At 71.8% G+C, this 55,788-nt stretch carries 54 protein-coding genes, 2 pseudogenes and 1 riboswitch (2 of these 57 only partly in view); of the genes and pseudogenes, 34 read left to right on the forward strand and 22 right to left on the reverse strand.

All coding sequences use genetic code 11. From position 1 onward, the window contains the following. A protein-coding gene (gene sucC, locus ACWDX7_RS01110) for an ADP-forming succinate--CoA ligase subunit beta (RefSeq protein ID WP_451491551.1) crosses the window boundary here: on the forward strand, positions 1-1,068 show its 3' portion. Its footprint begins 111 nt before the window's first position; the window shows 1,068 of its 1,179 coding nt (coding positions 112-1,179); its start codon lies beyond the left edge, outside the window; it ends in the stop codon at positions 1,066-1,068. Positions 1,069-1,089: 21 nt separating this feature from the next. Beyond that, entirely contained in the window at positions 1,090-1,980 is an 891-nt protein-coding gene (gene sucD / locus ACWDX7_RS01115; protein ID WP_451491550.1) for a succinate--CoA ligase subunit alpha, read from the forward strand. A gap of 114 nt (positions 1,981-2,094) precedes the next feature. Here sucD and ACWDX7_RS01120 read toward each other — a convergent pair whose 3' ends face one another. Next, complete coding sequence (locus tag ACWDX7_RS01120) at positions 2,095-3,639, reverse strand: helix-turn-helix domain-containing protein (RefSeq protein WP_451491549.1); 1,545 nt, start codon at positions 3,637-3,639, stop codon at positions 2,095-2,097. A gap of 119 nt (positions 3,640-3,758) precedes the next feature. Between ACWDX7_RS01120 and ACWDX7_RS01125 the strand changes: the two genes are divergently transcribed. Beyond that, positions 3,759-5,540, forward strand: a complete 1,782-nt coding sequence (locus ACWDX7_RS01125) for a cell division protein PerM (RefSeq protein ID WP_451491548.1) — start codon at positions 3,759-3,761, stop codon at positions 5,538-5,540. Between the two features lie 63 nt (positions 5,541-5,603). Here the strand turns inward: ACWDX7_RS01125 and ACWDX7_RS01130 are convergent, their stop codons facing one another. Then, the gene (locus ACWDX7_RS01130; RefSeq protein WP_451491547.1) at positions 5,604-6,290 is read right to left on the reverse strand and encodes a hypothetical protein; all 687 of its coding nucleotides are present in this window, start codon (positions 6,288-6,290) and stop codon (positions 5,604-5,606) included. A 246-nt stretch (positions 6,291-6,536) separates the two neighbouring features. Here ACWDX7_RS01130 and purN point away from each other — a divergent pair, with 246 nt between their 5' ends. Together purN and purH are read left to right on the forward strand one after the other, a co-directional pair. Further along, positions 6,537-7,160 (forward strand): phosphoribosylglycinamide formyltransferase, encoded by a 624-nt coding sequence (gene purN / locus ACWDX7_RS01135; protein ID WP_451491546.1) that lies wholly within the window; start codon positions 6,537-6,539, stop codon positions 7,158-7,160. A 32-nt stretch (positions 7,161-7,192) separates the two neighbouring features. Continuing rightward, complete coding sequence (gene purH, locus ACWDX7_RS01140) at positions 7,193-8,749, forward strand: bifunctional phosphoribosylaminoimidazolecarboxamide formyltransferase/IMP cyclohydrolase (RefSeq protein WP_451491577.1); 1,557 nt, start codon at positions 7,193-7,195, stop codon at positions 8,747-8,749. Positions 8,750-8,853: 104 nt separating this feature from the next. Here the strand turns inward: purH and ACWDX7_RS01145 are convergent, their stop codons facing one another. Beyond that, on the reverse strand, positions 8,854-9,510 hold the full coding sequence (locus ACWDX7_RS01145) for a hypothetical protein (protein WP_451491545.1): 657 nt from the start codon (positions 9,508-9,510) through the stop codon (positions 8,854-8,856). 244 nt (positions 9,511-9,754) lie between these two features. Between ACWDX7_RS01145 and ACWDX7_RS01150 the strand changes: the two genes are divergently transcribed. The 3 genes from ACWDX7_RS01150 to ACWDX7_RS01160 all read left to right on the forward strand — a co-directional run bounded on the left by ACWDX7_RS01150 (position 9,755) and on the right by ACWDX7_RS01160 (position 12,392). Further along, positions 9,755-10,615 carry a bifunctional methylenetetrahydrofolate dehydrogenase/methenyltetrahydrofolate cyclohydrolase gene (locus tag ACWDX7_RS01150; RefSeq protein WP_451491544.1) on the forward strand — a complete coding sequence of 287 codons (861 nt, stop codon included), beginning with the start codon at positions 9,755-9,757 and terminating at the stop codon, positions 10,613-10,615. A gap of 214 nt (positions 10,616-10,829) precedes the next feature. After that, on the forward strand, positions 10,830-11,102 hold the full coding sequence (locus ACWDX7_RS01155) for a DUF3017 domain-containing protein (RefSeq protein ID WP_451491543.1): 273 nt from the start codon (positions 10,830-10,832) through the stop codon (positions 11,100-11,102). A 300-nt stretch (positions 11,103-11,402) separates the two neighbouring features. Next, positions 11,403-12,392: a malate dehydrogenase gene (locus ACWDX7_RS01160; protein WP_451491542.1), complete on the forward strand. Its 990-nt coding sequence runs from the start codon at positions 11,403-11,405 to the stop codon at positions 12,390-12,392. Between the two features lie 153 nt (positions 12,393-12,545). Here the strand turns inward: ACWDX7_RS01160 and ACWDX7_RS01165 are convergent, their stop codons facing one another. Further along, a complete protein-coding gene (locus tag ACWDX7_RS01165; protein ID WP_451491576.1) occupies positions 12,546-12,995 on the reverse strand; it encodes a carboxymuconolactone decarboxylase family protein in 450 nt (149 codons plus the stop codon). 380 nt (positions 12,996-13,375) lie between these two features. Here ACWDX7_RS01165 and ACWDX7_RS01170 point away from each other — a divergent pair, with 380 nt between their 5' ends. Both ACWDX7_RS01170 and ACWDX7_RS01175 read left to right on the forward strand, forming a co-directional pair. Continuing rightward, positions 13,376-13,678: a hypothetical protein gene (locus ACWDX7_RS01170; protein ID WP_451491541.1), complete on the forward strand. Its 303-nt coding sequence runs from the start codon at positions 13,376-13,378 to the stop codon at positions 13,676-13,678. A gap of 23 nt (positions 13,679-13,701) precedes the next feature. Then, positions 13,702-14,898, forward strand: coding sequence for a glutathionylspermidine synthase family protein (locus ACWDX7_RS01175; RefSeq protein ID WP_451491540.1), 1,197 nt, complete (start codon positions 13,702-13,704; stop codon positions 14,896-14,898). A 149-nt stretch (positions 14,899-15,047) separates the two neighbouring features. Here ACWDX7_RS01175 and rocD read toward each other — a convergent pair whose 3' ends face one another. Continuing rightward, positions 15,048-16,253, reverse strand: coding sequence for an ornithine--oxo-acid transaminase (gene rocD / locus ACWDX7_RS01180; RefSeq protein WP_451491539.1), 1,206 nt, complete (start codon positions 16,251-16,253; stop codon positions 15,048-15,050). Positions 16,254-16,363: 110 nt separating this feature from the next. After that, positions 16,364-16,454, forward strand: a riboswitch (ZMP/ZTP riboswitch). 34 nt (positions 16,455-16,488) lie between these two features. On the opposite strand from rocD, the gene ACWDX7_RS01185 reads away from it, so the two are divergent. The 4 genes from ACWDX7_RS01185 to ACWDX7_RS01200 all read left to right on the forward strand — a co-directional run bounded on the left by ACWDX7_RS01185 (position 16,489) and on the right by ACWDX7_RS01200 (position 20,974). After that, the gene (locus tag ACWDX7_RS01185) at positions 16,489-17,757 is read left to right on the forward strand and encodes a serine hydroxymethyltransferase (RefSeq protein ID WP_451491538.1); all 1,269 of its coding nucleotides are present in this window, start codon (positions 16,489-16,491) and stop codon (positions 17,755-17,757) included. 242 nt (positions 17,758-17,999) lie between these two features. Beyond that, positions 18,000-19,013, forward strand: a complete 1,014-nt coding sequence (gene trpS / locus ACWDX7_RS01190) for a tryptophan--tRNA ligase (RefSeq protein WP_451491537.1) — start codon at positions 18,000-18,002, stop codon at positions 19,011-19,013. A gap of 199 nt (positions 19,014-19,212) precedes the next feature. Next, positions 19,213-19,809 carry a 2'-5' RNA ligase family protein gene (locus ACWDX7_RS01195; RefSeq protein WP_451491536.1) on the forward strand — a complete coding sequence of 199 codons (597 nt, stop codon included), beginning with the start codon at positions 19,213-19,215 and terminating at the stop codon, positions 19,807-19,809. Positions 19,810-19,966: 157 nt separating this feature from the next. Beyond that, the gene (locus tag ACWDX7_RS01200) at positions 19,967-20,974 is read left to right on the forward strand and encodes a YihY/virulence factor BrkB family protein (RefSeq protein ID WP_451491535.1); all 1,008 of its coding nucleotides are present in this window, start codon (positions 19,967-19,969) and stop codon (positions 20,972-20,974) included. An 87-nt stretch (positions 20,975-21,061) separates the two neighbouring features. Here the strand turns inward: ACWDX7_RS01200 and ACWDX7_RS01205 are convergent, their stop codons facing one another. Next, positions 21,062-21,850, reverse strand: coding sequence for a TIGR04222 domain-containing membrane protein (locus tag ACWDX7_RS01205; protein ID WP_451749128.1), 789 nt, complete (start codon positions 21,848-21,850; stop codon positions 21,062-21,064). 156 nt (positions 21,851-22,006) lie between these two features. Continuing rightward, positions 22,007-23,494 carry a D-alanyl-D-alanine carboxypeptidase family protein gene (locus ACWDX7_RS01210; protein WP_451491533.1) on the reverse strand — a complete coding sequence of 496 codons (1,488 nt, stop codon included), beginning with the start codon at positions 23,492-23,494 and terminating at the stop codon, positions 22,007-22,009. Here ACWDX7_RS01210 and ACWDX7_RS01215 point away from each other — a divergent pair. Both ACWDX7_RS01215 and ACWDX7_RS01220 read left to right on the forward strand, forming a co-directional pair. Beyond that, entirely contained in the window at positions 23,493-23,753 is a 261-nt protein-coding gene (locus tag ACWDX7_RS01215; protein ID WP_451491532.1) for an SCO4848 family membrane protein, read from the forward strand. The two genes, ACWDX7_RS01210 and ACWDX7_RS01215, sit on opposite strands and share 2 nt — an antisense overlap. After that, a complete protein-coding gene (locus ACWDX7_RS01220; RefSeq protein WP_451491531.1) occupies positions 23,750-25,198 on the forward strand; it encodes a metallophosphoesterase in 1,449 nt (482 codons plus the stop codon). The genes ACWDX7_RS01215 and ACWDX7_RS01220 overlap by 4 nt, the downstream gene beginning before the upstream one ends. Positions 25,199-25,272: 74 nt before the next feature. Here ACWDX7_RS01220 and ACWDX7_RS01225 read toward each other — a convergent pair whose 3' ends face one another. Both ACWDX7_RS01225 and ACWDX7_RS01230 read right to left on the reverse strand, forming a co-directional pair. Next, positions 25,273-25,476, reverse strand: coding sequence for a DUF397 domain-containing protein (locus ACWDX7_RS01225; protein ID WP_451491530.1), 204 nt, complete (start codon positions 25,474-25,476; stop codon positions 25,273-25,275). Further along, positions 25,473-26,300 carry a helix-turn-helix domain-containing protein gene (locus ACWDX7_RS01230; RefSeq protein WP_451491529.1) on the reverse strand — a complete coding sequence of 276 codons (828 nt, stop codon included), beginning with the start codon at positions 26,298-26,300 and terminating at the stop codon, positions 25,473-25,475. The genes ACWDX7_RS01225 and ACWDX7_RS01230 overlap by 4 nt, the downstream gene beginning before the upstream one ends. 108 nt (positions 26,301-26,408) lie before the next feature. Between ACWDX7_RS01230 and ACWDX7_RS01235 the strand changes: the two genes are divergently transcribed. Next, a complete protein-coding gene (locus ACWDX7_RS01235) occupies positions 26,409-26,822 on the forward strand; it encodes a DUF7848 domain-containing protein (RefSeq protein WP_451491528.1) in 414 nt (137 codons plus the stop codon). Positions 26,823-26,862: 40 nt separating this feature from the next. Here ACWDX7_RS01235 and ACWDX7_RS01240 read toward each other — a convergent pair whose 3' ends face one another. The 9 genes from ACWDX7_RS01240 to ACWDX7_RS01280 all read right to left on the reverse strand — a co-directional run bounded on the left by ACWDX7_RS01240 (position 26,863) and on the right by ACWDX7_RS01280 (position 33,528). After that, the gene (locus tag ACWDX7_RS01240; RefSeq protein WP_451491527.1) at positions 26,863-27,627 is read right to left on the reverse strand and encodes a TetR family transcriptional regulator; all 765 of its coding nucleotides are present in this window, start codon (positions 27,625-27,627) and stop codon (positions 26,863-26,865) included. Positions 27,628-27,638: 11 nt separating this feature from the next. Next, the gene (locus ACWDX7_RS01245) at positions 27,639-28,094 is read right to left on the reverse strand and encodes a thiol-disulfide oxidoreductase DCC family protein (protein WP_451491526.1); all 456 of its coding nucleotides are present in this window, start codon (positions 28,092-28,094) and stop codon (positions 27,639-27,641) included. A 12-nt stretch (positions 28,095-28,106) separates the two neighbouring features. Next, positions 28,107-28,511: a hypothetical protein gene (locus ACWDX7_RS01250; RefSeq protein ID WP_451491525.1), complete on the reverse strand. Its 405-nt coding sequence runs from the start codon at positions 28,509-28,511 to the stop codon at positions 28,107-28,109. A gap of 96 nt (positions 28,512-28,607) precedes the next feature. Beyond that, the gene (locus tag ACWDX7_RS01255; protein WP_451491524.1) at positions 28,608-29,156 is read right to left on the reverse strand and encodes a hypothetical protein; all 549 of its coding nucleotides are present in this window, start codon (positions 29,154-29,156) and stop codon (positions 28,608-28,610) included. Positions 29,157-29,357: 201 nt separating this feature from the next. After that, positions 29,358-30,125, reverse strand: a complete 768-nt coding sequence (locus ACWDX7_RS01260; RefSeq protein WP_451491523.1) for a succinate dehydrogenase iron-sulfur subunit — start codon at positions 30,123-30,125, stop codon at positions 29,358-29,360. After that, complete coding sequence (sdhA, locus tag ACWDX7_RS01265; protein ID WP_451491522.1) at positions 30,125-31,879, reverse strand: succinate dehydrogenase flavoprotein subunit; 1,755 nt, start codon at positions 31,877-31,879, stop codon at positions 30,125-30,127. Before sdhA ends, ACWDX7_RS01260 begins: the two co-directional genes overlap by 1 nt. A gap of 23 nt (positions 31,880-31,902) precedes the next feature. Further along, the gene (locus ACWDX7_RS01270) at positions 31,903-32,385 is read right to left on the reverse strand and encodes a succinate dehydrogenase hydrophobic membrane anchor subunit (RefSeq protein WP_355410327.1); all 483 of its coding nucleotides are present in this window, start codon (positions 32,383-32,385) and stop codon (positions 31,903-31,905) included. Between the two features lie 5 nt (positions 32,386-32,390). Then, a complete protein-coding gene (gene sdhC, locus ACWDX7_RS01275; protein ID WP_451491521.1) occupies positions 32,391-32,771 on the reverse strand; it encodes a succinate dehydrogenase, cytochrome b556 subunit in 381 nt (126 codons plus the stop codon). A 133-nt stretch (positions 32,772-32,904) separates the two neighbouring features. Then, positions 32,905-33,528 (reverse strand): 2-oxo-4-hydroxy-4-carboxy-5-ureidoimidazoline decarboxylase, encoded by a 624-nt coding sequence (locus ACWDX7_RS01280; RefSeq protein WP_451491520.1) that lies wholly within the window; start codon positions 33,526-33,528, stop codon positions 32,905-32,907. A gap of 346 nt (positions 33,529-33,874) precedes the next feature. Here ACWDX7_RS01280 and ACWDX7_RS01285 point away from each other — a divergent pair, with 346 nt between their 5' ends. Together ACWDX7_RS01285 and ACWDX7_RS01290 are read left to right on the forward strand one after the other, a co-directional pair. Next, complete coding sequence (locus tag ACWDX7_RS01285; RefSeq protein ID WP_451491575.1) at positions 33,875-34,615, forward strand: RNA polymerase sigma factor; 741 nt, start codon at positions 33,875-33,877, stop codon at positions 34,613-34,615. Between the two features lie 589 nt (positions 34,616-35,204). Further along, positions 35,205-35,678, forward strand: coding sequence for a hypothetical protein (locus ACWDX7_RS01290; protein WP_451491519.1), 474 nt, complete (start codon positions 35,205-35,207; stop codon positions 35,676-35,678). Between the two features lie 155 nt (positions 35,679-35,833). Here the strand turns inward: ACWDX7_RS01290 and ACWDX7_RS01295 are convergent, their stop codons facing one another. After that, entirely contained in the window at positions 35,834-36,454 is a 621-nt protein-coding gene (locus tag ACWDX7_RS01295) for a L,D-transpeptidase family protein (protein WP_451491518.1), read from the reverse strand. 425 nt (positions 36,455-36,879) lie between these two features. On the opposite strand from ACWDX7_RS01295, the gene ACWDX7_RS01300 reads away from it, so the two are divergent. The 14 genes and pseudogenes from ACWDX7_RS01300 (at position 36,880) to ACWDX7_RS01365 (ending at position 52,168) form a co-directional block, all read left to right on the forward strand. Then, on the forward strand, positions 36,880-38,460 hold the full coding sequence (locus ACWDX7_RS01300; protein WP_451491517.1) for an acyl-CoA mutase large subunit family protein: 1,581 nt from the start codon (positions 36,880-36,882) through the stop codon (positions 38,458-38,460). A gap of 57 nt (positions 38,461-38,517) precedes the next feature. Further along, positions 38,518-39,168: a leucine efflux protein LeuE gene (gene leuE / locus ACWDX7_RS01305; protein WP_451491516.1), complete on the forward strand. Its 651-nt coding sequence runs from the start codon at positions 38,518-38,520 to the stop codon at positions 39,166-39,168. Positions 39,169-39,365: 197 nt separating this feature from the next. Continuing rightward, positions 39,366-39,893: pseudogene (locus tag ACWDX7_RS01310) on the forward strand (hypothetical protein); the annotation flags it as partial. 11 nt (positions 39,894-39,904) lie between these two features. Next, positions 39,905-40,261, forward strand: a pseudogene (locus tag ACWDX7_RS01315) (acylneuraminate cytidylyltransferase family protein); the annotation flags it as partial. Positions 40,262-40,693: 432 nt separating this feature from the next. Beyond that, positions 40,694-41,614 carry an N-acetylneuraminate synthase family protein gene (locus ACWDX7_RS01320; RefSeq protein ID WP_451491574.1) on the forward strand — a complete coding sequence of 307 codons (921 nt, stop codon included), beginning with the start codon at positions 40,694-40,696 and terminating at the stop codon, positions 41,612-41,614. A 51-nt stretch (positions 41,615-41,665) separates the two neighbouring features. Then, the gene (locus ACWDX7_RS01325) at positions 41,666-42,787 is read left to right on the forward strand and encodes a hypothetical protein (protein WP_451491515.1); all 1,122 of its coding nucleotides are present in this window, start codon (positions 41,666-41,668) and stop codon (positions 42,785-42,787) included. Between the two features lie 136 nt (positions 42,788-42,923). Continuing rightward, positions 42,924-44,216, forward strand: a complete 1,293-nt coding sequence (locus ACWDX7_RS01330; protein ID WP_451491573.1) for an amidohydrolase — start codon at positions 42,924-42,926, stop codon at positions 44,214-44,216. 230 nt (positions 44,217-44,446) lie between these two features. Beyond that, positions 44,447-45,493, forward strand: a complete 1,047-nt coding sequence (locus ACWDX7_RS01335) for a BMP family lipoprotein (protein WP_451491514.1) — start codon at positions 44,447-44,449, stop codon at positions 45,491-45,493. Positions 45,494-45,700: 207 nt separating this feature from the next. After that, entirely contained in the window at positions 45,701-47,365 is a 1,665-nt protein-coding gene (locus ACWDX7_RS01340) for an ABC transporter ATP-binding protein (protein ID WP_451491572.1), read from the forward strand. Beyond that, positions 47,362-48,477, forward strand: coding sequence for an ABC transporter permease (locus ACWDX7_RS01345; RefSeq protein ID WP_451491513.1), 1,116 nt, complete (start codon positions 47,362-47,364; stop codon positions 48,475-48,477). Before ACWDX7_RS01340 ends, ACWDX7_RS01345 begins: the two co-directional genes overlap by 4 nt. Continuing rightward, entirely contained in the window at positions 48,474-49,739 is a 1,266-nt protein-coding gene (locus tag ACWDX7_RS01350) for an ABC transporter permease (RefSeq protein ID WP_451491512.1), read from the forward strand. Before ACWDX7_RS01345 ends, ACWDX7_RS01350 begins: the two co-directional genes overlap by 4 nt. Next, complete coding sequence (locus ACWDX7_RS01355) at positions 49,736-50,149, forward strand: cytidine deaminase (protein ID WP_451491511.1); 414 nt, start codon at positions 49,736-49,738, stop codon at positions 50,147-50,149. The genes ACWDX7_RS01350 and ACWDX7_RS01355 overlap by 4 nt, the downstream gene beginning before the upstream one ends. A 193-nt stretch (positions 50,150-50,342) precedes the next feature. Continuing rightward, positions 50,343-51,620 (forward strand): thymidine phosphorylase, encoded by a 1,278-nt coding sequence (locus ACWDX7_RS01360; RefSeq protein WP_451491510.1) that lies wholly within the window; start codon positions 50,343-50,345, stop codon positions 51,618-51,620. A 218-nt stretch (positions 51,621-51,838) separates the two neighbouring features. Next, on the forward strand, positions 51,839-52,168 hold the full coding sequence (locus ACWDX7_RS01365) for an STAS domain-containing protein (RefSeq protein WP_451491509.1): 330 nt from the start codon (positions 51,839-51,841) through the stop codon (positions 52,166-52,168). On the opposite strand, the gene ACWDX7_RS01370 is transcribed toward ACWDX7_RS01365, so the two are convergent. Both ACWDX7_RS01370 and ACWDX7_RS01375 read right to left on the reverse strand, forming a co-directional pair. After that, positions 52,082-53,062, reverse strand: coding sequence for a sigma-70 family RNA polymerase sigma factor (locus ACWDX7_RS01370; RefSeq protein ID WP_451491508.1), 981 nt, complete (start codon positions 53,060-53,062; stop codon positions 52,082-52,084). The two genes, ACWDX7_RS01365 and ACWDX7_RS01370, sit on opposite strands and share 87 nt — an antisense overlap. Before the next feature lie 102 nt (positions 53,063-53,164). After that, the gene (locus ACWDX7_RS01375) at positions 53,165-54,469 is read right to left on the reverse strand and encodes an MFS transporter (RefSeq protein ID WP_451491507.1); all 1,305 of its coding nucleotides are present in this window, start codon (positions 54,467-54,469) and stop codon (positions 53,165-53,167) included. Between the two features lie 125 nt (positions 54,470-54,594). Between ACWDX7_RS01375 and ACWDX7_RS01380 the strand changes: the two genes are divergently transcribed. Continuing rightward, positions 54,595-55,494 carry a LysR family transcriptional regulator gene (locus ACWDX7_RS01380; protein ID WP_451491571.1) on the forward strand — a complete coding sequence of 300 codons (900 nt, stop codon included), beginning with the start codon at positions 54,595-54,597 and terminating at the stop codon, positions 55,492-55,494. Between the two features lie 144 nt (positions 55,495-55,638). On the opposite strand, the gene ACWDX7_RS01385 is transcribed toward ACWDX7_RS01380, so the two are convergent. Next, positions 55,639-55,788, reverse strand: partial view of a LuxR C-terminal-related transcriptional regulator gene (locus tag ACWDX7_RS01385; RefSeq protein ID WP_451491506.1) — the final stretch only. The gene runs 876 nt beyond the window's last position; 150 of the gene's 1,026 nt are visible here — the last part of the coding sequence; its start codon lies off the right edge, out of view; its stop codon occupies positions 55,639-55,641.

The raw sequence follows: 55,788 nt of genomic DNA on the forward strand, positions 1-55,788 counted from the left end.
CTGGGCGGCAAGTCGGTCGTCAAGGCGCAGGTGAAGGTCGGCGGCCGAGGCAAGGCCGGCGGCGTGAAGCTTGCCGCCACCCCGGACGAGGCCGTCGCCCGCGCGACGGACATTCTCGGCATGGACATCAAGGGCCACACGGTCCACAAGGTGATGATCGCCGAGACCGCTCCGAAGATCGACGAGGAGTACTACGTCTCCTACCTCCTCGACCGGACCAACCGCACCTTCCTGGCCATGGCCTCGGTGCAGGGCGGCATGGACATCGAGGAGGTCGCGGAGAAGACCCCCGAGGCCCTCGCGAAGGTCCCGGTCAACGCCAACGAGGGCGTGACCATCGAGAAGGCCCGCGAGATCGTCGCCCAGGCGAAGTTCCCGCAGGACGTGGCCGAGCAGGTCGCCGAGATCCTGGTGACCCTGTGGGACACCTTCATCGCCGAGGACGCGCTCCTCGTCGAGGTGAACCCGCTGGCGAAGGTCGAGGGCGGCCGCGTGCTCGCGCTCGACGGCAAGGTCTCGCTCGACGAGAACGCCGAGTTCCGCCAGCCGGGCCACGAGGAGTTCGTGGACCACGCGGCCGCGAACCCGCTGGAGGCCGCCGCCAAGGCGAAGAACCTCAACTACGTCAAGCTCGACGGCGAGGTCGGCATCATCGGCAACGGCGCGGGTCTCGTCATGAGCACCCTCGACGTCGTCGCGTACGCCGGTGAGAACCACGGCGGCGTCAAGCCGGCCAACTTCCTCGACATCGGCGGTGGCGCCTCCGCCGCCGTCATGGCGAACGGCCTTGAGATCATCCTCGGCGACCCGGACGTCAAGTCCGTCTTCGTCAACGTCTTCGGTGGCATCACCGCGTGTGACGAGGTCGCCAACGGCATCGTCCAGGCGCTGGCTCTGCTGGAGGAGAAGGGCGAGGCGGTCACCAAGCCGCTCGTCGTCCGTCTCGACGGCAACAACGCCGAGCTGGGTCGCAAGATCCTCTCGGATGCCAACCACCCGCTGGTGCAGCGCGTGGACACCATGGACGGCGCGGCCGACAAGGCCGCCGAGCTCGCGGCTGCGAAGTAAGGGCAGAGGTCAAAGACTCACATGGCTATCTTCCTCAACAAGGACAGCAAGGTCATCGTCCAGGGCATGACCGGTGCCACGGGCATGAAGCACACCAAGCTGATGCTGGCTGACGGCACCAACATCGTCGGCGGCGTGAACCCGCGCAAGGCCGGCACCACCGTCGACTTCGACGGCACCGAGGTCCCGGTCTTCGGTTCGGTCGCCGAGGCGATGGAGAAGACGGGCGCGAACGTTTCCGTCCTCTTCGTCCCGCCGGCCTTCGCCAAGGCCGCCGTCGTCGAGGCCATCGACGCCGAGATCCCGCTGGCCGTCGTCATCACCGAGGGCATCGCGGTGCACGACTCCGCCGCCTTCTGGTCGTACGCCTGCGCCAAGGGCAACAAGACGCGCATCATCGGCCCGAACTGCCCGGGTCTGATCACCCCCGGCCAGTCCAACGCCGGCATCATCCCGGGCGACATCACCAAGCCCGGCCGCATCGGTCTCGTGTCCAAGTCCGGCACGCTGACCTACCAGATGATGTACGAGCTCCGTGACATCGGCTTCTCCTCGGCCGTCGGCATCGGTGGCGACCCGGTCATCGGTACGACGCACATCGACGCCCTTGAGGCGTTCGAGGCCGACCCCGACACCGACCTCATCGTCATGATCGGCGAGATCGGCGGCGACGCCGAGGAGCGTGCGGCGGACTTCATCGCAGCGAGCGTCACCAAGCCGGTCGTCGGCTACGTCGCGGGCTTCACCGCCCCCGAGGGCAAGACCATGGGCCATGCGGGCGCCATCGTCTCCGGTTCTTCTGGCACCGCACAGGCCAAGAAGGAGGCCCTTGAGGCCGCCGGCGTGAAGGTCGGCAAGACGCCGACCGAGACGGCCGAGCTCGCGCGCGCCATCCTGAACGCCGCGAAGTAACGAAGTAGCGCGAAGCAACCGGCCGGCGCCTGCGCCCGGCCGTGTGTGGTCCGCCGTACGGGCGTGGCCCGCACCCTCAGGGGTGCGGGCCACGCCCGTTTTCCGCGCCGCGCCCTATTCGATACGGGGGGTGACGCGGGCCGGTCCGGCGCCCGGGGCGGTGCGCAGCATGTCCTGGAGCTCCCTGCTCTCGTCGGTGAGCTGCTGCGGGCCGCTGAGCGGCGGCACCCCGGAGACGCTCGCGCCGGGAGCGTACGGGGGGGCGTACTGGGTGGGCGCGGTCGTGGCCGTGTAGGCGGTGGCGACGGTGATCACCGCCGTCAGGCCGAGCGCCGCGCGGGTCCAGACCCGGATGCCTTTCTCCGCGCCGAGGCGTACGGCGGCCGCCGGGCGCGGCTCCAGCGGTACGGCCGGTTCCAGGGCGGCGAACCGCTCGCGCAGCACCGCGGACTGCTTCTCGGGCGGTACGTCGTCCAGCTCGGGGATCCGGTCCGCCATCGCGGCACGGGCGCGAAGGAGGCGGCCACCGGCGGTGGGGGTGGTGGCCTCGGTCTCGGCGGCGGTGTCGGGCAGGTCGAGGCCGACGCCGTCGTAGAGCAGCACGGTGCGGCGGTGGATGGCGGGCAGCGCCAGCATCGCGTCCAGCAGGATCCGGTCGGCGGGCTCGGCGGGGGCCTTGTCGGGGTGCCGGTGCACGCGGCGGAACAGGTGCCAGGGGGAGAGCGCGTACTCGTACGCGGCCGCGCGCACCCAGCCCACCGGGTCGGGGTCGCCGGCCACCTCGGGCCAGCGCGCCCAGGCTTGTTGGAACGCTCGCTCCACGGCCTCCTCCGAGAGGTCCCGGCGGCCGGTGAGCAGGTACGCCTGGCGCACGAGGGTGGGGGCGGCGTGGCCGTAGAGGGCGTCGAAGGCCATGGCGGCGGCGCTCCGCTGCGGCGCCGCCGCCGCGGGCTCCTCGTCCGCCGGGTCCGCCGCGTCAGCCGGTTCCGCCGTGGGCTCCGCGTCCGCCGCGTCCGCCGCGGGGTCGGGCGGGGCCGCGGAGCCGTCGGCTTCGGGTGAGGCCACCGGCTCCGGCGCCGCTGCGGTCGCCGCCGGTGTGTCGGCCCCCGGGCCGGGCTCCTGCGGGGCCTGCGGGGCCTGCGGGGCCACGTGCCCCGCCTCGTCGGAGGCCGCTGACTCGTGCCGGGACGGCGACTCGACGGGGGGCTCGGCGACGGAAGCCACGCCGGGCTCGGCCGAGGCCCGCACGGGCTCCTTCGCCGGGGCGGTGCGGTCGGGCTCCTCGGCGGCCGCGTCCGGTTCGGCGGCGGACGGCACGCCGGAGTCGGCGGGGACCACCGGGCAGTCCGGCTCCTCGGGGGCCGTGTCCGGTTCGGCGCGGGTGTCCCGTAGTGGCGCGGGCGCGAGGCCGGCCAGGATCCGTGCGTAAGCCTCCCGCTTGCGGCCCCGGGGCCGGGTGCGGCCGCTCTCCCAGGAGCGGATCGTCGCCGGGGTGACGCCCACGGCCGCCGCGACGTCCTCGTGCGTCAGGCCTGCCCCTTCCCGCAGCCTGCGGCGCTCCTTCGGAGAGGGGAGCCGGGTCCGCGCCTCGGCAACCGAGGCCGAGGCCGAGGCCGCGGCGGAGGCCGTGGCCGAGGTCGACTCGACGCTTTGTGTCATGCCACACTCCCCGCGACCCGACAGCCCTGGGCGAAAAAGTACATAAACGTATATTGGGCGACACCACGGGTAATCGCCTGTTACCCGCTGCTAGCGCGTGTCGTTGGCACCATGGCGGGGTGACCCAAGTGACCGAACGCGGGACCTCGTTGTCCGCGGCCCCCCAGGCGCCCGGACGGCGGCGCCGCCGTTCGCCCGCGGCCGCCGCCTGCGTGGCCGGCGGCGCCGTGGCGGCCGGACTCGGGCTCGGCTTCCTCGCCGTGCTCGTCATCGTGCTGTGGATCAGTTCCCCGTACCCCGACAGCGGGCCCGGCGGGGCCCTGCACCTGGCCGCCGGGCTGTGGCTGCTCGCCCACGGCACGGAGCTGGTGCGGTACGAGACCCTCTCCGGCGTGCCCGCGCCCGTCGGTGTGACGCCCCTGCTGCTCATCGTGCTGCCCGTACTGCTCATGCGGCGCGCGGCCCGGCTGGGCAGCGCCTCCGGCGAGGCCGAGGCCGAGGGCGAGGGGGCGGGAACGGGCGAGGTCGCGGGGGAGGGCGGTGACGGGCACGGGGGTGACGGCGCGGACGGTGACGAGGCGCTGCCCGCCGGTGTGGTCTTCTCCGCCGTGGTGTGCGGCTATCTGGCCGTCGGCGCGCTCGCAACGGTGTACGCCGCCGGCGGCCCGATGCCCGCCGACCCGCTGAGCGCGGCCTGGCACGTCCCGCTGGTCGCCGCACTCGCCGCCGCCGCCGGGGTGTGGGCGGCGCGGGGCCGCCCGCTCGGGCCGCTGCCGTCATGGGTTCCGGGGGGCGTGCGCAGGGCGATCGCGCGCCCCCGCTACGCGCTGGCGCTCCGTGCGGGGACGGGCGGCGCCCTCGTCCTGCTGGGCGGCGGCGTGCTCCTGGTCGGTGCCTCGCTCGCCTGGCACGGCGCGGAGGTCCACGGCTCGTTCCTGTCGCTGACCGAGGTGTGGTCCGGCCGGTTCGCCGTCCTGCTCCTCGCCGTCACGCTGATCCCGAACGCCATGGTGTGGGGGGCGGCCTACGCGCTCGGGCCTGGCTTCGCCCTCGGCGCCGACGCGACCGCCACCCCGCTCGGCTTCGCCGGCTCGCCCGCACTGCCCCGGTTCCCGCTGCTGGCCGCGCTGCCGCCGGAGGGACCGGGGACACCGCTGACCTGGGCGGTCGTCGGGGTGCCGGTGGTGGCGGGGCTGGCGGTGGGCTGGTTCGCGGTACGCCGCGCGCGCGAGGTCTCGCACAGGGAGACGGCGCTGACGGCCGCCCTGGGCGCGCTGGTCTGCGGCGTGGTGATGGCCGGGCTGGCGGCCGCTTCCTCGGGCCCGCTGGGCTCGCGGGAACTGGCCCGCTTCGGGCCGGTGTGGTGGGCCACCGGCGGGGCGGCCTTCGTCTGGACGCTGCTGCTGGCGGTGCCCCTGGCGGTGGCGGTGCACGCCTGGCGGACCCGCCCGGCGAAGGGGCTGGCCGCGCTGGACGCCGCCGACGACGACGCCTGGCACGACACGGGCGTACGGGAGGTCCGCTGGGCGGCTCTGCGCCGTGCGGCGGGAAGCCTGGTCCCGGACATCCCGGCGGCGCCCTGCGATCCGCCGTGCGAGCCGCCGCCCGCCCCGCCGGAGCCGGACCCCGCGCCGGCCCCGCTTCCGCCGCGGCCGCCGCGCCCGGTGACGGTGGTGCCGGGGCTCAGACTGGACCTGACGCCGATCCCGATCCCGGCGAAGCCGTCCGGCCGCCCGGCCCCGCCGTCCTTCCCGCCGTCGCCGGTGTCCCCCGTACTGCCGCTCATCGCGCCGGTGGACTCCACACCGCCGGCGCGGCCCCCGGGCGCCCCGCCGGCCGCGCCGTTCGTCGGGCCCGTGGCCGGTGCCCGGGTCCTGGCCCGCCGGAAGCCGCCGGCCTGATCCGGCGGCGCATCGCAGGCGGAACCGGTGCCCCGCCGGATCAGGCCAGAACTAGGGCGTGCCCTACGGCCGGACCTTCAGGATGTCGCCCACGAAGTTGTCCGGAAGCCGGTTGTTGCACTGCAGCTCGGCCGTCTTCGTGAGGGCGTCCTCGCGGCACACGTAGAAGTCCTTGTACACCAGCTGCAAGGCGTACGAGCTCATGGCCAGCAGGATCGCCAGCGAGGCCGTGACCAGTCCGCTCACCGCGGCCGTCCGCTGGGGGCGGGCCGCGGCGCCGAGGGCGGCCAGACCTCCCGCGCGGGCGTCGGGCGCCGAGCCCGGCCCCGCGGGCGCGGCCGCGCCCCCGGCCGGTGTGGTGGCCGGACGCGACGACCAGGCGGACCTGTCGCCCGCGGACCCGGCCGAGGCGGCCGCCACCGGCTTCGCCCGCAGCGCGCTGATCCCCCAGTACACGGCGAGCGCCCCCAGCATCAGCCCCATCGACGGGATCCCGAAGATCCCGAAGAAGAAGCCCCACATGCCGGCCAGCAGCGCGTACCGGGCGCGGCGCTGGATCGGGTCCGTCGGGTCCCAGCGCGCCGGGCCGCCCGGTGCGGCCGGGTCCCGCGGGGCGTTCCCGCTCCCGTTGTCCCGGCCCTCGCCGTCACCACCGCCGCGCGGCTGCCACGGCTGGTCGGGCCGGCCTTCCGGGGGAGCCGCGAAGGGGTTGTCGTCGGTGGAGGAATCGGGCTGGCGGCGGTCCGGCATCGGGTGCGTTTCTTCCCCTGGGTCATGGGCGTCGCGGGCGACGTCGTGGCGAGGTGAGGCCTGCTCTCGGCTTGTAGGCCAGACGCTACCCCCCGGCCGTCCCCCCATCCCCCGGGGGCCGTCCGGTGTGCCGGTATCGTTGCAGGCGGTCAGTGGCTTCGTATGGTCCCCCGTATGGCGGCGCCCCGGAGTTCTGTGTGACCACACAAGAGTAAATGACGCATTTCCCCCCAGAAAGGGCCACTCATGGCCGCCTCCCGCCTGGTCGTGCTGGTTTCCGGTTCCGGCACCAACCTCCAGGCCCTGCTCGACGCCATCGAAGCCCACCCGGGCGGCCCCGAGGGCTTCGGCGCCGAAGTCGTCGCCGTGGGGGCCGACCGCGAGAACATCGCCGGCCTGGAGCGGGCCGAGAGGGCGGGCATCCCCACCTTCGTGTGCCCGGTCAAGGCGTACGGCAGCCGCGAGGAGTGGGACACCGCTCTGACGGAGGCCACCGCCGCCCACGCGCCGGACCTCGTCGTCTCCGCCGGGTTCATGAAGATCGTGGGCAAGACGTTCATCGACCGCTTCGGCGGGCGGTTCGTCAACACCCACCCCGCCCTCCTCCCGGCCTTTCCGGGCGCGCACGGCGTACGGGACGCCCTCGCCTACGGCGTGAAGGTCACCGGCTGCACCGTCCACTTCGTGGACGCCGGCGTGGACACCGGTCCGATCATCGCCCAGGGTGTGGTCGAGATCCGGGACGAGGACGACGAAGCCGCTCTCCATGAGCGCATCAAGGAAGTCGAGCGCCAGCTGCTCGTCGATGTCGTGGGGCGCCTGGCCCGGCACGGCTACCGCATTGAGGGACGAAAGGTAACGATCCAGTGACCGCCGCAGAGAGCGTAGAGAGCACCGACCCGATGTCGACCCAGCGGCCGATCCGGCGTGCGCTCGTCAGCGTCTACGACAAGACGGGACTGGAAGAGCTGGCCCGCGGGCTGCACGGAGCGGGCGTCGCGCTCGTCTCCACCGGCTCCACCGCCGCCAGGATCGCCGCGGCCGGCGTCCCCGTCACCAAGGTCGAGGAGCTCACCGGCTTCCCCGAGTGCCTGGACGGCCGGGTCAAGACCCTGCACCCGCGCGTGCACGCCGGCATCCTCGCCGACCTGCGCCTGGAGGACCACCGGCGGCAACTGGACGAGCTGGGCGTCGAGCCCTTCGACCTGGTCGTCGTCAACCTCTACCCCTTCCTGGAGACCGTCCAGTCGGGCGCCACCCCGGACGAGTGCGTGGAGCAGATCGACATCGGCGGCCCCTCCATGGTCCGGGCCGCCGCGAAGAACCACCCCTCGGTCGCGGTCGTGACCAGCCCCGAGCGCTATGCCGACGTCCTCGCCGCGGCTCAGAGCGGCGGCTTCGACCTCACCGCGCGCAAGCGGCTGGCGGCCGAGGCCTTCCAGCACACCGCCGCCTACGACGTCGCGGTCGCCTCCTGGTTCACGAACGCGTACGCCCCGGAGCCGGAAGCCGTGCTGCCCGAGTTCCTGGCCGGCGCCTGGGACCGCAAGACGAGCCTGCGCTACGGCGAGAACCCGCACCAGGCCGCCGCCCTCTACACGGACGGCCGGCCGGGCGGGCTCGCCAACGCGGAGCAGTTGCACGGCAAGGAGATGTCCTTCAACAACTACGTGGACACCGAGGCCGCCCGCCGCGCCGCCTACGACCACGAAGAGCCCTGCGTCGCGATCATCAAGCACGCCAACCCGTGCGGTATCGCGGTCGGCGACGACGTCGCCGCCGCCCATCGCAAGGCGCACGCCTGCGACCCGCTGTCGGCCTTCGGCGGCGTCATCGCCGTCAACCGGCCGGTGACCGTCGAGCTCGCCGAGCAGGTAGCGGAGATCTTCACCGAGGTCATCGCCGCCCCGGCGTACGAGGACGGCGCGGTCGAGATCCTGGCCCGGAAGAAGAACATCCGCGTCCTGAAGGTGGACGGCACCCCGCACCAGCCGGGCGACCTCAAGCCCATCAGCGGCGGCGTCCTGCTCCAGCAGTCGGACCTCCTCCAGGCCGAGGGCGACGACCCGGCGAACTGGACCCTCGCCACCGGCGACGCCCTGTCCGCCGGGGAGCTCGCCGAGCTCGCCTTCGCGTGGAAGGCCTGCCGCGCCGTCAAGTCCAACGCGATCCTGCTCGCCAAGGACGGCGCCTCCGTCGGCGTCGGCATGGGCCAGGTCAACCGCGTCGACTCGGCGAAGCTCGCCGTGGAGCGGGCCGGCGCCGAGCGCGCGCAGGGCTCGTACGCCGCCTCCGACGCCTTCTTCCCCTTCCCTGACGGGCTGGAGATCCTGACGGCCGCCGGGGTCAAGGCCGTGGTCCAGCCGGGTGGTTCGGTCCGTGACGAGCAGGTCGTCGAGGCGGCGAAGAAGGCCGGGGTGACGATGTACTTCACCGGGACCCGGCACTTCTTCCACTGAGCCGGCCGGTACCCGCGCACGGCGAAGGCCGTACCCGCGAACGGCGAAGGCCGCGATCCGCAGCAGTGCGGGTCGCGGCCTTCGCCGTTGCCAGAGGCCGGCGGTCAGTACCGGGGACGCTTGAAGTAGGCGCCCGCGGCCGAGTTGGCCAGGCCGACGATGAGCCAGATCCCGAGGCCGAAGGAGATCACGGCCAGCAGCAGGGAGAGGATGGCGCCGCCGACCGGGGTGCTGTCGCTCGCGCCGAGCGCGGCCAGGTTGGCGAGCAGGCTGAAACCGCTGAAGAGGGCCTGGAGCGAGCCGTAGATGATGCCGGAGACGCGGACTCCGCCGGCGCCCTTGCTCATCTTCGCGGCCGTCAGGATGGCCCACAGGGCCAGACCGAGGCAGAAGATGCCGACGACGACGAACACGCCGCCCGCGATGGCGCCCGGATCGGCCGTGGAGGAGCTGGACGAGTCCGAGAAGGCCGAGGCGAAGACCGCGCCACCGATGATGACGAGCACGCCGCCCAGGGCCTGCAGAATGCCCAGGATGAAGAGGATGACGCGGGCGGCCTTCACGCCGCCGGGCATCTCGGCCGGCGCCCCGGGGTATCCGGCCGGACCACCCGGGTAGCCCTGGGGCGCCTGCTGCGGGTAGGCGTAGCCGCCCTGCGGCGGCATGCCCTGCGGGGCCTGCTGCGGGTAGCCGTAGCCCGGCTGGCCCTGAGGGGCCGGGGGCTGCTGGCCGTACGGGTTGTTCGGGTCGCCGAAGCTCATCTTGGGGTGTTCCTCCGTGGAAGTGCGGGGACGCACGGCACGCACGGAGGAAAAAAACTGTGTTCTACGGTCCGCCCCCCGGCACTGCCCGCGGCACTCTTTCGGTCATCGTCGTCCGATCGGGCAGGACTTGTCCAGCCGGTTGCCCCGGGGCCGGTCTTTGTTGTGCAAGTGCAATGAACCGTGTACACCCCGCGAGTGCCGCGACTGGAACCGGGGGCACCTCATCCGGGAGGATGGGTACATGACCGCCCAGATTCTCGACGGCAAGGCCACCGCAGCCGCGATCAAGTCCGAACTGACCGCCCGTGTGGCGGCCCTCAAGGCCCGGGGCATCACCCCCGGCCTCGGCACCGTGCTGGTCGGCGACGACCCGGGCAGCCGTTGGTACGTCAACGGCAAGCACAAGGACTGCGCCGAGGTCGGCATCGCCTCCCTCCAGCGCGAACTCCCCGCGACGGCCTCCCAGGAAGACATCGAGGCGGTCGTCCGCGAACTCAACTCCAACCCGCAGTGCACCGGCTACATCGTGCAACTCCCGCTCCCCAAGGGCATCGACACCAACCGGGTGCTGGAGCTGATGGATCCGGTGAAGGACGCCGACGGCCTGCACCCGATGTCGCTCGGCCGGCTCGTCCTGAACGAGCCGGGCCCGCTGCCCTGCACCCCGTACGGGATCGTCGAACTGCTGCGCCACCACGGCGTGCAGATCAACGGCGCGCACGTCGTCGTCCTGGGCCGCGGCATCACCGTCGGGCGCTCCATCGGGCTGCTGCTGACCCGCAAGTCCGAGAACGCCACCGTGACGCTGTGCCACACCGGTACCCGCGACCTCTCCGGGCTGCTGCGCCAGGCGGACATCATCGTCGCGGCGGCCGGCGTCCCGCACCTGGTCAAGCCGGAGGACGTGAAGCCGGGCGCGGCCGTGCTGGACGTGGGCGTCAGCCGCGACGAGAGCGGGAAGATCGTCGGCGATGTGCACCCGGGGGTGGCCGAGGTGGCGGGCTGGATCTCACCCAACCCGGGCGGTGTGGGACCGATGACACGGGCCCAGCTGCTCGTCAATGTCGTCGAGGCGGCGGAACGGATCACCAGTGCGGGCTGAACCAGGGGCTGGACCAGGGGCCGGACGAGGCGCCGTGCCAGGGGCCGGGCCAGGGGCAGAGGCGGGAGCCGGAGCGCAGGCGCGTGCGGCAGCAGGGGCCCCGAAGTCCCGCCGGTTCCCCTCCCTCACCCGGGACACCGCCCGACCCGAGGGCGGCGGCCGGGCCGCCCCCGGAGACGCGCCCGCGCCCGCCCGCCAATGGCCGATGCTCAGCGTGCTCACCGCCACCGCGGCCGGGCTGCTGTGCACCGCGATGGGGCAGGCCCGGATCGGCTGCCTCGTCATCGGCGTGGCGCTGATCGTGGCCGCGGTGCTGCGCCGCGTGCTGCCCTCGGTGGGGATGCTCGCGGTGCGCTCGCGCTTCACGGACATGGTCACGTACGGGCTGCTGGGCGTCGCGATCACCTTGCTGGCGCTGGTGATGGAGCCCAAGCCGTGGCTGGAGATGCCCTTCCTGGAGAGCGCGGTCCGCTTCACCGTCCGCTGAGTGCCGGGCCGGCCGGCGTCCGGGCGGGCCGGGCCGGCCGTCGTCCGTGCGGCCCCCGGGCCGGCCGTCGTCCGTGCGGCCCCCGGCCGCTGCGCCATGTGGAGCAAGGCGGAAGGGGCCCTCCGCCTTCGAACTCCCGTGCCGTGTGCGACGTGCCACAGGGACCCGGGGGCCCGGCCCCCCGCGGGTCGGATAGCCTGACGGGCGGATGTCTCTTCACATCAAGATTTACGGGAAGCGGCGTCCTTCCAGCACATGGGGCAGGGACGCCCCACCGCCAGCTGTCTAACGGAGAAGGCCATGACCCGCACTCCCGTGAATGTCACCGTCACCGGCGCCGCCGGCCAGATCGGCTACGCGCTCCTCTTCCGCATCGCGTCCGGTCACCTGCTCGGCGCGGATGTGCCGGTCAAGCTCCGCCTCCTGGAAATTCCCCAGGGCATGAAGGCCGCCGAGGGCACCGCCATGGAGCTCGACGACTGCGCCTTCCCGCTGCTCAAGGGCATCGACATCTTCGACGACCCGAACCAGGGCTTCGAGGGTGCCAACGTGGCGCTGCTCGTCGGCGCCCGCCCGCGTACCAAGGGCATGGAGCGCGGCGACCTGCTCTCCGCCAACGGCGGCATCTTCAAGCCGCAGGGCAAGGCCATCAACGACCACGCCGCGGACGACATCAAGGTCCTCGTCGTCGGCAACCCGGCCAACACCAACGCGCTCATCGCGCAGGCCGCCGCCCCGGACGTACCGGCCGAGCGCTTCACCGCGATGACCCGCCTGGACCACAACCGCGCGATCTCGCAGCTGGCCAAGAAGACCGGCGCCGACGTCACCGACATCAAGCGTCTGACCATCTGGGGCAACCACTCGGCCACCCAGTACCCGGACATCTTCCACGCGGAGATCGCCGGCAAGAACGCCGCCGAGGTCGTCGGCGACGAGCTGTGGCTCGCCGACACCTTCATCCCGACCGTCGCCAAGCGCGGCGCCGCGATCATCGAGGCCCGTGGCGCCTCCTCGGCCGCCTCGGCCGCCAACGCCGCCATCGACCACGTGCACACCTGGATCAACGGCACCGCCGCGGGCGACTGGACCTCCATGGGCATCCCGTCGGACGGCTCCTACGGCGTCCCGACCGGTCTGATCTCCTCCTTCCCCGTCACCTGCGAGGGCGGCAAGTACGAGATCGTCCAGGGCCTGGACATCAACGAGTTCTCGCGCACCCGCATCGACGCCTCCGTGCAGGAGCTGTCGGAGGAGCGCGACGCGGTCCGCGAGCTCGGCCTGATCTGACCCAAGGCCCGGACCGGCGGCCCTGCCGGCCCGGTCCGGACCTGCCCGGTCGGATTCGACCGGGCCACCCCGAAGGCCCCGGCATATCTGCCGGGGCCTTCTCGGTGCTCCCTGAGCCGTGCGCCGGGCCTTGGCAGGCCTTGGCGGGCCTTGTCACGCCTTCTTGTACATCCCGGGCGTGTAATGCCCCGGCACCATGCGGGTGCTGACGCCGAAGCGGTTCCAGACGTTGATGGTCGAGATCACGGCGATCAGCTGGGCCAGCTCGCGCTCCTCGAAGTGCTTCGCGGCCTTCTCGTACACCTCGTCGGACACGAACCCGTCCGTCAGGACGGTGATCGCCTCGGTCAGCTCGATCGCGGCGATCTCCTTCTCGGTGTAGAAGTGCCGCGACTCCTCCCAGGCGTTGAGCAGCACGATCCGCTCGACGCTCTCGCCCGCGGCGATCGCGTCCTTGGTGTGCATGTCGAGGCAGTACGCGCAGTGGTTGAGCAGCGAGGCGCGGATCTTGACCAGCTCCACCAGCGCCGGGTCCAGGCCCTTGCGCGCGGCGGCCTCCAGGGCCAGGACGGCCTGGTAGACCTCGGGAGCGAGCTTCGCCATGTGCAGGCGGGGTGTGTGCTCGGGGGCGTGGGCGTGGGCGTGGGCGTGCGCGGCTGCGGGTGCCGATGAGCGCGTGTGCGGGTCTTCGTGGGTGTGGGTCGTCGCCATGTCCCTACGGTAGGCCGCCCATCGGTACGGTCCGTCCCCGCGGCGGTGTCCCGGGGGCGAGTTTCGGCGCCGGTCTTCGTCCCGGCTCCGCCGTCCGCGCCGCCACCGCCCGGCGGGCGGCTCCGTACGGCGGCCGGTCACCGTACTGCGAGGGCAAACCACCCCATTGACCTCGAACCGGCTCCCCGCCGCCGCTCTTACGACGGCCGGATTCCATCGGCCGGGGCCCCCGCTCTACTCTGTCGTGCAGCACGCCACTAGGGGGAGCAGACATGGACAGCAGCAACACCAATCAGCGCCGCATGCGTTCCGGAGCCGTCGCTCTCGGCGGCATGGGCCTGCTCGCGGCCACGCTCGTCGCCTGCGGCTCCGGCGACGAGCCGGACAAGCGCTGCGCGTCCCGCACCACGCTGCAGAAGCTGAACAACAAGGAGTGCAAGAGCGGCGGCCACGGCTCGTACTACTACGGCGGCACCGTCACGAACGGCAAGGTGTCGGGCGGCAGTTTCGACAAGTCCGCCGTCACCCGCGGCGGGATCGGCGGCCACAGCCAGTCCGGCTCCAGCGGCGGCTGAGCGCGACCAGGGAAGTCACACCGATGAAGCGGCACACCATCGAGCCCCGCCCCGACTGGCAGCGGACCGTCGAGGAGCAGGGCCTGATCTACCCCCTCACCCGCTACCCCGACGACTCCCTGCGCCCCTACTGGGACGAGAGCGCGTACTACTCCTTCACCCTGCCCGAGGTGGAGGCGCTGGAGAACGTCGTGGAGGAGCTGCACGCCATGTGCCTGGCCGCGGCCGCGCACATCGTCGAGCAGGACCGGTTCGCCGACCTCGGCGTCACCGACCCGAAACTGGCCGCTCTGATCGCCGAGTCCTGGCGCCGGCGCGCCGAACAGCCGTCCCTGTACGGCCGTTTCGACCTGCGCTACGACGGCTCCGGCAGCCCCGCCAAGATGCTGGAGTACAACGCGGACACCCCCACCTCCCTCGTGGAGGCGGCCAGCCCGCAGTGGTTCTGGATGGAGGAGCGCTTTCCCGGCGCCGACCAGTGGAACTCGCTGCACGAGCGCCTGGTGGAGGCCTGGCGCCGCCAGGGCGAACTGCTGGCGCCCGGGCCGCTGCACTTCGCGCACTCCGAGACGGACGAGCTCGGCGAGGACCTGATGACGGTCGCCTACCTCCAGGAGACCGCCGAGCAGGCCGGACTGGACACCCAGGCCCTCTCCGTCGAACAGATCGGCTGGGACAGCCTGTCGGGCCGGTTCGTGGACGAGAAGCTCCGCTTCATCCGCAGCTGTTTCAAGCTCTACCCGTGGGAGTGGCTCGTCACGGACGAGTTCGCCCCGCAGGTCCTCGGCACCTACGACCACGGGGGCGGCTCCGGCACCACCTGCTGGATCGAGCCGCTGTGGAAGATGCTGCTGTCCAACAAGGCGCTGCTGGCGGTGCTGTGGGAGCTCTTCCCCGAGCACCCGAACCTGCTGCCCGCCTACCTCGACGGCCCGCGTGAGCTCGCGGACACCACCGGCTACGTCGCCAAGCCCCTCCTCGGCCGCGAGGGCGCCGGGGTCACCCTCCACACGGCGGGTGGGGGCGGCGAGCCGTTCGTACCGCAGGAGGGGGAGCGGTACTGCTTCCAGGGCCTCGCCCCGCTGCCCGACTTCGACGGCAACCGGGTGGTGCTCGGCGCGTGGGTCGTCGAGGACGAGGCGGCGGGGCTCGGCATCCGCGAGTCGGCGGGGCCGGTCACGGACGAGTACGCCCGCTTCCTGCCGCACGTGATCCTGTGAGGCACGGCCGGTGGGCGGCCGCGGCCACCCACCGGCCACGGACCGCCCACCGGCCGCCCGCCGGATCCGGCGTCACCGTCCGCCCGATCCGGCGGTGACATCCGGTCCGGCGGTGACGCCCGATCCGGCGGGTGCGCCGGGTCCGGCGGTCAGGCGTCCAGAACCGTCCGGAGCTGCTCCAGCCCCCAGTCCAGGTCCTCCTTGCTGATCACCAGCGGCGGGGCGAGCCGGATCGTCGAGCCGTGGGTGTCCTTCGCCAGCACCCGCCGCTCCATCAGCTTCTCCGAGATCTCCCGGCCCGTCCCGTGGGCCGGGTCGATGTCGACGCCCGCCCACAGCCCGCGCCCGCGCACGGCGGTGACCGCGCCCCCGCCGACCAGCAGGCCCAGCTCGTGGTGCAGGTGGTCGCCGAGCTCGGTGGCGCGCTGCTGGTACTCGCCGGTCCGCAGCATCGCGATCACCTCCAGGGCGACGGCGCAGGCGAGCGGATTGCCGCCGAAGGTGGAGCCGTGCTCGCCGGGCCGGAACACCCCAAGGACGTCCCGGTCGGCGACCACCGCCGACACCGGCACCACGCCGCCGCCCAGCGCCTTGCCGAGGATGTACACGTCCGGGACGACCCCCTCGTGCTCGCAGGCGAAGGTCCTGCCGGTCCTCCCCAGCCCCGACTGGATCTCGTCGGCCATGAAGAGGACGTTCCGCTCGCGCGTCAGCTCCCGTACGCCCCGCAGGTAGCCGGCGGGCGGGACCAGTACGCCGGCCTCGCCCTGGATCGGCTCCAGGAGCACCGCCACGGTGTTCTCGGTGACGGCCGCGGCGAGCGCGGTGAGGTCGCCGTACGGGACGATCTCGAAGCCGGGCGTGTACGGGCCGAAGTGGTCGCGGGCCTCGTGGTCCGTGGAGAAGGAGACGATGGTCGTGGTGCGCCCGTGGAAGTTGCCGGCCGCGACCACGATCTTCGCGTGCCCGTCCGGGACGCCCTTGACCTCGTAGCCCCACTTGCGGGCCGTCTTCACGGCCGTCTCCACCGCCTCCGCGCCCGTGTTCATGGGCAGCACCGCCTCCTTGCCGCACAGCGCGGCGAGCTCGGCGCAGAAGTCGGCGAAGCGGTCGTGGTGGAAAGCGCGCGAGGTGAGCGTGAGCCGCTCCAGCTGCGCTCGGGCGGCGTCGATCAGACGGCGGTTGCCGTGCCCGAAGTTGAGTGCCGAGTAGCCGGCGAGCATGTCGAGATACCGGCGGCCCTCCACGTCGGTCATCCACGCGCCCTCCGCGGAGGCGATGACGACGGGCAGCGGATGGTAGGTGTGCGCGCTGTGCGCGTCAGCGGAGCGGATGGCATCAGCAATTGTCGACACGGGGTCTCCGATCGTCCGTCCTGGCCTGTGACGAGGGTGCGCCACCTTCTTATCGTCGCTCGTACATCGGGCACAGAAACCTTCCGCGTGGCGCGAGCGCTAAGGTGATCGGTACGCACGGCGACTGGCGTACGGAGAACCAACTCCGGGGGAGCCGCGCGCGCACGACCGCACACAGGGCCGCTCGCCTGGGCCTCGCGGGGTACCGATCCCCATCGACCCCGGAGGAGCCCGCATGTCCGCGAGCCGCCATCCCGCCCTGTCCGCGACCGACCCCGAACTGGCGTCCTTCGTCGCGGCGGAGGAAGTACTGCAGGCCGAGACCCTGCGCCTGATCCCCAGCGAGAACTACGTGTCCGCCGCCGTCCTGGAGGCCTCCGGCACGGTCCTGCAGAACAAGTACAGCGAGGGCTACCCCGGCCGCCGCTACTACGAGGGCCAGCAGAACATCGACCGCGTCGAGGCCCTCGCGGTCCAGCGGGCCAAGGGCCTGTTCGGCGTGGACCACGCCAACGTCCAGCCGTACTCCGGCTCCCCGGCCAACCTGGCCGTGTACCTGGCCTTCGCCGAGCCGGGCGACACGGTGATGGGCATGGCGCTGCCGATGGGCGGGCACCTCACCCACGGCTGGGGCGTTTCGGCGACGGGCTCCTGGTTCCGGGGCGTGCAGTACGGCGTCCGCCGCGACAGCGGCCTGATCGACTACGACGCGGTGCGCGACCTCGCCCTCACCGAGCGACCGAAGATCATTTTCTGTGGCGGTACGGCGCTGCCGCGCACGATCGACTTCGCCGCCTTCGCGTCCATCGCCGAGGAGGCGGGATCCGTCCTCGTCGCGGACGTCGCCCACATCGCGGGCCTCATCGCGGGCGGCGCCCACCCGTCCCCCGCCGCGCACGTGGACGTCATCTCCACCACGACGCACAAGACGCTGCGCGGCCCGCGCGGCGCGATGCTGATGTGCCGCGAGGAGCACGCGAAGGCCCTCGACAAGGCGGTCTTCCCCGGGCTCCAGGGCGGCCCCCACAACCAGACGACGGCGGGCATCGCGGTGGCGCTGCACGAGGCGGCCCAGCCGTCGTTCACGTCGTACGCGCACGCGGTGGTCGCCAACGCGAAGGCGCTGGCGACGGCGCTGCTGGAGCGCGGCTTCGACCTGGTGTCGGGCGGTACGGACAACCACCTGATCGTGATCGACCTCACGGGCAAGCAGGTTGCGGGCAAGGTGGCGGCGAAGGCGCTGGACCGCGCGGGCATCGTGGTCAACTACAACACGGTGCCCTTCGACCCGCGCAAGCCCTTCGACCCGTCGGGCATCCGGATCGGTACGCCGTCGCTGACGTCACGGGGGCTGTCGGCCGGGCACATGCCGGTGGTGGCGGACTGGATCTCGCGCGCGGTGGACGCCGCGGCGAAGGCGGACGAGGCGGCCCTCGCCGCCATCAGCGCGGAGGTCACGGCCCTGATGTCGGCCTTCCCGGCCCCGGGGCTGCCGGTCGCCTGAGCCCCGGCGGGGGTGCCGGGGCGCCGCCCCGGCACCCCCGCCGCGCGGCGGGCACGGCGCGGGACCGCCGGAAGGGGACACGGTCCGCCGCGGCGCGGAAAGCGGTCGCTCGGCCGGGGCGGGATCCGGACGCGGCGATACTGCCTGGTACCCGGGCGGCGCCCGGGCCGGCGCGGAGGCGACGCGGAAGGTTCCGGCCAGCGGGGGCCGGAGCCGGCCCCCGCACCTGAGAGAATGGGGCCATGGCTTCTGATCGTCCTCGCGCGCTCTCCGGCATCCAGCCCACCTCCGGTTCGTTCCACCTCGGGAACTACCTCGGAGCCATTCGCCAGTACGTCGCCCTCCAGGAGACGCACGACGCGTTCTACATGGTGGTCGACCTCCACGCGATCACCATGCCGCAGGATCCGAAGGACCTCCGCGCGAACACCCGCCTCTCCGCCGCGCAACTGCTCGCCGCCGGGCTCGACCCCGAACGCTGCACGCTCTTCGTCCAGAGCCACGTGCCCGAGCACGCGCAGCTCGGCTGGGTCATGAACTGCATCACCGGTTTCGGCGAGGCCAGCCGGATGACGCAGTTCAAGGACAAGTCCGCCAAGCAGGGCGTGGGCAACGCCACCGTCGGCCTGTTCACGTACCCGATCCTCCAGGTCGCCGACATCCTGCTCTACCAGGCGAACGCCGTGCCCGTGGGTGAGGACCAGCGCCAGCACATCGAGCTGACGCGCGACCTCGCGGAGCGCTTCAACCAGCGGTTCGGGCAGACCTTCACCCTCCCCGCCGCGCACATCGTCAAGGAGGTCGCGAAGATCTACGACCTCCAGGACCCGACGATCAAGATGTCCAAGTCGGCTTCGTCCCCCAAGGGTCTGATCAACCTCCTCGACGAGCCCAAGGTCACCGAGAAGAAGATCAAGAGCGCGGTCACCGACACCGAGGCCGAGGTGCGCTTCGACGCGGAGAAGAAGCCCGGCGTCAGCAACCTGCTCACCATCTACTCCACCCTCACGGGCGAGACGGTCCCCGCCCTGGAGGCGAAGTACGAGGGCAAGGGCTACGGCGCGCTGAAGACCGACCTGGCCGGCGTGATGGTCGACTTCGTCACACCGTTCAAGCAGCGCACCCAGGAATACCTGGACGACCCGGAGACGCTGGACTCCATCCTGGCCAAGGGCGCCGAGAAGGCCCGCGCGGTCGCCGCCGAGACGCTCGCGCAGACGTACGACCGCCTCGGTTTCCTGCCCGCCAAGCACTGACGGACGCATCTGCGAAAAGAGTCCCCTGGCTATCCGGGGGGTGCTGCCGCCACACTGGGGCGGGCGGCGGCACAGCGCGCGCACGGCGCACGGACACAGCGCACGGCACAGCACGTGCACGGCGCACAGACACGGCGCACAGAACAGGCAGAGCCTGCGGACATCGGCAGGCACCGGCGGACAGACGGAGGAGAAATTCGTGGGGACCGTAACGCTCGGCGTTTCGATCGCGGTCCCGGAGCCGTACGGCAGCCAGCTCCAGGAGCTGCGCGCGGGCTTCGGGGACGCCGCCGCGCACGGCATCCCCACGCACGTCACCCTCGTACCGCCCACGGAGGTGGCGGCGGACCGGCTTCCGGAGATCCGGGCCCACCTGGCGGGGGTCGCGGCCTCCTTCCGCTCCTTCGGGATGCGGCTGGCCGGGACGGGAACCTTCCGGCCCCTTTCACCGGTCGTCTTCGTCCAGGTCGTCGAGGGCGCCTCCGGCTGCACCCGCCTCCAGAGCCAGGTCCGCGATCCGGCCGGGCCGCTCAGCCGTGAGCTGGCCTTTCCGTACCACCCGCACGTCACGGTGGCCCACGGGATCTCGGAGGAGGCGATGGACCTGGCGTACAAGGCCCTCGCCGAGTACGCCGCCGAGTGGATCTGCGAAGGCTTCGCGCTCTACGAACAGGGCTCGGACGGGGTCTGGCGCAAGCTGCGCGAGTACCCCTTCGGGGCCGGTCCGACCGGGGTTCCGCCGCAGCTCGGGTCCCCGGCCGACGAGGCGGCGGAGCCAACCGTACGAAACTCCTGACGGAGCGGCCGCAGGGCCAGCCGGGCGCGGAAACGAAGCCTTCGCAGGACCAGGGTGTGGAACGGACGAGCCGTAGGGCGAAAAGTCACAATCGACGACCGTAGTCGCCGAAAGCGGCAATCCATGCTATTTCCGACAGTTCAATTACGGTGACCCCATGGACTGGCTGACGAGACTCCCGGTGGTGGGGCCGCTGGTGGCCCGTCTGATGCGGACCCACGCCTGGCACGCGTACGAACGTCTCGACCGCGTGCACTGGAGCAGACTCGCCGCCGCGATCACCTTCATCAGCTTCCTCGCCCTCTTCCCGCTGATCACCGTGGCCGCCGCCGTCGGTGCGGGGCTGCTCAGCCGGGAGCAGCTGGACCGGCTCCAGAACACCCTCTCCGAGCAGGTCCCGGGCATCTCCGACCAGCTCGACCTGGAATCACTCGTGGCCAACGCGGGCACGGTCGGCCTCGTCGCCGCCGGCGTCCTGCTCTTCACCGGCATCGGCTGGGTCGGCTCGATGCGGGACTGTCTGCGCGCGGTGTGGGAGAAGGACGACGAGGACGAGGGCAACCCCTTCGCCCGCAAGGGCAAGGACGCCCTCGTGCTCCTGGGCCTCGGCGGCGCGGGCCTCGGCTCGGCCGCCGCCTCGATCATCGGCTCCAGCGCGGTGGGCACCTTCGGTGCCTGGCTGGGCATCGCGCAGGACGGTGCGGGCGGAGTGGTGCTGCGGGTCGGCGCCTTCCTCGTCGGGGTACTGGCCGCCTTCCTGCTCCTGCTGTACGTGCTGACGCTGCTGCCCGGCGTCGAACCGCCGCGCGGCCGGCTGATCCAGGGCGCGCTGATCGGCGCGGCGGGCTTCGAGCTGCTGAAGCTGCTGCTCAGCGGCTACATCCGGGAGGTGGCGGCGAAGAGCATGTACGGGGCTTTCGGCGTCCCGATCGCCCTGCTGCTCTGGATCAACTTCACGGCGAAGCTGCTGCTGTTCGTCGCCGCCTGGACGGCGACGGAGGAGCCGGCGGCCGGGGAGACGGATACCGAGGCGACCGGGGAGACGGATACGGAGGCGGCCGGGGAGACGGATACGGAGACGGAGACGGTCACCGCCCCGGACCGGGAGCCGGGCCCGGACGCGGATCCCGAGGCCGGTCCGCGCACCCGGCCCGTCGCGCCTTGAGCCGTCCGGGGCGCCCCGGGGGCCTTCGAGGGGGGCGTCTGGCGGCCCTGGCGCGGTACGAGGACCCGGGGCACCCTCGCCGGTGCGTCAGTTCGCGCCCCCGCTAGCCGACTCGCCCCAGCCGCCCCGCCCACTGCGCTCCATGGGCTCCCGCGGGGAGCGGGTCAGCAACCCGCTCTCCTCGGTGAACCGGGGAAGCTGGGCGCGCAGCGCCGGGGCGCCGAACAGTGCGACGCACAGCAGCAGTGCGCCCGGGGCGTCCCGCTCCGTGGCGTGGCGGGTCCCGGAGTGGTCCTGGCGGAGCCCGGCGAGCAGTCCCGTGCCGCGCAGGGTGCGCCGAGGCCCCGCCCACAACGCGAGCGCGGCGAGGTTGGCGAGGAGCGCGAGCCACAGCCACACCGTCGCCCCGCCACCCGTGGCGGCCCAGGCGGGCGCGGCGGCGAACACCGGGAGCAGCAGGGCCCGTACCGCCCACCGCCGCTTGACGGACACCAGCAGCCCCGCGCGCTCCAGCCCGCGGGCCGTCTCCCGGACGGCAGCCCGCACCCGGTCTGCGTTCTGCAGCCGGCGGGGGTGCGTTTTCCGGTAGAGAGCGCGGTACTGGGCGCGGGCCACGGCGGAGCAGCCGCGCGGCGGCAGCCGGTCCTCAACCGCCCGGACCGTCTGCCGGGACCCGGCCTCCACGGCTCCGGCCAGGTACAGCTCGACCAGTCCGGTCTGTGCCGCCCCCCGCACACCGCCGCGCAACAGCCCCACCTCCACCGGCGACAACACGCCGCGCGCCTGCGCGACCCCTCCTGCGCTGAACCGCAACGCCGCGGCCAGCAACACCAGACACCACGCCAAACCGGTCGCCATCCCACCCGTGAGCCCCATCAAGCACACCCCCCAGGCCTAACCTTCCCCGGCCCGCCAGCGCCCCAAGCGTCCTGCCCCAGGGCAGCGCGGCGGGCGAGGTGGCGCAGCAGGCGTCAGCCGCGTTGACACACCTCGGGTAGGGATTCGGATCGCCCTGCCGCGCGTGCAGGAATGTCAGGCGACCACTTCCGGGTCCGCGCCCGGGCCTCCGCCGCCGCGACCGGGCGGCCAGCGGCGGTTGGCGAAGAAGGCGCCGGCCGCCAGCAGGGCCGCCAGGCCCGTCGAGACACCGAACGCGGTGCCGACGCCCGAGCCGGCGCCGGCCGCCGCCGGGTCGTTCTCGTGCGACTGAGCGGGGGACCCGAGGGAGGAGGTGTCGGCACTCTTCGGCGGTACGAGCTCACCCACGGGCTTCACCTTCCCCGCGGCCGAGAAACCCCAGTCGAAGAGCGCGGCAGTCTCCTCGTACACCGAGTTGGCACCTCCGGCGCCCGGGTTCATCACCGTGACCAGCAGCTTCTTGTCACCCTTCTGGGCGGCTCCGGTGAAGGTGGAGCCGGCCTTGGTGGTGGTGCCGTTCTTCACCCCGGCGATGCCCTTGTACGGGGAGATGCCTCCGGCGCCCGTCATCAGCCGGTTGGTGGTCTGGATCTCGAAGAATTCGCGCGGCTTCCCCGGCACGTGCCGGCCGGGGAACCGCGCGCTCACCGTGCCGCAGTACTCCCGGAAGTCCGGCTTCTGCAGCCCCGAGCGCGCGATGAGGGTCAGGTCGTACGCGCTGGAGACCTGGTCCGGGGCGTCGTACCCGTCCGGCGACACCACATGCGTGTCCAGGGCCTGGAGCTCCTCGGCGTGCGCCTGCATGTCCTCGACGGTCTTCTCGATGCCGCCGTTCATGGCCGAAAGGACGTGCACGGCGTCGTTCCCCGACCGCAGGAACACCCCGAGCCACAGGTCGTGGACGCTGTACTCCTGGTCCTCCTTGACCCCGACCAGGCTGCTCCCGGAGCCGACGCCGGAGATGTCCTCCTCGTTGACCTTGTGGACCCGGCCCTTGGGCAGGCCGGGCAGCAGCGTGTCCGCGAAGAGCATCTTCAGGGTGGAGGCGGGCGGGAGCCGCCAGTGCGCGTTGTGCGCGGCCAGGACCTCGCCGGAATCGGCGTCGGCCACGATCCACGACCGCCCCGTCAGGTTCGCCGGCAGTGCGGGCGCACCCGGCAGCAGATTGACCTGGGTCCCGGGCCGACCGAGGAGGGTCCCGCCGACCGTGGACATGGACGCCGGCGGCGCCGGGGCCGCCCGGACCTTCGCCGCGACAGCGGGGGCCTTCCGCTTGGGGGCCTTGCCCTTCGCGGCCTTCGCGCTCTTCGGAGCCTGTGCCACCTTCGCCGCCGGGGCCTTCGGAACCCGCGGAGCCTGCGGGGGCCGCCCCTTGCCGTCGGGCGTGGGGGCTGGCGCGGAGTGCGCGGGGCCCACGAGCACCGCGGGAATCAGCAGCGCGGCGGAAAGGACCGCGAGCGCGGTCTTCTTGGCAGACACGCAGGTGAAAGTACATGCATATGAACTGCCCGCCGATACGGACCGGCCCATCCCCTGAAACCACTGCCGGGACAGCCCACCCCGGCGCGTCCTTCCCGCGGAGGAATCCGATACTGAAGGCATGAAACTCAGCCGTACCGCCTCCTGGTTCCTGCTCGCGTTCGGGGTGTGGAGCTGGTTCATCTGGGTGTCTTTCGTCCGGAACCTGTGGAAGAACAGCAGTGGCCTGGCGTTCGATGCGGCGGGTGACCCCACGTCGTACTTCTGGGTCCACCTGCTCCTCGCGGTGACGTCCCTTCTTCTGGGGACGGCCGTCGGTGTGATCGGGCTGCGTGCGGTCCTGGCCCTGCGCCGGGGCGCGCGCAAGGACTCCGGCGCATGAGAATCGTGATCTTCGCGCTGGTCGCGTCGGCCGTCCTCGCCCTCCTGGTCCTGGTCCACCGCTGGCTGTGGATCCGCCTGGTCCGGGATACGACGGCCCCCGGCGGCCTGCCCCGCCGCATCGGCACGGCATCGGCCATCGCCCTGCCCCTCCTCTCTGTGGCCGCGTTGACCACGGGCCGCGCCGGAGTGCCCTTCCGGGTCCAGCAGGCGGTGGCCTGGCCGGGGTACCTCTGGCTCGCGGTGCTCCTCTACCTGTCCCTGACGATGCTGGTGGCGGAGCCGATCCGCGCGCTGTTGCTCCGCCGTCTGGCCCACCGGGCGCCCTCCGCAGGCGGACCGGACGAGCCGGCCCCGGCCGCGGCGGGCGCGGAGCCCGGCCTCGCGGAGCCCCAGGTGGCGGGCCCGGCGGCCGTGCCGGAAGCGGCGCCGAGTGCGGACATAACGGCAGAAGCGGGAGGGCCGGGCGGGGTGACCGCCTTGCAGACCACGCTCACCTGTCCCACCCCACCCGTCCCGACGGCCGAGCAGCCCGCCGGGACCATGTCCGAGACGGCGCAGAGCCTCCAGGGCGACGGCCCGCCCCCGGCAGCGCCCGGCGCGGGCGGTACGGCCCTGAAGATCACCCGCCGCCGGTTCGTCGCGCGAGCGGTCGGCGGCGCGGCCGCCGCCGTGGCCGTCGCCACCGTGGGCAACGGCGCGTACGGGGTCCTGCGCGGCCCGAGCGTCCGGCGGGTGCGGGTACCCCTCGCCAAGCTGCCCCGCGCGGCACACGGTTTCCGGATCGCCGTCGTCAGCGACGTCCACCTCGGCCCGGTGCTCGGCCGCGCCCACTCCCAGCGCATCGTGGACACCGTCAACCGAACCCAGCCCGACCTGATCGCCATCGTCGGCGACCTGGTCGACGGCGACGTCCGGGACCTCGGCCACGCCGCCGAGCCGCTGCGCGGGCTCACCGCCCGCCACGGGTCGTACTTCGTCACCGGAAACCACGAGTACTTCTCCGGCGCCCAGCAGTGGATCGAACACGTCCGCGAGCTCGGCCTGACCCCGCTGGAGAACGCCCGCCGGGCGATGCCGTACTTCGACCTCGCCGGCGTCAACGACATCGCGGGGGAGACCGAGGGCCAGGGCCCGGACTTCCGGGCGGCGCTAGGGGACCGGGACCGGTCGCGCGCCGCGGTCCTCCTCGCGCACCAGCCCGTCGTCATCCACGACGCCGTCCGGCACGGCGTCGACCTCCAGCTCTCCGGCCACACCCACGGCGGCCAGCTCTGGCCGGGCAACTTCATCGCCGAGCTCGCCAACCCGACCGTCGCCGGCCTGGAGCGCTACGGCGACACCCAGCTCTACGTGTCCCGCGGAGCCGGCGCGTGGGGACCTCCGGTCCGGGTGGGGGCGCCGTCCGACATCACCGTCGTCGAGCTCGCCTCATACCAGGCGTGACGCGGGGCGCACCGAAAAGCCCCGCCGCTCCGAAGGGGGTGGAGTGGCGGGGCCCTGTTGCGGCTGGCTTGCGGTCAGGCGCCGAGCTCGCCGGCCTTGACGCAGCCCACGAAGGACGAGAACGCGGCAGCGGCGAAGATGAGCGCGGGACGCTCGGGCTCCTTGGAGTCCCGAACGGGTACCACGCCCTGCGGGGAGGCAAGGTTGGCGGCGACCTCGATGCACTGGCCGCCGTTGCTACTGTAAGAGGACTTGTACCAGTGGGGTTCGGTCGTCACAGGGTGCCCTTTCGTACCTCATGGATCATGGCCACGGATGCCGCCTGTGACATCGCTTCGGCCTGTAGCTGATGGTAGGCCGTCAGCATGGGCTGAACGAACCTGATATCCCGCTCCAGCCGCCCTTGCTGCGCGGACTCGGAGTATGCGATGTGCGACCTGTCGGCAAGGGTCAGAAGTGTGACCGGCAGATCGAACGATCGCCGCTCGCCGAGGTCATAAGGGGCAAGCTGCACAACGGTGTTCGGCAGCTCGGCGAACTCGGCCAGGCGCGTCAACTGGGCGTCCATGACGCCAGAGCCCCCGATCGGTCGCCGGATGCAGCTCTCGTCCATGACCGCGTAGATCAGCGGACGGGGCGTGCGCTCTATCGATGCCTGACGCCGCGCGAGGAGCGCAAGCCGCTCCTCCGCCTGCTGACTCGTGATCGCTCCCCGTCGCACGGCGCCCGATGCGATCGCGGCCGCGTACTGCGGAGTCTGCAGGAGTCCGGGGATGATGCCCAGCTCGAAGAGCCTGATCTCCGATGCCTCCGCCTCAATCGCCACGTACTCAGGGAAGCCCTCCAGTAGTGCCGTATGACGAACGGCCCTGCCCTGTCGTTCGAGCTGGTCACCGGTCCCGAACGCCCTGTCAGCACTCTCCGCGAAGTGCGGAGTTGGAGGGCGCCGACCAGTTTCCACAGCTGAAATATGCGTCCCCGAATATCCCATCCGCACTGCCAGCTCGTCTTGTGTCCAGCCGCGTTCATCCCGCAACGTGCGCAAACGCTGGCCGAACGCCGCACCCGGCGATTCTTTGGGCTCTAGCTTCTTCCGGTTCAACGGCCACCGTCCAACTCTTCGTGCAACTGACGCAAGTTGAGGACAGCCCGACTCTAGGTCACGCTGAACTGCCTTGGTAGTCGAAGCACTACGGAGAGGAACGGCGCCATGCCAACGGCAGGGCAGGAGACGGCACGGATCGATCCGCTCGAACCGGTGCCCGTGAGCGGCTGCGGCGTATGTGTGGCTCTGGCCACCGACCGCGAGATCTTCCGGGACACCGGCGACCTGTGTTCCGTCGCCGAGCAGAACGCCGAGCTTCGCAACCACCCGCACGGCCGGAAGGGGAGCATGACCCCGAAGGCGGTCCTGCGCTACATCAGCTACGTCATGCGCCGGCACCCGTCCGCCGAGACGACCGCCACCGCCCGCTGCCTGAACCCCGAGTGCGACTGGGCTTCCGCGCCGACCGGGAGCGCCGACGTCTGCACCGACATGTGCATTCAGCACACCGGCCGGACGGGACACATGACCTACCTCCGGGAGTTCTCGGAAGTCGCCGTCGTGGAGCGGGTCCCGTGACGCGGGCGCGTCCGTTACGCGCGTCCGTTACGCGCGTCCGTTACGCGGGGCCGGGCTCGGGGTCGCGATCGGGGCCCGGACCGGCGTCCGGGTCGGACGCCCGCTTGCGCGCGCCGTTCGTCGCCGTCTGCGCCATGCCCGGCAGGAAGTCCGCGAACAGCTCGTGCACTTCCCGCACCAGCGGCCTCAGCACCCGGAAGCGGGCCAGTACGATGCCCCGCGTCGTCAGCTGCGCCCCGCGCTCGGCGAGCCGCCGCGTCTTCTCGCTGTCCGGCGAGCGGTCGAAGACCCAGTACAGCACCAGGCCCATCTGCGAGAGCCACATCAGCTCCGGCAGTACGTCGGCCAGTTCGGCCGGCACCTTGGTCTTCGCCCCCGCCAGCACCTCGCGGTGGATGTCGATCGCCGCCTGGCGCGCGGCCTGCGACTCGTCCGAGAACGGGCTGAGGGGGCTTTCCGGGTCCGCCGCGTTCTTGAAGAACTGCGAGGCGAACTCGTGGTACGGGGCCGCGATGTCGAGCCAGCTCGTCATCACGCCCGCGAGCCGCTTCTGCAGATCCGTCTCGCTGTCCAGGATCGGCCGGACCGCCGCCCGGTGAGCGGCGCCGATCCGGTCGTAGAAGCCCTGGACCAGGTGTTCCTTGGACTCGAAGTAGTAATAGGCGTTGCCGACCGAGACTCCGGCCTCCTTCGCGATTCCCCGCATCGTCGTCTTGTCGAAACCGCGCTCCTGGAAGAGCCGGAGCGCGGTTTCAAGGATGAGCGTGCGGGTCTGCTCGCTCTTGAGAGCCTTCTGATCAGTCACGATGGAACAGCCTATCCGGGGACGGAGCACTGCTCGCCACAGCCCGGTGCCCCGGACTCCGCACCGCCGCCGCCCACGCCCAAGCCCCCGTCCCCGTCCCCGGCCGCGCTTTCCCTCCGTACCGCCTGCCGCACTCCGGCGGCCGTGTACATGGCCGCCCGGGCGAAGGGCCGGCCGGTCGGTGTGGCGAGCCAGTTGGCCTTCGGCCGGTGCTCGGCCAGCGCCCACAGGCACATGATGAAGGCGTCCGTCCCGGTCCACACGTGCCCGGTGTCCGAGATGACGGTGATCTCCCGCAGCGTCGACGCGTGGTCGAGCCACGGATACCGCTGCCACGCCTCGGACGACGCGGCCGGTACGAACCGGAGCGGCACCAGTTGGTGCCGGCCGAGCAGCCAGTGCCGGATGTGCACACAGAGCGGGCACCCGGCGTCGTACAGGACGGTCAGCCTCCGGACCGCCCCCACGGGCGGCACCGCTCAGGCCCCGACCGGAGCGGTCCACCCCTGCGGGGCGACCGGCGGAGTCTGGCGCCGCTCCATGATCCCCCGGCGGCGCATCCTGTTGAGCACCCAGACGTTCCCGAGGTGCATGACCCCGAGGACCAGCAGGACGACACCGATCTTGACCGACAGTGCCTCGAAGAGGCCGCGGGCCGCCACGATCTCCTCGGCCGACCGCAGGTAGAGCGTCACGAAGCCGATGTTCACGAGGTAGAAGCCCACCACCAGCAGCTGGTTGACGGCGTCGGCGAGCTTTTCGTTGCCCTGGAGGACGTCGCCTATGAAGACGCGGCCGTTACGGCTGAGCGTGCGGGCGACCCACACGGTGAGCCCGATGCTGACGAGCAGGTAGATGACGTACGCGACCACGGTGAGGTCCATAGCCCCAGCCCCCTTGAACGTGTTCAATAACCCCGACAGCTGTCACTGTAGGGGCTTTTTTGAACATGTTCAAGCGGACGGCGTCGGCGTTCGGCCCTAGAAGCTCAGCGAGCGCGCGTAGTTGAGCTGCGACATCACCCACGGGTACGTCTGTGGGCCCGTGGCCGGGATCATCGTGGAGTGGTGGCGGCCGCCGCTGGAGACCGTGACCTGGATGTAGCCGGTGGTCTTCTTCTCCTTCATCAGGAGGAACAGCAGGCCGATCAGGCAGAACAGCGCGAAGACGATCGCGAGCACGATCGCATGGGTCGGGATCTTCTCCTCGGTGCGCGAGAAGTCGGTCGCGTTCCACATCGCGCCCCTGAGCGGCATCGTGCCCGACGGGGTGATGATCTGGTCCCCGGCGATGGTGATGTCGCCGAGCGACAGGCCGGCGCCGCCCGGATTCGGGGCCGCCATGGGGGCGTAGGCGGGGTCGGGCAGGCCCGGGCCGCCGATGGTCGGCTGGTAGGCCGGGGCGGAGGGGTAGGGCTGCTGGGGGTAGCCGTAACTCGGTTGGCCCGGGCCCGGGTTGTAGCCCGCAGGGCCGGGCCCGTCGCCCTGACCGGGATCGCTCGCGTATGGATTCGGCTGCTGCTCACTCATGTGGCCGATCCTTCCACAGCCACCCCCCGGGCCGTACCCGGTTGAAAGGCTTCCGCGTTGCAGCGGATGCCCGTCCCCCGCACCGCCGTTCCCGCACCGCCGCCCGGCACGGCGGAGGCCCGCACCCCGGCAGGGATGCGGGCCTCCGCGAACCGACGACTGACCGACGGTGAACCTACGGCAGGTCCACGGTCGGAAGGGTCAGAAGCGGCGCGTGATCAGCGCGCGCTTGACTTCCTGGATCGCCTTCGTGACCTCGATGCCACGCGGGCACGCGTCGGTGCAGTTGAAGGTCGTGCGGCAGCGCCACACGCCGTCCTTGTCGTTCAGGATCTCCAGCCGCTGCTCGCCGGCCTCGTCGCGCGAGTCGAAGATGAAGCGGTGCGCGTTGACGATCGCCGCCGGCCCGAAGTACTGGCCGTCGTTCCAGAACACCGGGCACGAGGACGTGCACGCGGCGCACAGGATGCACTTGGTGGTGTCGTCGAAGCGCTCGCGGTCCTCGGCGGACTGCAGGCGCTCGCGCGTCGGCTCGTTGCCCGTGGTCACCAGGAACGGCATGACGTCCCGGTAGGCCTGGAAGAAGGGCTCCATGTCGACCACGAGGTCCTTCATCACCGTCAGGCCCTTTATGGCCTCGACGGTGATCGGCTTCTCCGGGTTGATGTCCTTGATCAGCGTCTTGCAGGCGAGCCTGTTCTTGCCGTTGATCCGCATCGCGTCGGAGCCGCAGATGCCGTGCGCGCACGAGCGGCGGAAGGTCAGCGTGCCGTCAAGGTCCCACTTGATCTTGTGGAGACCGTCGAGCACGCGCTCCTTCGGGTCGATCTCGATCTGGAAGTCCTGCCACTGCGCCTCGTCCGAGATCTCGGGGTTGAAGCGGCGGATCCGGAAGGTGACCGTGATGTAGGGGGAGGCCGCGGCCGCCGCCTCCATCTGGTCCGTCTTGCTCAGGGTCGGGGTGCCCATCAGTACTTACGCTCCATCGGCTGGTAGCGGGTCGTGACGACCGGCTTGTAGTCGAGCCGGATCGAGTCCGAGCCGTCGGCTCCGACCTCGCGGTACGCCATGGTGTGGCGCATGAAGTTGACGTCGTCGCGGTTCGGGTAGTCCTCGCGGTAGTGACCGCCGCGGGACTCCTTGCGTGCGAGCGCGGACACGGCCATGACCTCGGCCAGGTCGAGCAGGTTGCCCAGCTCGATGGCTTCGAGCAGGTCCGTGTTGAAGCGCTTGCCCTTGTCCTGGACGGACACGTTCTTGTAGCGCTCGCGCAGCTCCGCGATCTTCTCGACCGCGGTCTTGATGGTCTGCTCCGTACGGAAGACCATCACGCACGCGTCCATCGTCTCCTGGAGCTCCAGGCGCAGGTCGGCGACCCGCTCGGTGCCCGTGGAGTCGCGCAGCCGCTCGACCAGTTCGATGACCTGCTGCGCCGGATTCTCGGGCAGCTCGGCGTAGTCGTTGGCGTGGGCGTACGCGGCGGCCGCGATGCCCGAGCGCTTGCCGAAGACGTTGATGTCCAGCAGCGAGTTGGTGCCCAGGCGGTTCGCGCCGTGCACCGACACGCACGCGACCTCACCGGCCGCGTACAGGCCCGGGACGACCGTGGTGTTGTCCATGAGGACTTCACCCTGGACGTTGGTGGGGATGCCGCCCATGGCGTAGTGCGCCGTCGGCTGGATCGGGATCGGGTCCGTGTACGGCTCGATGCCGAGGTAGGTGCGCGCGAACTCGGTGATGTCCGGGAGCTTGGCGTCGAGCTGCTCCGGCGGCAGGTGCGTCAGGTCCAGGTACACGTGGTCACCGGCCGGACCGCAGCCGCGGCCCTCGCGGATCTCGGTGTAGATGGAGCGCGAGACGACGTCACGGGACGCGAGGTCCTTCATGACCGGCGCGTACTTCTCCATGAAGCGCTCGCCGTCCTTGTTGCGCAGGATGCCGCCCTCACCGCGGGCGCCCTCCGTCAGCAGGATGCCCATGCGCCAGATGCCCGTCGGGTGGAACTGGAAGAACTCCATGTCCTCCAGCGGCAGACCGCGGCGGTAGCAGGCCGCCTGGCCGTCACCCGTGAGGGTGTGCGCGTTGGAGGTCACCTTGAAGAACTTGCCGGTGCCGCCGGAGGCGTAGATGACCGACTTGGCGTGGAAGACGTGGATCTCGCCGGTGGCGAGCTCGTACGCGACCACACCGGCCGACTTCTTGACGCCGTCCTCCTCGACGAGGAGCTGGTCCAGGACGTAGAACTCGTTGAAGAACTCCACGCCCTCCTTGACGCAGTTCTGGTACAGCGTCTGGAGGATCATGTGACCGGTGCGGTCCGCGGCGTAGCAGGACCGGCGGACCGGGGCCTCGCCGTGGTTGCGCGAGTGGCCGCCGAAGCGGCGCTGGTCGATGGTGCCGTCCGGCGTGCGGTTGAACGGCAGGCCCATCTTCTCCAGGTCGAGGACGGCGTCGATGGCCTCCTTCGCCAGGATCTCGGCGGCGTCCTGGTCGACCAGGTAGTCACCGCCCTTGATCGTGTCGAAGGTGTGCCACTCCCAGTTGTCCTCCTCCACGTTCGCCAGCGCGGCGGCCATGCCGCCCTGCGCGGCGCCCGTGTGGGAGCGGGTGGGGTAGAGCTTCGTCAGCACGGCGGTGCGGCTGCGCTTCGTCGCCTCGATGGCGGCGCGCATGCCCGCGCCACCCGCGCCGACGATGACGGTGTCGTACTTGTGGATCTTCATTGGTTTCGCCTCAGCCCCGTTGCCTAGCGGATGTTCGGGTCGAAGGTGAAGATCACCAGCGTGCCCAGAAGAATGGTGAACACCGTGGCGGTGTAGAGCAGGCCCTTCAGCCACAGCCGCGTGTTGGCACGCTCGGCGTAGTCGTTGATGACGGTACGCAGGCCGTTGGCGCCGTGCAGCATGGCCAGCCACAGCATCAGCAGGTCCCAGACCTGCCAGAACGGGGACGCCCAGCGGCCGGCCACGAAGGCGAAGCCGATCTTGGAGACGCCGCCGTCGAGCACCAGCTGGATCAGCAGGTGGCCGATGACCAGGACGACGAGCACGATGCCCGAGAGGCGCATGAAGAGCCATGCGGCCATCTCGAAGTTGCCGCGGGTCGAGCGCGGCGTCTTGCCGGTGCGCTTGCGCGGGGCCTCGATGTACGGCGCCGGGTTGTCGACGTCGTAGAGGGTCACGCCCTCCACGTCGCCGACGGCCTTGGCAGAAGAAGTGTCAGAAGACATGCGCGTCACTTCCCGAACAGTTCAGCGGCTGCGTGGCCGAGCACGGGGTACAGGGCCCCGACCATGAGCACGATCCAGATGCCCATGACGCTCCAGAGCATGTGCTTCTGGTAGCGCGGGCCCTTGGACCAGAAGTCCACAGCGATGACACGGAGACCGTTGAGCGCGTGGAAGAGGATGGCGGCCACGAGGCCGTACTCCAGCAGCGCGACGATCGGAGTCTTGTAGGTAGCCACGACATCGTCGTACGCCTCAGGGGAGACGCGGACGAGAGCGGTGTCGAGGACGTGTACGAACAGGAAGAAGAAAATGAGGACGCCGGTGACTCGATGAGCCACCCAGGACCACATTCCTTCCCGGCCGCGGTACAACGTTCCAGCCGGCACGGAAAACCCTCCGGAAGCGGGGCGGGGGCCAGCCGGCTTCGTTGTCGGTCGGGCCCGGCCGGGTACGGTCCTCCGGCCCCGGCCATCGTAGCGACGCTTTGTCGGTTCCTTCGCCCGGGGGTCATCGGTGTGATCAAACAGGCACGGACGGGCTATCCCACAGGGGCGAATAGCCCGATTCGGTCGCAGACAGCCCGTCTGCCGAGGTCAGCCAATGTGTCAGGTCCCACAGCCGGGCCTGGGCGAGGCGGCGCAGTTCGTCCGCCGAGATCGAGCGCTCCTCGTCCACCTCGTGACCCATGCGCCGCCGGACGGCCGTCAGCAGCTGGTCCGCCTGCTCCTCCGGAGGGTGCCCGTCGAGGCAGATCACGAAGGCGTGCCCGAATTTGCGTTCGTACTCGGCGTGGGCCGCGTCCAGGGCCAGGAGCGCGGCGTACGAGGCCCCGTGCCCCAGCTCCGCCGGGGACTCGGCGGCCAGCGCCTGCGTCAGGTCGGCCTGGGACAGGTCGTACGAGGCCTCGTCCGCGGCGGCGAGCAGTGCGCCGAGGTCGGGGTAGGGGCGGTGGGCGGCCACGCGCTCCGCCCAGCGAGGGCTTCCGCAGCACTGCAGCAGGACGGCCTGGACGGTGTCGCAGGACAGGGCGTTGAACCGCGCCAGTCCGGAGCCGTGCGAGGGATCGGAGCTGCCGCGGGCCTGTGCCGGAAGGTGGCTCGACAGCGGGGGGCTCCTCGGGGCGTGGCGCGGGTGTCCCGCCACGCTAGCGAGACGGGGGCGGGTGTGTCGTACCCATTCGAGGATTTCACCCGGAAGTGAGCCGAAAGGATGAGGGAAGCGGCGCGGACCGGAGGATGAAGAGGCGGCGCCGGGGAAAGGGGAAGGCGACCGAGGCCGCCACCCCCCACAGGAGAGGCCCCGGTCGCCGTCCGTCACGGGCTCGTGCGACAAGCCCGTAACCCTGTCAGCGCCTCCAGTGCGTTTTATGTCACACCGCTCTCCGCGCTGGCTCCGTCGCTGGCTGTACAACGCGTGGACGTGGAGTGCCGGAAAGCCGTAACGTGCTGATTTGCGCAGGACGTACAGGACAGTGAACGGGTTGGGGACTTTGCTGGGGGACGACGCGGAGCTGACCGCCGCGGTGCTCGCGGCACAGGGCGGCGACGAGAACGCGTTCCGTACTGTGTACCGCGCCGTGCACCCGCGCCTGCTCGGATACGTACGCACGCTCGTCGGAGACGGTGACGCGGAAGACGTGACCTCCGAGGCCTGGCTGCAGATCGCCCGCGACCTCGATTCCTTCACCGGCGACGCCGACCGCTTCCGGGGCTGGGCCGCCCGCATCGCCCGCAACCGGGCGCTCGACCACATCCGCATGCGCGGCCGCCGCCCCGCCATCGGCGGCGACGAGACGGAGCTGACCGGGCGGGCCGCCGACTCCGACACGGCCGGCGAGGCCATGGAGTCCCTTTCCACCGGCCTGACCATGGCGCTGATAGCGCAGCTTCCCCAGGACCAGGCGGAGGCCGTCGTCCTGCGGGTCGTCGTCGGCCTGGACGCCAAGAGCGCCGCCGAGACCCTGGGCAAGCGGCCGGGCGCGGTACGCACCGCCGCGCACCGGGGGCTGAAGAAGCTGGCGGAACTGCTGGCGGCGCAGGGTCTGGACGGCGACTTCGGACCGGGCGCGGACCCGGTTGTTCCGGTCGGTGATAATGCAGGGAGCCCAGAGCGGGACGGCGGGGGCGGGAGGGATCTCGACGCCGTACCCGCGCAGCGTGGCCGGAGCGGTGGCCTCGTAGAACAAACCGGTGTGACGCATTCACGTTGGCGGACGCAGAAGGACATGTGATGGCCGACGAGCGCAACAGGTGGCTGGACGAAGCCGCGGCGGACGAACTGCTGCGCGGCGAGCCGGTGGAACCTGTCGGTCCCGGAGCCGATCGCGCAGCCCGGGGTGACGCGGCCCGGCTGCGCGCCGCCCTCGACACCCTGGAAGCCCTCGCCGAACCTCCGCCCCCCGGGGCGGAGCTGCCCGGCGAGGCAGCCGCGGTGGCCGCCTTCCGCGCCGCGCACGGCGCGACGCCGGTGAGCGGCCCCGACGCCCGGCCCGGACCCCGCCCCACGGCGGCCGGTACCGGCGAGCCCCTCCTCGACCTCGGCGCCCTCGTCCCCGCGCCCAGACGCCGCCGGACGGTACGGTTCGGCCTGGCGGCGGCCGTGGCCAGTGTCGCGGTCGGCGGACTGGCCGCCGCCGCGGCGACCGGACTGCTCGACCGGTCCGGGCACGGCCACGCGGCCCCCGCACCGGCGCTGTCCGTCAGCGCGGACGGCGACCCGGCACCCGGCGACACCGCCGGCCCCCCCTCCCCCCGCAACTCCGTCCGCAACCGCTGCGCAGCGGCGACGGCTCGCCGGCCCCCTCGGGCGCGGCGCCGACCGTGGGCGCGGACGGGCAGCCGACGGGCGGAACCGGAACACCCGGTCAGCCCTCGTCCGGCGCGACCTCCAGCGGCGGCCTGTTCAAGGACGGCCAGGGAAAGACGGGGAGCGACTCCACGGGCGGGGAGGGCGACTCGGACCGCGAGGGCGAGCGGGCCAACCGGCTCCAGGCCGCGGCCCTGTGCCAGGACTACCGGGCGGGCCGCCTCGACGACGACCGCCGCGAGCGGCTCTCGCGCCTGGCCCGCGGCCTCCCGCGCATCCCGCGCTACTGCGAGTCCGTGCTGGACGGGGTGGACGAGACCGGCCGGGACGAGGGCGGCCGGGGCGACTCCCCGGACGCGTCGGGCGGGCGCAGCGCCGGGGGTGGCCGCAGCGTCGGTGACGGCGACGGCCGCGCGATAGTCGAGGCGCCGGCGCCGGCGCCGGTCCTGACCGGCACGGCCGACGCGGGCCTCCACAGCCGCCGCTGACACCAGCTGTAACACTTTTCGCATCCGTGGCGCAGTACATAACGAGCCGACTGGTCATCGGCCGCGCATGAGCCGGGGTTCCCCCCGTACCCCTGGGCTCTGCGCAACCGGCGCGGGCAGGGTTCGTTCCCCCGGCCCTGCCCGCGCCCTCTACGTCACCAGTAGACGACGACCTTGTCGCCGACGTGGACCTGGTCGAACAGCGCCGACAGCCTGGCCTTGTCCCGGACGTTCACACAGCCGTGCGAAGCACCGTTGTAGCCGCGGGCCGCGAAGTCCGCCGAGTAGTGCACCGCCTGGCCGCCGCTGAAGAACATCGAGTACGGCATGGCCGTGTGGTAGAGCGTGGACGTCCACTCCTTCTCCTTCCGGTCCACCTTGAAGATGCCCTCACGGGTCGGGGTGTTCTCCGAGCCGAAGCGCACGTCCATGGTGGAGAGGACCTTGCCGTCGATCATCCAGGCGAGGGTGCGGCTCTCCTTGCTGATGCACATGACCCGGCCCTCCATGCATCGGGCGTCGGGGGCGTCGGGCTCGTTGACGGTCGGCGGGCGCAGCTCCTGCTCCGTGGGCATCTGCGTGGCGCCCTGGATCTTCTTCCAGGTGGCCGCGTCGACCGAACCGGTGGCGCCCAGACCGTTCCTCGACTGGAAGGACTTCACCGCCGCGGTCGTCTTCGACCCGTAGAAACCGGTCGGCGCGACACTCAGCAGCTTCAGCTGCTTCAGCCGGGCCTGGAGCTCGCGCACCTGCTCGCTGTCGTCACCGTTCGCCATGATCTGCTTCACCGCCGGAGACGGCGAGGGCGAGGACGACGGGGACGCCGACTTGGAAGGCGATGCCGACGGCGAGGCGTCACCGGGCTTGTCGTCGGTGGACGGGGACGTCGCAGGTGAGGAGACCGCCGTGGACGCTGACGGAGCCGGTGGGGCGGAAGCTGACGACTCCGCCTTCTGCGGCCCGCAGGCGGTCGCGGCAAGCGCGACGGCGGTGGCGATTCCGAGCGTGCGGATTATGACTCTCTGGCGGTGCATCGCGGTCCCCCGATTTCTACGTCGTGTCATGTAGTCGATGTCTGGCGCGCGTGGAGAGTTGCACACGGTCGCGGGATGTTGCGCCATTGTGACAAGCACCGCCCGCAGCCGTCGGCGGGGACGGTTGTATCAGCCCCGGGCCCGGTTGCCCTACCGAGGACTCGCCCATGGCACAGACCGAGAGCGGCATTCCGATCGAACCCGTCTACGGGCCCGGTGACCTGACGGGGTGGGACCCGGACGCCAAACTGGGCGAACCGGGTGCTTACCCCTATACCCGGGGGATCTACCCCACGATGTACACAGGCCGCCCGTGGACCATGCGGCAGTACGCCGGCTTCGGCACGGCCGCCGAATCCAACGCCCGCTACCGCCAGCTCATCGCCGGCGGCGGCACCGGACTGTCCGTCGCCTTCGACCTGCCGACCCAGATGGGACACGACTCCGACGCCCCCCTCGCCCACGGCGAGGTCGGCAAGGTCGGGGTCGCGATCGACTCGCTGGACGACATGCGGGCCCTGCTGGACGGGATCCCGCTCGACCGGGTCTCCACCTCGATGACCATCAACGCGCCCGCGGCACTCCTGCTGGTGCTCTATCAGCTGGTGGCGGAGGAACAGGGGATCGCGGGCCAGAGGCTGACGGGCACGGTGCAGAACGACGTCCTGAAGGAGTACATCGCCCGCGGTACGTACATCTTCCCGCCCGGACCCTCCCTCCGGCTGACGGCGGACACCTTCCGGTACTGCCGCGCCGAGATCCCCAAGTGGAACACCATCTCCATCTCCGGCTACCACATGGCCGAAGCGGGCGCCTCGCCCGCGCAGGAGGTGGCCTTCACCCTCGCCGACGGCATCGCGTACGTCCGTACGGCCCTCGCGGCCGGGATGGGGATCGACGAGTTCGGGCCCCGGCTCTCCTTCTTCTTCGTCGCCCGCACCACCCTGCTGGAGGAGGTCGCCAAGTTCCGCGCAGCGCGGCGGATCTGGGCCCGCGTCATGCGGGAGGAGTTCGGGGCGCGGGACCCCAAGTCGCTGATGCTGCGCTTCCACACCCAGACCGCCGGGGTGCAGCTGACGGCGCAGCAGCCCGAGCTCAATCTCGTACGGGTGGCCGTGCAGGCCCTGGCCGCCGTCCTCGGCGGCACGCAGTCGCTGCACACCAACTCCTTCGACGAGGCACTGGCCCTGCCGACGGAGAAGTCCGCCCGGCTGGCGCTGCGCACCCAGCAGGTCCTCGCGTACGAGACGGACGCACCCCACACCGTGGACCCCTTCGCCGGTTCCTACGCCGTGGAGCGGATGACGGACGAGCTGGAGGCCGAGGTGCTCGCGCTGATGGAGCGCATCGAGGACCGGGGCGGGGCCGTGACCGCGATCGAGACCGGTTTCCAGAAGGCGGAGATCGAGCGGAACGCCTACCGCATCGCGCGCGAGACCGAGAGCGGCGAGCGGGTCGTGGTCGGGGTCAACCGCTTCGCCCTGGAGCGCGAGGAGGCGTACGAACCGCTGCGCGTGGACCCGGCCATCGAGGCGCGCCAGTGCGAGGCGCTCGCGCGGCTGCGGGCGGAGCGCGACGGGGCGGCGGTGTCGGCGGCGCTGACGGCGCTGCGGCAGGCGGCCGCGGGCACGGACAACGTGCTCTACCCGATGAAGGAGGCCCTGCGCGCGCGGGCCACGCTGGGGGAGGTGTGCGGGGCGCTGAGGGAGGTGTGGGGGACGTACGAGCCGGCCGCTTCCACGTGGTGACGGAGCCGCTGGGAAACGGCGGACCGACAGGCGCGTCCCTGTGGGACACTCCTGCCCATGCTGGGTGTGACCGATCTTCCTACGTATCTCGCCGGCCTGGTGCTGATCATCCTGCTGCCGGGTCCCAACTCCTTGTACGTCCTGTCCGTCGCGGCCCGCCGCGGGGTGCGCGAGGGGTACAAGGCCGCATCGGGTGTGTTCACCGGCGACGCCGTCCTCATGGTGCTGACCGCCGCCGGCGCGGGAGCGCTGCTCCAGGCGAGCCCGCTGGTCTTCACCGTGGTCAAGTACCTCGGGGCCGGGTACCTGGCCTGGCTGGCGCTCGGGATGCTGCGGGCGGCCCGGAGCATGTGGCTCCACCGGGAAGCGCGGCAGGAGGAGCTGCTGAGCGCCGGGGAGCCGGCGGGCGCCGCCGAGCGGCCCTACCGGCGGGCCCTGGTGGTGAGCCTGGTCAACCCGAAGGCCATCTTGTTCCTGCTGTCCTTCTTCGTGCAGTTCGTCGACCCGGGATACGCCTACCCCGCCCTGTCGTTCCTGCTGCTGGGCGCCGCCTCCCAGTTGCTGAGCTTCCTCTACCTGACGACTCTGATCTTCACCGGCACCCGGCTGTCCGCCGCCTTCCGCCGCCGCAAGCGGCTGTCGGCCGGGGCGACGACGGTGGCGGGCGCGCTGTTCGCGGGCTTCGCCGCCAAACTCGCCGTCAGCTGAGCGCGCGGCGCAGCCGCCCGAGCCGCCGGACGGTGCGGCGTACGGCGGGGATCCGCGGCAGGAAGGACAAGCCGGCCGGGATACCGCCCGGCAGGCCCAGCGCGGTCAGGCGGCGGCGGGCGAAGTACCGCAGGGTGCGCGGGGTCAGGTGCCGGGCCAGGTAGGCCTCGGCCGCCGCCCGCCGCGAGGACAGGACCTGCCTGGCCTCCTGGGACCAGCTCGACGCGGGCCTGCTGCCGCAGGGCGACCCGCACTGGCTCGCGGCCCAGGGCGTCCGCGGCCCGGCCGCCGGCGGCACACCGGCCGCGCAGGGCACCCCCACCGGGCAGGGCACCCCCACCGCGCACGGCACACCGGCCGCGCAGGGCACCCCCGGCGCACCCGCCGCAGACGACGCCTGCCACCCGGACGACACACCCGGCGCGCACGACCCGTACGCCGCCGCCCGGGCCAGGGTCGCGGAGCTGACGGGCCGGCTCCGGCTCCCGCCCCCGGACCCGTACTACACGCTCACCACCGCCCCCCGGTACCTGCCCGAGATCCTCGCCCGCCACCACCTCGCCCCCGACGGCACCCCGCTCCCCGGCGCGGCCCGCCCGGCGGCGGCGGGAGAGTCCCGGCTGCGGCGGCGGCTGCGCGCCCAGCTGCGGGACGCCGCCCGCGGCGCCTACCGGCACGGCGTCCAGCGGGTCGCCCCGGTCATCCGCCGGATGGGGGAGCTGTGAGGGTCCTCACCGTGATCCCGGCCCGCGGCGGCTCCAAGGGAGTCCCGGGCAAGAACCTCGCCGAAGTCTCCGGCACGCCGCTCGTGGTCCGCGCCGTCCGGGCCTGCCTGGCCGCGCCGAACGTGACCGACGTGGTCGTCTCCACCGACTCCGAGGCGATCGCCGCCGTCGCCCGGCGCGCGGGAGCCGATGTCATCACCCGGCCCGCGGCGCTCTCCGGGGACACCGCCACCAGCGAAGCCGCCGTCCTGCACGCCCTGGCCGGCTTCGAGGAACTGCGCTCGCTCACCGTGGACGTCGTCCTCCTGGTCCAGTGCACCAGCCCCTTCCTCACCGTCCGCGACATCGACTCCGTCGCCGCCGCCGTCGCCTCCGGGGCGGCCGACTCGGCCCTCACCGCCGTCCCCTTCCACGGCTTCCTCTGGCGGGAGGGCGCCGACGGCGCCGCGGCCGGCGTCAACCACGAAGCCTCGTACCGCCCCCGGCGCCAGGACCGCCCGCGGGACCTGCTGGAGACCGGCGCCGCCTACGCCATGGCCGCCCCCGGCTTCCGCACCGCCCGGCACCGCTTCTTCGGCCGGACCCTCGCCGTCATCACCCACCCCGCGCGGGTCCTGGAGGTCGACGAGCCGCACGACCTCGCCCGCGCCCGCCTGCTCGCCCCGCTGTTCGACGTACACCCCGACCCGCAGCCCGTACACACCCCTCTGCTGCACACCCCACTGCCGCACACCGCAACCCCATTGCCGCATCCCGCACCCCAGCAGCCCGCGCCCCCGCACCGAAGGACACCGCCCGCCATGACCGCCGCCAGCCCCCACGCCCACGACGCCCGCCTGCGTACGTTCGGATCCCGCAGCGCCGGGCCCGGCCGGCCCGTCTACGTCGTCGGCGAGATCGGCATCAACCACAACGGAGACCTGGGCAACGCCCTCGCCCTCATCGACGCCGCCGCCGACGCCGGCTGCGACGCCGTGAAGTTCCAGAAGCGGACCCCGGAGATCTGCACCCCGCGCGACCAGTGGGACATCGAGCGCGACACCCCCTGGGGGCGGATGACCTACATCGACTACCGCCACCGGGTCGAATTCGGCGAGGACGAGTACCGCGCCATCGACGAGCACTGCGCGCTGCGCGGCATCGACTGGTTCGCCTCCCCGTGGGACACCGAGGCCGTCGCCTTCCTGGAGAAGTTCGACGTACCCGTCCACAAGGTGGCCTCCGCCTCCCTCACCGACGACGAGCTGCTGCGCGCCCTGCGCGCCACCGGCCGCACCGTGGTCCTCTCCACCGGCATGTCCACCCCGAAGCAGATCCGCCACGCCGTGGAGGTGCTCGGCAGCGACAACATCCTGCTGTGCCACGCCACATCGACGTACCCGGCCAAGGCGGAGGAGCTCAACCTGCGGGTGATCGAGACCCTGAAGGAGGAGTACCCCAACGTCCCGATCGGCTACTCCGGCCACGAGACGGGCCTGCAGACCACCCTGGCCGCCGTCGCCCTCGGCGCCGCCTTCGTGGAGCGCCACATCACCCTGGACCGCGCGATGTGGGGCTCCGACCAGGCGGCTTCCGTCGAGCCCGGTGGCCTGGCCCGCCTCGTCCGCGACATCCGCACCATCGAGACCGCCCTCGGCGACGGCGTCAAGCGGGTCTACGCCTCCGAGCTGGGCCCCATGAAGAAGCTCCGCCGCGTCCGGGGCGAGCCCGCGGCGCTCTGAGCCGCCCGCCGTACGAGGTTCCGTCCGCCCGCCCCCGACGAGGAGTTCGTGGTGACCCCTTCCGCCTCCGCGCTGGCTTTCGTCGAAAGCCCCGTCCAGCTCCTGAACGTGCTGGAGTGGGCGTACGCGCACGGCCAGGACCGGGCCGCGGCCCAGGACCCGGTGGGCGGCGGCAGCCCGGCCGGCGAGCCGGGCCCGCTGCGGATCGTCGTGCTGCCGCCGATCGACCCGATGTCCCGCGGCCAGCTGCGCCGGATGGCGGGGCTGGCGCGCGACGAGGGCCACCAGGTGCGGTGGCAGGAGGCCCGCGGCGGCCGGCTGGCGCCGCTCAAGGCACTCGCCGCACTGGCCCGCCAGGTCCGGTCAGCCCGCCGGGTCGTGGTCGGTGACCCCTTCTCGCGCTACGTCCAGCTGCTGCTCACGCTGGTACGGGCCGAGGAGCTCGTCGTGGTGGACGACGGCACCGCCACCCTGGAGTTCGTCGCCCAGACCGCCCGCGGCGAGCGGCTCGTACGCTGGCACCGGGTCGGCGGCGGGGGGCTGCCCGGACGGGTGCGCGAGCTGGCGTACGCACCGGTCTCGGCGACCGCGCGGCGCCGTTTCACTCCCGGCGAGGGCGCAGGGCGGCGCGTGGAGGTCTTCAGCTCGATGCCGGTCACCGTCCAGGGCGCGATGACGCTGCGGGTCAACGACTTCGCCTGGACCCGGTCCCGCTTCGGGCAGCCGCGGCTGGCCCGGGGCACCGATCTGGTGGGCACCTCGCTCGTGGAGACCGGGGTGGTGGATCCGCTCCGCTATCTGGACGCCGTGCGCGCACTGACCCTGGAGCACGGCGCGACCCGGTACTTCGCGCACCGCCGGGAGTCCCCGGAGAAGCTGCGCGCGCTGAGCGAGGCGACCGGGCTGGAGATCGTACGTCCGGACCTGCCGCTGGAGCTGATCGCCCGGCGTGGTCCCATCGGCCGTACGATCGTCAGCTTTCCGTCCACCGTCGTCCACACGCTGCCGTACGCCCTGACCGGTACCGGCGTCACGGTCGCCGTATGCGATGTGGACCCGGCCTGGCTCACCGGCTCGGCCTCGCCGAGGGCGCGCACTTTCCTGGCCGCAGTGACCGACACCGCCCGTGATGTGCGCAGACTTCCCCTCCGGGCGGCTCCCGCGGCCGGATGAGCGCGCGAGTTTACCCCTGGACGCACCCGGTCAAGCCTCCAGAGGCGGGTTTCTTTCCCCTAACGGCATGAACTTTTCGTGATCTCCAGCCACTTGGGTGGTCCGTACGCCTACCCTTCAACGGGTGAACCAGTTGATGTCCCGCGAGTCCCAGCCCGCCCAGCCTCCGGCGTCCGACCGGTCCGAGCTGCCCGGCACACTTCCGGACCACCTGCGTGCCGAACTGATCGCCTTCCGCCGGGACCTGCACATGCACCCCGAGCTAGGACACCAGGAGTTCCGCACCACGGCGGCGATCAAGGCCCGGCTGGAAAAAGCCGGCCTGCGCCCATGGGTGCTCTCGTCCGGGACCGGCCTGGTCTGTGACGTGGGGACCTGGGACGAGGAGCGGCTGAGCGCCTTCGAGGGCGGTGGCGGGCGCGGGGAGGACGGCGCACCGCTGATGATGGCCCTGCGCGCGGACATCGACGCCCTTCCCATCCCGGACACCAAGACGCACGTCCCCTACCGCTCGACCGTCCCGGACCGCGCCCACGCCTGCGGCCACGACGTGCACACCGTCACCGTGCTCGGTGCGGGCCTGGTCCTCGCGGGGCTCGACCGCCAGGGCCTGCTGCCCCGGCCCGTGCGGCTGCTGTTCCAGCCCGCCGAGGAGGTGCTCCCGGGGGGAGCCACCGAGGCCATCGACTCCGGGGCCCTGGAGGGCGTGGGGAAGATCATCGCGGTGCACTGCGACCCCCGGGTCGACGCGGGGCGGATCGGGCTGCGGACCGGCCCCATCACCTCGGCCTGCGACCGGCTGGAGGTCAGCCTCGCCGGTCCCGGCGGGCACACCGCCCGCCCGCACCTGACCACGGACCTCGTGACGGCGGCCGCCCGGGTGGCCATCGACGTCCCGGCCGTGCTGGCCCGCCGGATGGACGCCCGGTCGGGCATGTCCATCACCTGGGGCCGGATCGAGGCCGGGCACGCCTGCAACGTCATCCCGATGCACGCCGAGCTGTCGGGGACGGTCCGGTGTCTGGATCTGAACGCCTGGCACGATGCGCCCGACATGATCCACGCGGCGATCGACGAGGTCTCGACCATGCACGGGGCCAAGTTCGAGATCAACCACGTGCGCGGGGTGCCGCCGGTGGTCAACGACCCGGCGGTCACCGAACTGCTGCGGGAGGCGATGGCGGCCCGGCGCGGCACCGAGTCGGTGGAGGACACCGAGCAGAGCCTGGGCGGGGAGGACTTCTCCTGGTACCTGGAACACGTCCCGGGCGCCATGGCCCGCCTGGGGGTCCGTACCCCCGGCGACCCCGTCAAGCGCGACCTGCACCGGGGCGATTTCGACGTGGACGAGTCCGCGATCGCGGTGGGCGTGGAGTTCTTCACGGCCGCGGCCCTGCTGGACGGGCGCCGCCCCCGCCCGGCCGGATAAAGCCGGACCGGACGGCCCCATACAACATCCGCGTTCTCCCGGCGGATGCGTCCAGCCCTTGGTATACAAGGGCTGGACGCAGAGGGAGTCACCAATCGGTCACTGTCCGGTTCACGACGATCCGATAACGACTCATGAACGGGCCTTTAACTGACATCTACGCGCGTTACGATCGCCGCGAAACCAGCGCCGGTCGTGGCGCTTCGGTCAGGTTTTGAAGGAGCCTCCCCTTGCGCCGGATCAACAGGATCGCCACCGTGGGCATCGCGTCCGCTGCGCTGGCCCTCTCGGCCACCGCCTGTGGCGGTAAGAACTCGTCGGACACCGCAGCTTCCAAGGAGCCGAGCGCCGCCATCGCGTACGACATCGGCGGCCGAGGCGACCAGTCGTTCAACGACGCCGCCTACGCGGGCCTGCACAAGGCCGAGACGGAGCTGAAGATCAAGGGCGCCGAGGCGGAGCCCACGGACGGCGAGGGCGAGGCCGACAAGGTCCAGCGCCTCACCGAGCTCGCCCGCAAGGGCAACAACCCGGTCATCGGCGTCGGTTTCGCCTACGCCCCGGCCATGAAGAAGGTCGCGGCGAAGTTCCCGGACACCACGTTCGGCATCATCGACGACACCTCGGTGACCGGCCCCAACGTGGCCAACATGGTCTTCAACGAGGAGCAGGGCTCCTACCTGGCCGGCGTCGCCGCCGCCAAGGTCTCCAAGACCGGCACGGTCGGCTTCATCGGCGGTGTCGAGGTTCCGCTGATCAAGAAGTTCGAGGCGGGCTTCGCCCAGGGCGTCAAGGACACCGACCCGAACGCCAAGGTCATCGCCCAGTACCTGAGCCAGCCGCCGGACACGAGCGGCTTCTCCAAGCCCGACCTCGGCAAGGCCGCCGCGAACGGCCAGCTCGACGCGGGCGCCGACGTGGTCTACGCGGCCGCGGGCCTCGCCGGCACGGGCGCCATCGAGGCGGCCGCCCTCAAGGGCAAGTGGGCCATCGGCGTCGACTCGGACCAGTACAACCAGGCCGGTCTGGCGAAGTACAAGGACCACATCCTGACCTCGGTCACCAAGGACGTCTCGGACTCCGTCTTCGACCTGATCAAGTCGGTCAAGGACGGCAAGCCGGCCACCGGTGAGATCCGTTACGGCCTCGACAAGGACGGCGTCGGCCTGTCCGACTCCAACCCCGAGTACAAGAATATGACCGAGGTCATCGCCGCGGTGGACAAGGCCAGGGCCGACATCATCGCCAAGAAGATCACGGTCAAGACCGCGCCGTAAGGCCGCGTCCGACACCGCACGTGGTCTCCGGGGTCCGGGAAGCGGCTCTGCCGCTCCCGGGCCCCGAGCCGCGTCCTGTGGCCAGTCGGCCGCAAGTTTTCACCTCCGACAGTGCTACGCGCGTAGAGGCATCGTGGACGCGATAGCTTCTCTCCTCGCCCTGTCCCCCCCTGCCTTCCGCTCCTTCCGCGCCAAGGAGAGTGCGTCATCAACGCGTCCAGCCCGCCCCCCGCCGTAGAACTCCACGGCATCACCAAGCGCTTCCCCGGCGTCGTCGCCAACAAGGACATCGCGATCACCGTCCGCAAGGGCACGGTCCACGCCCTCGTCGGTGAGAACGGCGCCGGCAAGTCGACCCTGATGAAGATCCTCTACGGCATGCAGAAGCCGGACGAGGGCACCATCGCCATCGACGGGGAACAGGTCTCCTTCCACCGCCCCGGCGACGCCATCGCCCGCGGCATCGGCATGGTGCACCAGCACTTCATGCTCGCCGACAACCTCACCGTGCTGGAGAACGTGGTTCTCGGCGGCGAGCAGCTCCACGGCATCGGCGCCAAGGCCCGTAAGAAGATCGAGGAGATCTCGGACGCGTACGGCCTCGGCGTACGCCCCGACGCCCTGGTCGAGGACCTGGGTGTCGCCGACCGCCAGCGCGTGGAGATCCTCAAGGTCCTCTACCGCGGCGCGAAGATCCTCATCCTCGACGAGCCCACCGCCGTCCTCGTGCCGCAGGAGGTGGACGCCCTCTTCGACAACCTGCGCGAGCTCAAGGCCGAGGGGCTCACGGTCATCTTCATCTCCCACAAGCTCGGTGAGGTGCTCAAGGTCGCGGACGACATCACCGTCATCCGCCGCGGCACGACGGTCGGCACCGCCGACCCGCGCAACACCACGACCAAGCAGCTCGCCGAGCTCATGGTCGGCGCCGAACTGCCGTCGCCGGAGACCCGCGAGTCCACGGTGACCACCACGCCGATGCTGGCGGTCCAGGGCCTGACGCTCGCGGAGAGCGGGGTGAGCGCCCCGCTCGCCGCCACCGCGCCCCCCGAGTCGCCCGCCGACTCCTACGTGCACGAGAAGGTCCCGGCCGGCCGCCTGCTGCTGGACGACATCACCTTCACCATCCACAAGGGCGAGGTCCTCGGCATCGCCGGTGTCGAGGGCAACGGCCAGACCGAACTGATCGAAGCCCTCATGGGCATGGCCTCCGCCGACGCGGGCGTGATCACGCTGGACGGCGAGGACATCACCAAGGCCCCGGTCCGCAAGCGCCGCGTGGCCGGCATCGGCTACATCCCCGAGGACCGCCACCGCCACGGCCTGCTGCTGGAATCCCCGCTGTGGGAGAACCGCATCCTGGGCCACGTCACCGAGGCGCCCAACTCCAAGCGCGGCATCCTCGACCCGAAGGCCGCCCGCAAGGACACCGAGCGGATCGTGCGCGAGTACGACGTCCGCACGCCCGGCATCGAGGTCACCGCCGCCTCGCTCTCCGGCGGCAACCAGCAGAAGCTGATCGTCGGCCGTGAGATGAGCCACCACCCGAAGTTCCTCATCGCGGCCCACCCCACGCGCGGTGTGGACGTCGGCGCGCAGGCGCAGATCTGGGACGCGATCCGCGAGGCCCGCCGCGAAGGCCTGGCCGTGCTGCTGATCTCCGCCGACCTCGACGAGCTCATCGGCCTGTCCGACACCCTGCGCGTCATCTACCGCGGCCGCCTGGTCGCGGACGCCGACCCCGCGACCGTGACCCCCGAGGAACTCGGCACCGCCATGACGGGCGCCGCCTCCGGGCGACTGGAAGCAACCGACAACCACTCCGCCGGTGCCGACGCTGGTACCGAATCGCCGGAGGACGAGGCCCGATGAAGAAATTCGACAAGGACCGGCTGCTCCTGGCCGTCGCCGGCCCCGCGCTCGCGCTGGTCAGCGCCTTCCTGCTGACCATCGTGGTGCTCGCCGCGACGGGCGTGGACCCGATCGAGCCGCTGCGCCTGATGGTGGAGAACGCCGGCTACGAGGACGTTCAGGTCCTCATCGTGAACCAGGCCGGTACGTACTACCTGGCGGCCCTGGCCGTGGCCATCGGCTTCCGGATGAACCTCTTCAACATCGGCGTCGACGGCCAGTACCGCCTCGCGGCGATGCTCTCCGCGGTCGTCGGCACGGCCGTCACCCTGCCCGGCCCGCTGCACATCCTGCTGATCGTGGTCGTCGCGATGATGGTCGGTGCCTTCTGGTCCGGGATCGCCGGTGTCCTCAAGGCCAAGCGCGGCGTCAGCGAGGTCGTCTCCACGATCATGCTGAACGCCATCGCGACCAGCGTGATCGCCTACCTGATCCTCCCGAAGAACCTCGGTGTCCAGCCGCCCGGATCCAATGACCTGACCACGGGCGACATCGCCCCGTCCGGCTGGTTCCCCGCGCTGGAGATGAACGACGGCCTGGAGATCTACGGCTTCACCTTCGTCGCCTTCGCCCTGGGCGTCGTCTACTGGTTCGTGCTGGGCCGCACCCGCTTCGGCTTCGACCTGCGCGCCACCGGCGCCAGCGAGTCCGCTGCCCAGGCCTCCGGGGTGGACGCCAAGAAGATGATCATCACCTCGATGCTCATCTCCGGCGCCGTCGCCGGCCTCGCCGGCATGCCGGTGCTGCTGGGCGAGAGCCACACGTACAGCCTGTCCTTCCCGGTCGGTGTCGGCTTCACCGGCATCACCATCGCGCTGCTCGGCCGCAACCACCCGGTCGGCATCCTCTTCGCCGCGTTCCTCATGGCCTTCATCGACAAGGCCTCGGCCTCCCTCGACACGGCCGGGTACGCGAAGGAGATCGGCACGATCATGAAGGGCCTGATCGTGATCGCGGTCGTCGTCTCGTACGAGCTCGTCCGCCGCTACGGGATCCGCCGCCAGCAGCAGAAGGTCGGCGAGGAACTCGCCGCCGGTGGCGCCATCAAGACCGACAAGGAGGTCGCGGCGTGAGCACCAGCACCGTCTCCGCGACGAACGCCGCCCCGAAGAAGCCGGGCGGCCGCAAGAAGCTCACCCTGCCGTGGATCATGCTGATCATCGCGGGCGGCCTCGCGCTGGTCTCGCTGGTCCGCCTGATCAGCGGCGCGGACGACCTGACCTCGGTCGGCCAGGTCTCCGGTGCCCTCTCGCTCGCCGTGCCGATCGGCCTCGCCGGCCTCGGCGGCCTGTGGGCCGAGCGCGCGGGCGTCGTCAACATCGGCCTCGAAGGCATGATGATCCTCGGCACCTGGTTCGGTGCCTGGGCCGGCTACCAGTGGGGACCCTGGAGCGGCGTCCTCCTCGGCATCGCCGGCGGCGCCGTCGGCGGTCTGCTGCACGCGATCATCACGGTCACCTTCAACGTCAACCACATCGTCTCCGGTGTGGCGATCAACATCCTGGCGCTGGGCTTCACCCAGTACCTGTCCAACTTCACCTTCGCCGAGGCGCCGGGCGGCTCCTCCAAGCAGTCGCCGCAGGTCGAAGGGATCTACAAGGTCACCGTGCCGGGGCTGTCCGACTGGATGGCGGACCTCCAGGCCACCCACTGGTTCTTCGTCTCCGACCTCGCCGGCGTCATCGGCGGCCTGGTCACCGAGATCTCGCTGCTCACCGTCCTCGCCCTGCTGCTGATCCCCGGCAGCTGGTGGGTGCTGTGGCGGACCACCTTCGGTCTGCGGCTGCGCTCCTGCGGCGAGAACCCCGTCGCCGCGGAGTCGCTCGGCGTCAACGTCTACAAGTACAAGTACATCGCCGTGGTCGTCTCGGGCGCGCTCGCGGGCCTCGGCGGCGTCTTCCTGTCGATCGTCGCCAGCCCCATCTACCAGGAGGGCCAGACCGGCGGCCGCGGTTTCATCGGCCTCGCCGCGATGATCTTCGGTAACTGGATGCCGGGCGGCATGGCCCTGGGCGCCGGCCTGTTCGGCTTCATCGACAGCCTGAAGCTGCGCGGCGGCGCGGAGAACGTGCACGCGATGCTGCTGCTGATCGCGATCCTGCTCCTGCTCGTCTGCGCCTGGCAGCTGTACAAGAAGAAGTACGTCCAGGCGGGCGTCTCGGCCGTCTGCGCCGTCCTGCTCTTCGTCTGGTACCTGCTGACCGACGAGGTGCCGAGCCAGTTCGTGGACGCCGCCCCGTACGTGACGACCCTGCTGGTGCTCGCCCTGTCGGCGCAGCGGCTGCGGATGCCGAAGGCGGACGGCCTGCCGTACCGCAAGGGCCAGGGCAAGTGACGAGCCCGGAACCGGACCCGGCTCCCGCCCCGGACTGGGAAGCCCTGCGCGCCGCGGCCCGGGACGCCATGTCCCACGCGTACGCGCCGTACTCGGGCTTCCCGGTCGGGGTCGCCGCCCTCGTGGACGACGGCCGGACCGTGACGGGCTGCAACGTCGAGAACGCCAGCTACGGGCTGGGCCTGTGCGCCGAATGCGGGCTGGTCTCCTCGCTCCAGGCCACCGGGGGCGGCCGCCTCACGCACTTCACCTGCGTGGACGGCAAGGGACAGCTCCTGGTCCCCTGCGGGCGCTGCCGTCAGCTGCTGTACGAATTCGGCGGGCCGGAGCTGCTCGTGGACACCCCGGACGGGATCCTGCCGCTGGCGGCGATGCTGCCGCAGGCCTTCGGGCCGGACCACCTGAGATAGCCGTGCGACGGCCCTTCGCCCCTGGCCGGGCGGAGGGCCGTCGCCCTTCCCGGCGGAGGGCGGTCGCCCTTCCCGGCGGAGGGCGGTCGCCCTTCCCGGCGGAGGGCGGTCGCCCTTCCCGGGCGGGCGGCCGACCCCCTTACCCCTCTCTTCTCCACCACCTCTCTCTATGCGCGTAGAAGGAAGTCACCTCATGGACGTCATCTCCGTCATCCGGACCAAGCGGGACCGCGGTGAGCTGAGCCCCGAGCAGATCGACTGGGTCATCGACGCTTACACGCGCGGTGTCGTCGCCGACGAGCAGATGTCCGCGCTGGCGATGGCCATCCTGCTGAACGGGATGAACCGCGCCGAGATCGCCCGCTGGACGGCCGCGATGATCGCCTCCGGCGAGCGCATGAACTTCGACTCCCTCTCCCGCCCCACCGCCGACAAGCACTCCACCGGCGGCGTCGGCGACAAGATCACGCTGCCGCTCGCCCCGCTGGTCGCCGCCTGCGGAGCCGCCGTACCGCAGCTGTCGGGCCGGGGGCTCGGCCACACCGGCGGCACCCTCGACAAGCTGGAGTCCATCCCCGGCTGGCGCGCGCTGCTCTCCAACGAGGAGATGCTGCACGTCCTGGACACCACCGGCGCGGTCATCTGCGCCGCGGGCGACGGCCTTGCCCCGGCGGACAAGAAGCTCTACGCCCTGCGCGACGTCACCGGCACGGTCGAGGCCATCCCGCTGATCGCCTCCTCGATCATGTCGAAGAAGATCGCCGAGGGTACGGGCTCGCTCGTGCTCGACGTGAAGGTCGGCAGCGGCGCCTTCATGAAGAACATCGAGGACGCGCGGGAGCTGGCGTCGACGATGGTCGCCCTGGGAACCGACAGCGGCGTCAAGACGATCGCCCTGCTCACCGACATGGCCACCCCGCTCGGCCTGACGGCCGGCAACGCGCTGGAGGTCCGCGAGTCCGTCGAGGTCCTGGCGGGCGGCGGGCCCTCGGACGTCGTGGAGCTCACTCTGGCCCTGGCCCGGGAGATGCTGGACGCGGCCGGCATCAAGGACGCCGACCCGGCGAAGGCCCTGGCCGACGGCTCGGCGATGGACGTCTGGCGCCGGATGATCGCGGCGCAGGGCGGCGACCCGGACGCGGCGCTCCCGGTGGCGCGCGAGCAGCACGTGGTGACGGCTCCGGCCTCGGGCGTCCTGACCCGCCTGGACGCGTACGGGGTCGGCGTGGGCGCCTGGCGCCTGGGCGCGGGCCGCGCGCGCAAGGAGGACCCGGTGCAGGCGGGCGCCGGCATCGAGCTCCACGCCAAGCCGGGCGACACGGTCACGGCGGGCCAGCCCCTGATGACCCTGCACACCGACACCCCGGAGAAGTTCGACTACGCCCTGGCCGCGCTGGAGGGGACCTACGACGTCGCTCCGGCGGGAACGTCCTTCTCCGCCACGCCGATCGTGCTGGACCGCATCGCCTGACCTGCGGCTTCTCATTCGGGTGAACGGGATCGGTGGACCCCCGCCGGTCCCGTTCGGCATGCTGGGATCGGTGACAAGGCGGTGGGAGCACACCATGAGCGCACTCGCAGTCGAGCACCAGCCCCCGAGCGGTGACGACTGGGATTCCTTCCCCCGGCCGTAGGCGGCTTCCTCCGGCCCTGCCGATGAGTTCGGGCGGGGCGGGGGGTCTGCCTCACGTGGAGATCAGAACCGTCGCCCTGGAGGGGCAGGAGCCGGATACCGCCGAGTTGTGCGCGCGCGTGCGCGAGCTGTGCAGGGACGGGCCCGACTGGATGGTGTGCGACGTGAGCGGAGTCGTCGCACCCACTCTCGCGACCGTCCAGGCCCTCGCTCGTGCCGCCCTGACCGCCCGGCGCCTCGGCGTCCGCTTCGAGGTGCGGGCTGCGCCGCCGCTGCGCGGCCTGCTGGAGCTCGTAGGGCTAGGGGAGACGCTCCGGGAGGCCGAAGAGCGGGAACCACCGCTCGGTGTCCAGGAAGGCGTTGAGGCCGGTGATCCTGCCGTCTGACACCTCCAGCACCTGGAGCGCCCACGGCGTGTGCCCCGGCTGCCCGTCCGCCCGCGGACGGTACTGCCCGAAGGCAGGCAGGCCGTTGGCCGTCGTCGGGATCAGGCGCGAGCCCTTGCAGCCGATGCCCTGGTTCAGGTGCCAGGCGGCGATGTCGGCGGGGCCGCGCAGCCACAGGTCGTACGGCGGCATGGACAGCACCGCGTCCTCGTGCAGGAGCGTGGTGAGCCGGGAGATGTCATACGCCTCGAAGGCCGACAGGTACTGCTCCAGCAGCCGGGCCTGATCCGCGTCCAGCGGGTCCGCCGGGTCGCTCTCGCGCAGCCGCTGGCCGGCGAGCGTGGCCCGCGCCCGCTGGAGCGCGCTGTTCACCGACGCCACCGTCGTGTCCAGCAGGTCCGCGACCTCCTCCGCCTTCCAGGCCAGTACCTCCCGCAGGATGAGCACGGCCCGCTGCTTCGCCGGCAGGTGCTGGAGGGCCGCGACGAACGCCAGTCGGACGGACTCCTTCGCCAGCGCCATCTCGGCCGGGTCGGCGCTCTGCGGGAGCACCCGGCCGTCCGGGACCGGCTCCAGCCAGGTCACCTCCGGCCGTTCGTTGAGGACGGCGGAGGCCTGGTGCTGAGGTGCGGTGAGATCCATGGGACGGGCCCGCTTGTTCCCGGCCTTCAGCAGGTCCAGGCAGACGTTCGTGGCGATCCGGTACAGCCACGACCGAAGCGAGGACCGGCCCTCGAACTTCTCGAAGCTGCGCCAGGCACGGATGTACGTGTCCTGCACCGCGTCCTCGGCGTCGAAGGACGAGCCGAGCATCCGGTAGCAGTAGCCGGCGAGCTCGACGCGGTAGCGGTCCATCGCCGCGTCGAGGTCCGTGCCGGTCGCGAGGTCTGTCATGTCCGCCGATCCCCCTGGTAGAACCCGATGCTTCGGAAACTACCGGAGGGCTCTGACAGTCGCAGCCGGACCGGGGGATGCCGGGGGATACCAGGGGATGCCTCAGCGGGCGGATGCCGCCGGGGCCGCCGCCCGGCGCTCGGCGCGGGCCGAGCGGCTCCCGTACAGCGTGACCGACACGACGCCGAGCACGGCCAGCAGCGCGATGCCCACCGTGGCCGCCCACCCGGCGCTGTGGTAGGCGAGGGCGCCCAGCGTGCCGCCGGCGCTGGAGCCCAGGTAGTACGCGGACTGGTAGAGGGCGGAGGCCTGCGCCCGGCCCGTCTTCGCCGTCCCGCTCACCGCCGAGGAGGCCACCGCGTGGCCCGCGAAGAACCCGGCCGTGACCAGGACCAGGCCCAGCAGGATCGCGGCCAGCGATCCGGACAGCGAGAGCAGCAGCCCGAGGGCGGTGGTGGCCACGGCCAGGTACAGCGCGCCGCGCCGCCCCGTGCGGGCGACCAGCTGACCGGCGGCGGCCGAGGAGACCGTACCCACCAGGTAGATCAGGAAGATCGACCCGATGACGCCCTGCCCGAGGGAGAACGGCTCCTCCACCAGGCGGTAGCCGATGACGGTGTACACGGCGCCGAAGACGGTCATGAACAGCGCGCCGATCGCGTACAGCCGCAGCAGCAGCGGATCGCGCAGGTGGCCGCGGACGGTCCGCCCGACCGCGCGCGGGTTCAGCGACGCCGGACGGAAGAACCGGGCCCGGGGCAGCAGCACCAGGAACGCCACCGCGCAGACCAGCGACATGACGGCGACGGCGGCGAGTCCGGCCCGCCAGCCCCCCAGCTGGGCCGCCCAGCCGGTGACGAGGCGGCCGCTCATGCCGCCGATGGAGTTGCCCGCGACGAACAGTCCGATGGCTGCCACCAGCGCCTTCGGCTTGACCTCCTCCGCCAGGTACGCCATCGCGGACGCCGGGATTCCGGCGATCGCCGCGCCCTGCACCGCCCGCAGCGCCACCAGCCACTCCAGGCTCGGCGCGAACGGCACCAGCAGGCCCACGCCGACGGCCACCACCATCGACCAGCGCATCATCCGCGTCCGGCCGAACCGCTCGGACAGCGCGCTCAGCGGCAGCACGCACAGCGCCAGCGCACCGGTGGCCGCCGACACCGTCCAGCTGGCGCGGCCCGCCGTCACGCCGAAGCCGTCGGAGATCGCGGGGAGCAGCGCCTGGGTGGAGTAGAGGAGGGCGAAGGTCGCGAGCCCGGCGGCGAAGAGCGCGAGGCTCATGCGGCGGTAGCCGGGGCTGCCGGGGGAGTGCGCCACGGGTCCGGCGCCCACGGGCGGAGAGGTACGGAACGACGAGGGGGAGGCACCCGCGATGACGGGTGCCCCGGTATGAGCGGGAGGCATACGACGACGGTAGGCTCGGCTTTTTCATGCGTCCAATGCACGGATTCGCGCTAATCGATCCACCTCTGCATCAGCCCAGCTCAGGATGGCGCCTGTCGATGAACCGTTACGAAGAAGACATGGCGATGACACGTCTGCTGGCCCCGCGCCTCGCGTACTTCGCGGCAGTGGCCCGGCACGAGCACGTCACCCGCGCCGCGCACGAACTGGGCGTCCCGCAGTCCACCCTCTCCCGGGCCATGGTGCGCCTCGAACACGACCTGGGCGTCACGCTGTTCGCCCGCAAGGGCCGCACCGTCTCCCTCACCACGGCGGGCCGCACCTTCCTGGCCTCCGCCGAACAGGCCCTGGACGGGATCGCCCGCGCCGCCGAATCCGTCCAGCAGGACGCCGACCCGTCCTACGGCAAAGTCGCCTTCGGCTTCCTGCACACCCTGGGCCCCGAGACCGTACCCGGCCTGATCCGCGCCTTCCGCGCGGACCACCCGCGCGTGCGCTTCTCCCTCGTCCAGAACTACGGCGAAGCCATGCTGGAACGGCTCCGTACCGGCGAGCTCGACCTCTGCCTGACCTCACCGCTCCCCGACGCCCCCGACCTGGTCGCCCGCCGCCTCGACGAGCAGCGGCTTCGCCTGGTCGTCCCCGACGACCACCGCCTCGCCACTCGCAAGCGCGTCCGCCTCGCCGAGGCGGCCGAGGAGACCTTCGTGACCCTCGAACCGGGCTACGGCCTGCGGCGCATCACCGACGACCTGTGCGCGGAGGCCGGTTTCACCCCCCGCGTCGCCTTCGAGGGCGAGGAGGCCGAGACCCTGCGCGGCCTCGTCGCCGCCGGCCTCGGGGTGGCCCTGCTGCCGCCTCCGGCCGTGCCCCGCCCCGGCGTCGTGGAGCTGACGGTCACGGCCCCGCGCGCGGTCCGCGAGATCGGCGTGGCCTGGCTCGACGGCCACCCCGACACCCCACCGGTGGCCGCGTTCAAACGCTTCCTCCTCTCCCGCAGGGGCAACCTCATCCCGGACCTGTAGGCACTGACGAAACGCCTCTTCCATCCCGGCGGGCTTCCGAGCCGCCCCCTCTGCCCCGGCCGGTGTCCGAGCCGCACATCCAGCACCGCCGGCGTTTGAGGCGCGGGGTCTGGGGCGGAGCCCCAGGTCCGGGCGCAGCCCGGCTCAAACCTCCGCCTCCGGCTCCGCCGCAGACGGCCCGCCCGGCCCGCCGGGCCCCAGCAAGTACCCGGCCTGGAACCGGGACTTCGCCCCCACCGCCCGCATGATCTCCGCGATGTGCCGCTGACACGTCCGCTCCGACATGCCCAGCCG

This window comes from Streptomyces sp. NPDC003034 (assembly GCF_053591375.1).

Coding starts and splice junctions, on each gene's coding strand:
- ACWDX7_RS01255 (WP_451491524.1), bottom strand. CDS start 29,156: ATGAGTGAGCAGCAGCCGAATCCATACGCGAGCGATCCCGGTCAGGGC.
- ACWDX7_RS01260 (WP_451491523.1), bottom strand. CDS start 30,125: ATGGGCACCCCGACCCTGAGCAAGACGGACCAGATGGAGGCGGCGGCC.
- leuE (WP_451491516.1), top strand. CDS start 38,518: ATGCTGGGTGTGACCGATCTTCCTACGTATCTCGCCGGCCTGGTGCTG.
- purN (WP_451491546.1), top strand. CDS start 6,537: ATGGCCGCCTCCCGCCTGGTCGTGCTGGTTTCCGGTTCCGGCACCAAC.
- sdhA (WP_451491522.1), bottom strand. CDS start 31,879: ATGAAGATCCACAAGTACGACACCGTCATCGTCGGCGCGGGTGGCGCG.
- ACWDX7_RS01175 (WP_451491540.1), top strand. CDS start 13,702: ATGAAGCGGCACACCATCGAGCCCCGCCCCGACTGGCAGCGGACCGTC.
- ACWDX7_RS01370 (WP_451491508.1), bottom strand. CDS start 53,062: ATGACAGACCTCGCGACCGGCACGGACCTCGACGCGGCGATGGACCGC.
- ACWDX7_RS01380 (WP_451491571.1), top strand. CDS start 54,595: ATGACACGTCTGCTGGCCCCGCGCCTCGCGTACTTCGCGGCAGTGGCC.
- ACWDX7_RS01215 (WP_451491532.1), top strand. CDS start 23,493: ATGAAACTCAGCCGTACCGCCTCCTGGTTCCTGCTCGCGTTCGGGGTG.
- ACWDX7_RS01320 (WP_451491574.1), top strand. CDS start 40,694: ATGACCGCCGCCAGCCCCCACGCCCACGACGCCCGCCTGCGTACGTTC.
- ACWDX7_RS01330 (WP_451491573.1), top strand. CDS start 42,924: ATGTCCCGCGAGTCCCAGCCCGCCCAGCCTCCGGCGTCCGACCGGTCC.
- ACWDX7_RS01270 (WP_355410327.1), bottom strand. CDS start 32,385: ATGTCTTCTGACACTTCTTCTGCCAAGGCCGTCGGCGACGTGGAGGGC.
- ACWDX7_RS01120 (WP_451491549.1), bottom strand. CDS start 3,639: ATGACACAAAGCGTCGAGTCGACCTCGGCCACGGCCTCCGCCGCGGCC.
- sucD (WP_451491550.1), top strand. CDS start 1,090: ATGGCTATCTTCCTCAACAAGGACAGCAAGGTCATCGTCCAGGGCATG.
- ACWDX7_RS01150 (WP_451491544.1), top strand. CDS start 9,755: ATGACCGCCCAGATTCTCGACGGCAAGGCCACCGCAGCCGCGATCAAG.
- ACWDX7_RS01160 (WP_451491542.1), top strand. CDS start 11,403: ATGACCCGCACTCCCGTGAATGTCACCGTCACCGGCGCCGCCGGCCAG.
- ACWDX7_RS01205 (WP_451749128.1), bottom strand. CDS start 21,850: ATGGGGCTCACGGGTGGGATGGCGACCGGTTTGGCGTGGTGTCTGGTG.
- ACWDX7_RS01300 (WP_451491517.1), top strand. CDS start 36,880: ATGGCACAGACCGAGAGCGGCATTCCGATCGAACCCGTCTACGGGCCC.
- ACWDX7_RS01145 (WP_451491545.1), bottom strand. CDS start 9,510: ATGAGCTTCGGCGACCCGAACAACCCGTACGGCCAGCAGCCCCCGGCC.
- purH (WP_451491577.1), top strand. CDS start 7,193: ATGTCGACCCAGCGGCCGATCCGGCGTGCGCTCGTCAGCGTCTACGAC.
- ACWDX7_RS01130 (WP_451491547.1), bottom strand. CDS start 6,290: ATGCCGGACCGCCGCCAGCCCGATTCCTCCACCGACGACAACCCCTTC.
- ACWDX7_RS01295 (WP_451491518.1), bottom strand. CDS start 36,454: ATGGCGAACGGTGACGACAGCGAGCAGGTGCGCGAGCTCCAGGCCCGG.
- ACWDX7_RS01185 (WP_451491538.1), top strand. CDS start 16,489: ATGTCCGCGAGCCGCCATCCCGCCCTGTCCGCGACCGACCCCGAACTG.
- ACWDX7_RS01210 (WP_451491533.1), bottom strand. CDS start 23,494: ATGCCTTCAGTATCGGATTCCTCCGCGGGAAGGACGCGCCGGGGTGGG.
- ACWDX7_RS01360 (WP_451491510.1), top strand. CDS start 50,343: ATGGACGTCATCTCCGTCATCCGGACCAAGCGGGACCGCGGTGAGCTG.
- trpS (WP_451491537.1), top strand. CDS start 18,000: ATGGCTTCTGATCGTCCTCGCGCGCTCTCCGGCATCCAGCCCACCTCC.
- ACWDX7_RS01170 (WP_451491541.1), top strand. CDS start 13,376: ATGGACAGCAGCAACACCAATCAGCGCCGCATGCGTTCCGGAGCCGTC.
- ACWDX7_RS01220 (WP_451491531.1), top strand. CDS start 23,750: ATGAGAATCGTGATCTTCGCGCTGGTCGCGTCGGCCGTCCTCGCCCTC.
- ACWDX7_RS01250 (WP_451491525.1), bottom strand. CDS start 28,511: ATGGACCTCACCGTGGTCGCGTACGTCATCTACCTGCTCGTCAGCATC.
- ACWDX7_RS01345 (WP_451491513.1), top strand. CDS start 47,362: ATGAAGAAATTCGACAAGGACCGGCTGCTCCTGGCCGTCGCCGGCCCC.
- ACWDX7_RS01165 (WP_451491576.1), bottom strand. CDS start 12,995: ATGGCGAAGCTCGCTCCCGAGGTCTACCAGGCCGTCCTGGCCCTGGAG.
- ACWDX7_RS01235 (WP_451491528.1), top strand. CDS start 26,409: ATGCCAACGGCAGGGCAGGAGACGGCACGGATCGATCCGCTCGAACCG.
- ACWDX7_RS01375 (WP_451491507.1), bottom strand. CDS start 54,469: ATGCCTCCCGCTCATACCGGGGCACCCGTCATCGCGGGTGCCTCCCCC.
- ACWDX7_RS01200 (WP_451491535.1), top strand. CDS start 19,967: ATGGACTGGCTGACGAGACTCCCGGTGGTGGGGCCGCTGGTGGCCCGT.